Genomic DNA, 57,671 nt, shown 5'->3' on the forward strand with positions numbered 1-57,671 from the left:
TGTATGATGATGTGAAACAAAAAGTGGGAAAATGTAGATGATAATGCCCTTGAACTAGTAAAAAAGTGAAAAATGTGTCGATTTATTTTGAAATTATGCAAATTAGATTTGGGGGGACGAAGGATATGCTATAATAAAACAAAATTGTAAACTGTAGCATAAAGGAGGAAGTATGGCTTTTATTTTGGGAACAATCTTGCAGTATGCTTGGATTGTGTTGGTTATAATTGTTATTGTAGTATTTTATAGAAAACTAAAGAAAATTTCTCAGCATACAGAAGAAATTGCAACTATTTTGAGAGATAAAGACAAAAAGGAAGATTTATAATTGGAGTGAGTCAAATTTGTGGCACGCTCTTTATTTGGGTATATTGTGGCTCAATGCTTTTTATCGTAGTAGGGAGGGGGTACATGCAAATGTTTTTGCTGGAATTGAAGGAGGAAGTTCGAAAAAAATACGTATTAGTGGTTTTGGGAGCTTTGTTTATTGCAACAGGAGCGCTTACAAAATATTTCTCGCGTGGAAATGAATTTATACAGGGATTTCAGATTTCTCAGAGAGTGGCAATTATTGTGTTTGTGGGGATGTTATTTATTTCATATGAAATGTTTTCGAATCTACAAAAAAAAGACTTTGTTGAAAATTTGAAAATTCATAAAGGGGGACTTGCTAAGTATGTAGCAGTAAAGCACGTAATGGTTTTGATTGCTGTGGGTGCTATTTTTTTGCTCGTTTTCCTAATGGATGATATAGCCTTAAATCATGTGGGATTACAGGAAGAATTGTTTGTAATGTTCATGAAAGTGCTCGTGCTGAACTTTTTGCTTTGCCCCTTGGTTGGAGTTTTTGTTGGGAAGTGTTTTGCGTATTTATTCAGGCGAAAATGGGGAGGATATTTTGCGGTTCTGATTGTTGCGATTTTGGTTTGTAGATTGTTTTATGCAGTCAATATTGCAATGTATGAACTATTGGGAGTGAATCTGGATGGGATTTATCGCTTCTTTCAGTTAGAACAGCCAAATGATACGTGGGTTGTAGATTATCAATATTTGGTTCCGGCAGAAAGTTATCGTTTTTATATTTATTTGACTTGGATTTTAGCATCACAAGCAATCATTCTTTTGATGAAAAGACCAATTGCCAGGAAAAAAGTAAGCCTCATCTTGGGAGCGGTCTGTGTGATCTTTTGCATTAATTCGATGAAAAATGTGATAACAGCAGGAAATTATCTCAATTATGATTTGAACGTAAGGACGGCATCAAATAAGTCGGCAGAATTTCAAGATACAGTAGAATGCGAGGAGGAAGCAGCGGACTTTACGGTGGAAAAATATGAAATTACACCTTATTTTTCTGCGGATAGTTATACGTTTGGTGCTGAGACCACGGTATATTTGGGCGAGGAAGAGGTTGAAGAGTATAAGTTTACCTTGTATCGCGGATTTGATTGGGTGTATATTTACGATGAGAATCGAAAAAAAGTCGAATATACCAGAGAGGGGGATTATATTACAGTAAAGACCGATGGTAAGGTGTCGCAATTGACGTTTGAGTATGACGGCTGGAATCCATCGTTTTACGCAATGAGTGGTGCTGTGTATTTGCCTGGCTATTTCGCGTATTATCCGCAAGCTGGTTTTCGAAGCGTGTTTATAAATTCGAAGGATGAAGATGGGAACCTTCAGATGGGATATAACACAAGCGAAGAGCTTCTTCAGGAAACAGAATTTGAAATTGGTTTTTTGGAAGATGGTCAGATAGAATATACCAATTTAGATGCGGTGTCACAAGAGGAAATTGACAATGGCGACATTGATGAGTTTCCGGCAAACTATAAGGGCGTAACGAATTTACCAACGCTGATAGGTGGAAATGTAACAGAAACGCAAATAGATGGATATCGTGTGGTTTATCAAAGTCTCGTTGAAAAGACGCTTGGGTTTAATTTTTCACCAGATGAATTGATGGATGCATTGGAGGCAAGATGTGATGAGACAGGCGTAGATATTTTGAAAAATCACTCGATTGATACTATTGTCTTTGTGCCAAAGTCAGCGGAGATTAGTGACATGTGGGCGACAAGTAATATTTGTGGAAATATATTGTATCTGGGAGTAGAAAATATGTATTTGGAAGAAGAGGCGGATACTTTGGCAGAAGAAATCATAGAGACCTATGTTGAGAGCAGGGAGGCAGCGAATGAATAAAGTAGAACTTAAGATGAATCAGGTAGTGGTTTCGTTTCGCAAAGATCGAGCTTTGAATGGGATAACTCTTACAATGGAACCGGGAATATATGGATTGATTGGTGAAAACGGAGCCGGTAAGACAACTTTGTTTCGTTCTACGTTAGAGGTGCAATCATACAAGGGAGTGATTACGAAAAATGGAATTTCTTCAATTGGATACGTCCCGCAACACTTTGACTGTTTGAAACGACTTACGGTTGGCGAAACGATGAAGTATTTTTGCAGTTTAAAGAATATTTCGCATAGTCAAAGGCGAGAGGATATTGAACGTGTTTTAACTATTGTTAATTTGACGGAGGAAAGAGATAAGCTAATCAAAAATCTTTCGGGTGGAATGCTTCGGCGAGTAGGAATTGCACAGGCACTTTTGGGGGAACCTCAGCTGTTGATTATGGATGAACCGACTGTGGGGTTGGATCCAGCAGAACGTGTGAATTTTCGAAATATTATCAAAAAAATAAAGGGTGATAGAATTGTTTGGATTTCTTCACATGAGATTGGAGAATTAGAGCAGATGTGTGATCGTTTTATGCTGATGAAACAAGGAAGTCTGGTTTGCATGGGGGATTTAGAAACACTTTATCAGGAATATGAAACGGACAATATCGAGACTCTTTATTTCAAGGCGATGGGAAAGGAAATATGCTAAGATGCTTAGAAATAATGCGGAAATATTTTGCTGGTATATCAAAAATGCAAAAACCGTATTTGTCACATATTTAATACTGTTTTGGGTGCTGATTCCTGTTATCGCATGTGTTTATACAAGAGGTGGAATTCAAGATGATTCCGAATTGGTCTATACGTATTCGATGTATGTTATGAGTATTGTTGTTGCAATGTTTGGAAGCGTGCCGCTATTCATTTCATTTCAAGAGGTGTATAAAGATGCAGTTTATGAAAGTATTCAAATAGCTGGGGGCTTTCGAGAGAGTTGTATATTCGCTTATCATTATGTTTTCAGTGCGATAGTGCTAGGGGTGACATCTCTGATTGTGAGATTGGTGCTTTTGCGAGTGGATGAGGCTACAGATATTTGGAGATGTATGGGAAGTTATTTGGTGCTTGTATGGCTAAGTATGTCGGTAGCGCACTTCGTGATCCATTTTACTAAAGCGGTATATCCGGTATTTGTATTTGTGGAAATATATGCAATTTTGTGTCAAATCATGAATGTAGGGAGAGAATCTTGGCTCAATGCATATTCGATATTAGACGAGGCGGGGAGCATATGGTGGAAAAAGCTGCTTGTATATGCGTTGCTTGGTTTTTTCTTGGAACAAATAATATGGCGACGAGTCGGTAGGCGGAGCGATAGAATTAATATAAAGAATTGAATACTTATACAAATGCGTGTATATGAGACTGATTTTGACGTTGAAAATCAGGATGCTATACATGCATTTTTTTTAGGAGGAAAACCTTGTAGGATAATCTAGAAAGCCTAGAATAAAAATGATCTTAGGGAAATCTGTTAGCGCACCGGTTTCGGAGTGTAGAACTTTTATAAGGGAAATGATATAATAATCGTTAACAAAGTTTGGAAAGAATGAGGAGTAACTATGGAAACAAAGAAAACAATTCTGGACTACGAGACGGTTCATTTGGATGATGAGAACAACGCGATGATTATCATCGACCAGACGCAGCTTCCGGGTAAGACAGAGTTATTGACGCTGACAACGGCAAAGCAGATCTGGGATGCAATCTATCTGTTGCAGGTAAGAGGTGCACCGGCAATCGGAGTGGCAGCCGGATATGGAATCTATTTGCTGGCAAAGCAGATTGTAACAGAGGATTATGATGCTTTTTATAAAGAATTTAAAAAGCAAAAGGAATATTTAGACTCTTCAAGACCGACTGCAGTTAACTTGTCCTGGGCACTCAATCGTATGGAAGCGGTTGTTACAGCAAATCAAGACAAGTCAGTAGCACAAATAAAGCAGCTTTTGAAGGAAGAAGCGATAGAGATTCAACAAGAAGATATTCGGGTATGCAAAGCAATCGGAGAGAATGGACTTGCACTTGTGAAACCCGGAGACGGAATATTAACACATTGTAACGCGGGACAGCTTGCGACAAGTAGATATGGAACCGCAACAGCACCGATTTACTTAGGTCATGAGAGAGGATATGAATTTCGGGTCTATGCAGATGAGACAAGACCGCTTTTGCAGGGAGCACGATTGACTGCATATGAACTTCAGTCAGCCGGTGTGAACGTGACCTTGATTTGCGATAGCGCTTCCTCTACCGTTATGCGTAATGGATGGATTGATGCTATATTTGTGGGGTGTGATAGAGTGGCAGCCAATGGGGATGTGGCGAATAAAGTGGGAACCGCGAATGTGGCAGCAGTTGCAGCAAGATATCATATACCGATGTATGTATGCGCACCGACTTCGACAATCGATTTGAATACTCCGACAGGTGATCAGATTAAGATAGAAGAACGACCGGCTGAGGAAGTTACCGAGATGTGGTATGAAAAAAGAATGGCACCGGATGATGTAAGAGTATATAATCCGGCATTTGATGTGACCGATCATGAATTGATTGCAGGTATAGTGACAGAGTATGGCGTTGCAAAAGCACCATACACGGAATCACTAAAAGAAATTATGGCTAAGAAAAATGCTTAGCAATTGATAAAGAAAGAAGGAAATGATACAAATGGCAGAGAATAAGGAATGTGCAAGTGCAGGAAGCTGTGATAAGTCAAGTTGTGAAGGATGTAGCAGTAATTGTGGCGAGAAGCCGCAAAGCTTTTTAGAGGCATGTAATCCGTTATCTTCCGTAAAGAAAGTAATCGGAGTTGTAAGCGGAAAGGGTGGTGTTGGAAAATCATTTGTAACAGCATCTATGGCAGCTGCAATGAAGAAAAAGGGATATGAGGTAGGAATTCTAGATGCGGATATTACCGGTCCATCTATTCCGAGAATGTTTGGAATCAAAGGCCCGGCAAAAGCAACAGAAGATGGAGTGTATCCGATTGCGACAGATGGCGGAATCAAAATCATGAGTTTGAATCTTTTGATGGAAGATGAAGAGGCACCGGTTATCTGGAGAGGACCGGTTATTGCCGGCGCGGTAAAACAGTTCTGGACAGATGTAATCTGGGGAGACATTGATTATTTGTTCGTGGATATGCCGCCTGGAACAGGGGATGTACCGCTTACGGTATTTCAATCTCTTCCGGTGGATGGAATTGTGATTGTGACCTCGCCGCAGGATTTGGTGCACATGATAGTAAAAAAAGCATATAATATGGCGGAAATGATGGATATTCCGGTGCTTGGTATGGTTGAAAACTATAGCTATATGGAATGTCCGGATTGTGGTAAGAAGATTTCTGTGTTTGGAGAAAGCAGCATTGACGAAGTGGCAAAGAGTGTCAAGACGAAAGTTTTGGGAAAACTTCCAATCAATCCGTTATACGCACAAAAGGTGGATGCCGGAGCATTTGAAGAACTTGAAATTGATCAGCTTAATGCTGCAGAGGAGATATTAGAGAACCTGTAATCGAGGGGGCTGTCTATGATAATATTGGTAATATGGGTGATATTCGTTGTTATTTTAATTGCTTCATCAGTAGCAACTAAGAATATAGCTGCGAAAACAAAGCAGCAGCAAAAGATGCAGGCACTGAAAAAGCAGGCAGCGCAGGTCAATCAGACGCAAGAGTGGAGCGTGAAGGAACAACAGACATCCGCACAAAAGAAAAAGACAGGAAAAAAACAAAATAAGAGTATGGCAGCAAAGGCCGCCATGACGAAGCAAAAGAATGCCGCGAAAGGAAAAAGTCAAGAAACTTCTTGGGCGAATCTGTTTGAAGAACCTGTTAAGAAAAGCAGTGCATCTGAAATTTTAGAAAGAGCCAATCGAAATGTGAATGAGGATTTTGGTAAGGATAAAACACTAGAACAGGCGAATGCAGCAGTAAATCCAGATATGGCCTCGACAAAAGAACGTAAAAAGCCGAATATGGAAGAAATTATCAAGCAGGAACAGATGCGGCTTCGAGAGGAAAATGAGGATCTGATGGCGACAGTTCGAGACCTTATGATTAAAGGACCGGATACCAAAATCCGGTTTTCGCGGGATTTTGTAGCGGAAGGCATAGAAATGATTAATAAAGCGTTATAGCAGGAAATGAAGGTAAGGATTTGAGAACAGTACATAGCGGCGAGTTGTTTCGCCATTTTAAAAATAAAATGTATCAGATTGTGGCGGTTGCTGAGCATTCTGAGACAGGAGAAGAATTGGTTATTTATCAGGCTCTTTATGGAGATTATCGTGTTTATGCAAGGCCAAAAGAGATGTTCTTAAGTGAAGTGGATCATGAAAAATATCCGCAGGTAACGCAGAAGTATCGATTTGAAAAAGTAGATAGAAACTCGATGATTGCGGATGAGGAGAAAAAGGAAAATCTAAAGACGGCAACGCAGATGGATGAAATGCATAGCCAAGAAGAGGCTGGCGAACAGGCGAATCCGCTGTTGCTTCGCTTTTTGGATGCACAGGATACGAACCAACAGATACAAGTGCTAAAAGAAATCAAAAATGAACTGACAGATCGATTGATTAATGATATAGCAGTTGTACTTGACGTGGTTATTGAAGAAGGTCCGATAGAGGAACGATATAAGCAATTAAGCGTTTGTCTAGATACTAAGAACCGATTTGAAACAGGCCGTTTTGGTCGTTAGTTGGACGAAAACGGCGCTGTATGTGCACTTAAATAAGAATTGGAATACCCTTTTTTGCCGGTGATTTCTTCCCCAAACCAGGACGGAGGTAAGTAGCGCAGAGCTTCTTCGTCGGAAGGAAATTCCACTTCGGCAATGATAAGTGGAGCATGGACACCTTCGAAAACATCCAGTTCAATTGTATAGCCCTGATCGGGGATAAGATATCTTTTTTTGGAGATGATATATCCGTCAGCTTTGGCTAAAAGATGTTCATAGCTTTCCTTATTTAACGGAAGGTTATATTCTTCTACGGCAAGAGAACCTTTGAATTTTCTGCCTTTATAAGTCATGTAATATTGATCGTTGTCACATCGGACGCGAATCGCAGGCGATGTATTTAAATAGCCTTGCGTAATCATGCGAAACGGATGCGATAAGGCATCGTTTGGTAAAGTGTCAATTAAGAATCGGCGTTCAATTTCCATGGCAATGATATCCTTTCATTTGCAGATTGGGGTAAGCCCCATTTGCTTCATTAAGTATAGCATAGGAGGAACAAAAATGAAAAAAGCAGCAATTTTTTTGGCAGACGGATTTGAAGATGTGGAAGCATTGGCAACAGTGGATGTATTAAGAAGAGCGGATGTGATTGTGGATCTTGTGAATGTAGAAGGTTGTGAGACCGTCAAAACAGGAAGAGGAATCACACTTGTTACGGACAAGCGCCTAAATGAAGTGCGATTTGATGAGCTGGACGCTTTGATTCTTCCGGGTGGACTTGGAGGATATGAGACCTTATTAAAAAATGAGAAGATTCACAAGGAAGTTAAGAGGGCATATGAAGAGGGCAAGCTGATTGCTGCAATTTGTGCAGCACCGGGAGTTCTTGGTAAGATTGGAATCTTAAATGGAAAGAAAGCAACCATCTATCCGGGGATGGAAAAGGAATTAGATGGCGCTATATATGTAAAGAATGAAGTGACAAAAGACGGCAATATCATTACCGCACCCGGCATGGGCAAAACGATAGAATTTGCACTTGCAATATTAGAAGAGCTAGAGGATGCGTCTGTGGCAAAAGAGATTGCACAAAGCATAGTTTTTTAATTGAAATTTACTCTAGGCTGTGATATAATGCCATTTGATTGTAGGCTACTTTGCGTTTGAGGCGACAAGGGCCTGTCAAAAATAGGCTTATAATAAGCGGAAAGTAGTTATTATTAAGGAGGATTATTAAAAAATGAGTGTACAGGTAGAACAGTTAGAGCATAATATGGCGAAACTTACTGTGGAAGTACCAGCAGAAGACTTTGAGAAAGCAATCGAGTCAGTTTATCAGAAACAGAAGAGTAAGATTTCGATTCAGGGATTTCGTAAAGGAAAAGTACCTAGAAAAGTAATCGAGAAAATATATGGCGCAGATATTTTTTATGAAGATGCTGCTAATCAGCTTCTTCCATCAGCTTATACCAAGGCTGCTACAGAAAGTGAATTAGATATTGTATCTATTCCGGCAATTGATATTACACAGATTGAAGCTGGAAAGAATTTGATTTTTACTGCTGAAGTAGCAACTAAGCCGGACGTAGAGCTTGGAAAATATAATGGAGTAACCGTTACGAAGATTGACTGTAGCGTATCAGACGAAGAACTTGAAGCAGAACTTCAGAGCGAAAGAGAAAAGAATGCACGTACAGTAACCGTTACGGACCGTGAAGTAAAAGATGGCGATACCGTAGTGATTGACTTTAAGGGAACCATTGACGGTACAGCATTTGAAGGCGGAGAAGCTGAAAACTATTCACTGGTAATCGGCTCTCATAGCTTTATCGGAGACTTCGAGCAGCAGCTGATTGGTAAGAAGAGCGGAGAAGACGTAGAAGTTAACGTATCATTCCCGGAAGATTATCCACAGACAGAGCTTGCCGGAAAGCCGGCAGTATTTGCAGTTACTTTACATGAAATCAAAGAAAAGCAGCTGCCTGAGCTTGATGATGAATTTGCACAGGACGTATCTGAATTTGATACTTTTGCAGAATATAAAGAAAGCGTAAAAGAGACTGTTGCCAAGAGAAAAGAAGAGCAGGCAACAAGAGATAAAGAAGATGAAGCAGTAGCTAAGATCGTAGATAAGTCTAAGATGGATATTCCGGAAGCTATGATTGAAACGAATGTTCAGAGAATGATTGACGATTTTGGACAGAGAATTGCGCAGCAGGGACTTTCTATTGATCAGTATCTGCAGTTCTCAGGAATGGATCTGGATAAACTCAAAGAACAGATGAGACCTGATGCGGAAAGAAATATCAAGAACACATTGGTTCTCGAGAAGATTGCGGAAGTTGAGAATCTCGAAGTAACAGATGAGGATGTTGAGAAGGAACTTGAAGAGACAGCAGCAATGTACAACATGGAACTTGCACAGCTTAAGGAAATGGTTCCGCCGGAACAGATGGAATCTGTTAAGAATGATATTAAGATTCGCAAAGCCGTTGACTTTGTTATGGAAAATGTAAAAGAAAGAGCAAAGGCTAAGACAAAGGCTGAGAAGGAAGCAGAGGCTAAGGAAAAAGAGGAAAAGCCAAAGAAGACAACTGCTAAAAAGACAACTGCTAAGAAATCTTCTACAACTAAGAAGACAACAAAGAAAGCAGATAAGGAAGAAGCTTAAGAAGAATATTCCGGGGATGCCCGGTGATAAGTCGGTGCTGCGATATGCCTTATGGTGCAGCACCTTCTTGTGTTTTTTGATATAATAGAAATGTGTAGGAGGGTAACGAAATGATTACAAACAGTTTGGTGCCTTACGTCGTAGAACAGACAAGTAAGGGTGAACGTAGCTATGATATTTATTCTCGATTATTAAAAGAGAGAATCATCTTTTTGGGTGAAGAAGTGAATGAGACAACAGCAAGTCTTGTGATTGCACAGCTTCTGTTTTTAGAGTCGGAGGACCCTTCAAAGGATATCCAGCTTTATATCAATTCACCGGGTGGAATGGTAACGGCCGGCATGGCAATTTATGATACGATGCAATATATAAAGTGCGATGTATCAACAATTTGTATAGGCCTTGCAGCCAGCATGGGAGCGTTCCTTTTGGCCGGAGGCGCAAAAGGTAAGAGAATGGCACTTCCGAATGCGGAAATCATGATTCATCAGCCATCAGGTGGAGCTAGAGGTCAGGCGACTGAGATTCAGATTGCAGCAGAAAATATCTTGAAGACCAAGAAAAAATTAAATGAAATCCTGGCAGCTAATACAGGAAAGCCATATGATGTTATCGCAGCGGATACAGAACGCGATTATTATATGGATGCGAAGGAAGCGATGGAGTACGGACTGATTGACAGCGTTATCACAAATCGCGAATAATTTTTGATCTTAAGGGACAGAAGCCTGCAATAGGCCTGTCCCTATTGCGCTATATTTAGCGTAATAGCTAGGAGAAACGAAATAGGAGAGAGTTAATGGCAGGAAAAGGAAAAAACACGAATATCAAAATCCCTAGATGTGCTTTTTGCGGGAAAGCTGAAGCGCAGGTGGAAAAATTAATTTCGGGTCCGGCGGGGCAATATATCTGCAATCAGTGTATTGATATTTGCAAAGAGATCGTGGATGAAGAACTTTATGGTATGTATGAAGAAGAAATGTTTACGAGCGAAGATATTAATCTTTTAAGACCACGTGAATTAAAAGCTTTTTTGGATCAATATGTCATTGGTCAAGAACGTGCCAAGAAAGTGCTTTCGGTAGCGGTTTATAATCATTATAAAAGAATTTTGTCTGAACAGGAGACAGATGTGGAATTGCAAAAGTCCAATGTCTTGATGCTTGGGCCGACCGGTTCGGGTAAGACACTTCTTGCGCAGACACTGGCAAAGATTCTTGGAGTACCATTTGCAATTGCAGATGCTACAACGCTTACGGAGGCCGGATATGTCGGTGAAGATGTGGAAAATATTTTGTTGAAGCTGATTCAGGCGGCAGATTATGATATTGAACGTGCACAGCGCGGTATTGTTTATATTGATGAGATCGATAAGATTACAAAGAAGTCTGAGAATGTATCTATTACAAGAGATGTATCAGGTGAAGGTGTTCAGCAGGCATTATTGAAGATTCTTGAAGGAACGATAGCATCCGTTCCGCCTAAGGGTGGAAGAAAGCATCCGCAAGCAGAATTGATTCGTATTGATACAACGAATATCTTATTTATCTGCGGCGGTGCATTTGCAGGCATTGATTCAATTATTGAAAACAGAATGAATAAAAAATCAATGGGATTTAATGCAGAACTTGGAAATCCTGAAGGAACCAATCTTGGTGAGGTATTACAAGAAGTGCATCCGCAAGATTTTGTGAAATACGGATTGATTCCGGAGTTTATCGGACGTGTTCCGGTAATTGTATCACTTGACGCACTAGATAAAGAGGCACTTATTAGAATCTTGACAGAGCCGAAGAACTCTTTGGTAAGACAATATAAGACATTGTTTGAATTGGACGGAGTAGAACTTGAATTCGAGGAAGACGCCCTCGTAGCGATTGCTGAAAAAGCACTAGAACGCGAGACCGGAGCTAGAGGTCTTCGAACAATTGTAGAAGATGCAACAATTGATTTGATGTATGATATTCCGTCAGAAAAAGACGTAACAAAGTGCCTGATTACGAAAGAGGTAATTGATAATACCGGTTTCCCTCTTGTTGTTAGAGATGGAAAAGAAATAGAATATAAAGGGAGAGTAAGTTAATCGTGTCGGAAATGAAAAATATCCCGATGGTTGCACTAAAAGAGATGACGATGCTTCCCGGTATGCTGGTGAATTTTGACGTCAGTCGCCAAAAATCCATCAAGGCGATTGAAGCGGCGATGCGAGATGAACAAAAGATATTTATTGCGACGCAAAAAGATCCGGCAAAGGAACAACCGGCCATGGCAGATTTATATGAATATGGTTTGGTTGCTGAGATAAAGCAGATTGTGAAGCTTCAAAAGAATGTGGTGCGTGTACTTGTAATCGGTCAGGTACGCGCACGTCTTGTTTCGTTTGAACTAGAAGAGCCGTATGTCTTAGCGAAAGTTAGCGTGGAATCCAAAAGCGAAAAAGAGCAGGTAGAAGATATTTCGCTAGAAGCAATGCTTCGTGAAATTAAGGATATGGCGTTAGGCTATTGTAAGCTCAATGATAAAATCGGCAAGAGTGTATCAGACAGAATCGAACAGATTGACGAGCTAGAAGATATGATTTATCATGTCGCGAACAGTCTCCCGTTTCGCAACAGAACAAAGTTGCAACTGCTTGCTACGAAAGAACTTGATAAGCAGGCACAGCTTCTTATGGATGAACTTGAAAAGGAAATTGATATCTTTCACATTCGGCAGGATCTGCAGATAAAAGTCAAGGAACGTATTGATAAAAATCAGCGAGAATACGTGCTAAAAGAACAACTTAAATTAATCCGGGAAGAACTAGGCGAAGAAGATGAAGATAGTGAAATCATGGAATTTCAGCGCCAGGTGGAATCTCTTGAGGCATCAGAGGAAGTAAAAGAAAAACTAAAAAAAGAAATTAAGCATCTTAATAAGTTATCGCCGACCTCGTCTGAGAGCGCGGTGACAAGAGGATATATTGAAACATTATTAGCTTTGCCGTGGGATAAGACGTCTGAAGATAATAATGATTTGGATAATGCAGCGAAGATCTTAGCGGAAGATCATTACGGACTTGAAAAGGTAAAAGAAAGAATTCTAGAGTTTTTGGCTGTTCGTAATCTTACGGCAAAGGGCGATAGTCCTATTTTGTGTCTGGTTGGACCGCCGGGAACCGGAAAGACTTCGATTGCACGTAGTGTGGCGAAAGCGTTGAATAAGAAGTATGAACGCATCAGTCTTGGCGGAGTGCATGATGAAGCCGAGATCCGTGGACATAGAAAGACTTATGTGGGAGCTATGCCGGGGCGCATTGTAAATGCACTGAAAAATGCCGGCGTGAAGAATCCTCTTTTACTTCTTGATGAGATTGATAAGGTGTCAAGAGATTATAAAGGGGATACGTTTTCTGCATTGCTTGAGGTATGCGACAGTGAGCAAAATTGCAAATTCCGCGATCACTATGTAGAGCTTCCGGTTGATCTGTCACAGGTGCTTTTTATTGCAACAGCGAATTCGCTTGAAACGATTCCGCGTCCGCTTTTGGATCGTATGGAAATTATTGAGCTAAGTTCTTATCTCGAAACGGAAAAGCTTCATATTGCAAAGGACCATCTTTTAGAAAAACAGATTCAAAAACATGGTCTAAAGAAAAAGCAGCTAACAATTACAGATGCAGCTATGAGCAGAATTATCCGGTATTATACCAAGGAAGCCGGGGTGCGCGGATGTGAGCGTCAGATTGCGAAAGTCTGCCGAAAAGCAGCAAAAGAAATCTATGAAGATGAGAAGAAAACAATCAAGATTACAAAAACCAACCTAGAAGAATATCTTGGAAAAGAAAAATACCGCGATCATTTGAAGAATGATTCCGATGAGGTTGGTGTTGTCAGAGGACTTGCATGGACAAGCGTAGGCGGCGTAACACTAGAAGTTGAAGTAAATGTTATGCCGGGAAAAGGTCAGCTAAAGCTTACAGGACAACTTGGAGATGTCATGAAGGAGTCGGCATATGCGGCATTAAGCTATGTTCGAAGTCAGTCAAAACAATATAAGATTGAAAAGGATTTTTTTGCAGAACATGACATTCATATTCACATTCCGGAAGGCGCTGTGCCAAAAGATGGTCCATCTGCAGGTATTACAATGACGACAGCGCTTTTGTCGGCTGTTACAGGGATTAAGGTGCGAGCCAATCTTTCTATGACAGGTGAGGTGACACTTCGCGGAAGAGTCCTTCCAATCGGAGGATTGAAGGAAAAATTGCTTGCCGCGAAGAATGCCAAGATTGATACGGTCTGCGTACCTAAGAAAAATGAAAATGATGTATTACAGGTGCCGGATGAAGTTACAGATGGAATGAATATTATCTACGTATCAGAAATGTCGCAGGTTTTGAAGGCTGCGCTGATAAAGGAATAAAGACATGGTTATAAAAAATGTAAATTTGGAAACAGTATGTGGATATACAAGTACACTTCCGGACAATACACTTCCGGAAGTGGCTTTTGCAGGAAAATCTAATGTCGGCAAGTCTTCTTTGATTAATGCTTTAATGAATCGCAAAGCTTTAGCGAGGACTTCGGCTCAGCCGGGAAAAACGCAGACGATCAATTATTATAATATTAATGAAGAAATCTATCTGGTTGATCTTCCGGGGTACGGGTTTGCGAAGGTATCTGAGGCTGAGAAGAAAAAATGGGGTGAGATGATTGAAAAGTATCTACATACATCAAAGCAGCTTAAAAAAGTATTTTTGCTAATTGATATTCGCCATAAACCATCGGCAAATGACAAGATGATGTATGACTGGATTGTATATCAGGGGTTTGAACCGGTGATCGTTGCTACAAAGCTTGACAAGCTGAAACGTTCACAGGTGCAAAAGCAGATTAAGATCTTAAAGGAAGGTCTTGAATTAAAGAAAGGAACCACATTGATTCCATTTTCGTCGATCTCGAAGCAGGGACGAGAGGAAATCTGGGCGATTATGGATGAGATTGTGGACACTGAATAAACAAATATGTTATCTTAGTATAAGAGTTTTTTCAGTCTATAAAACGAATAGAAATGAGGTGGTGTTTTGTCAACGAAAGATGAAAATGAAATCAAAATTGAAGTTGAAGAGGATACCATCGTACCTGAAAGACCGGACTATGAAGCCGAGCTGATTGCAATTTTAAAAAGTAGCGCTTCAGATGATGCTATTCGTGAACTTTTAAATGATTATCATGATAACGATATTGCGGAAATCCTAGATGATTTAAGTGCGAAAGAACGAGTGAAATTGTTCCGGATTCTGGGAGATGAAGCAATATCGGATGTATTTGCATATCTGGATGAGGATGTTGCGAAGGAGATTATTTCCGAGCTGGGTATCGATCAGGCAGTCAACATCTTAGAATCCATGGATGCCGATGAAGCCGTTGACATCCTTGAGGAACTTGAAGACGACAAAAGAAATGAACTGATTAACCTGCTTGATGAAGAATCAAAGCAGGATATTCGTATGATTTCTTCTTATGACGATGATGAAATTGGTAGTAAGATGACAACCAATTACATTGTGATCGGAAGAGGTCTTTCCATCCGACAGGCTATGAAGTCTTTAGTGGATCAGGCAGCAGATAATGATAATATCGGAACAATCTATGTTGTAGAAGATGATGAGACATTTTATGGAGCGATTGATTTAAAGGATTTGATTGTTGCGAGAACGCATACGAATCTTGAAGATCTTATTTCGACTTCTTATCCTTATGTCTATGCACATGAAGATATCGCGGAATGTCTTGAAGAAATTAAAGATTATTCGGAAGATTCCATTCCGGTATTGGATAATGACAAGAAGCTGATTGGTGTCATTACAGCGCAGGATGTCATTGAAGTTGTCGATGAAGAAATGGGAGAAGACTATGCGAAGTTAGCCGGATTGATAGGCGAGGAAGATTTAAAGGAACCCTTACTCGAAAGCATGAAAAAGCGTCTTCCGTGGCTTTTGATACTGTTTGTGTTAGGGCTTGTTGTTTCTTCTGTGATTGGTATCTTTGAGGGCGTTGTAGCGCAGCTTACGGTCGTGATTGCTTTTCAGTCCTTGATTCTCGATATGGCAGGTAATGTAGGTACGCAGTCTTTGGCTGTGACGATTCGAGTACTGGTAGATGAGAATCTGACATTTAAGAATAAGGCGAAGCTGGTATTTAAAGAAATGCGTGTAGGATTTACCAATGGTATTTTGCTTGGTATTTTGGCATTTGTTGGAACCGGTTTATATATTCATATTGCAAAAGGATTTGCGGTGCATCAATCATTTGCGATTTCTATGTGTATCGGTATTTCATTGTTGGTAGCGATGATTATATCATCTCTCATGGGAACTTTGATTCCACTTTTCTTTAATAAAATTAAAGTAGACCCTGCAGTGGCGTCGGGACCACTGATTACGACAGTGAATGATTTGGTTGCTGTCGTTAGCTATTACGGACTGACCTGGATTTTGCTGATTAACCTCATGCAGATAACCGGGTGATCAGTCTTGACGAAAGATGGAGAAGAAATAAATTATGGAAGCGAAAACAATTAAAGATGTAGATAACGGAAAGCTCGAGACATTGTTAGAGGAGTTTTCTAAGAATCAAAAAAAAGAAGTTATGAATCAGATTGTTCCACTCCTTGGAACAACAAGAGTCTTAATGCAGGCGAATTTTCCTCCGGAGTTTGATCGCAATCAGTTAAAAGATGCCAAGCAAGGACAGGCGATTAAGCTTCCAAAAGGTGTCAAACCGGTGCCGGCAATATTAAAAAGCAATGAAGGTGGTCATTTCTTCGGTGTCTATACGGGACATGGAGAACTTCCTAAGGAGAATAAATTTCCATTTGTACTGGATATGAAATTCTCGGATTGCTGCAAACTGGCTCAAAATGCTAAATTAGAAGGTATTGTAGTGAATGCATTTTCACACAATGTTACATTTAAAAAACCGGCGATTGATGCATTTGTCAAAGAATTTGCTCAGGGTAAAGTGCCGGTTGTTCCGGGAAAAGAAGTTAAGATGACGCCGGAGCAATTTCATGATATTACAAGAAGAAGTATTGAACTGCATCTTCTTCCGAAGATTTTGTTTGAACAAAAGGAAAAGGGATTCGATTCTATCTGTGAAGGCGGTGAAGGTGCGATTTGTGAGATCTTTTCGGATCCTTATAAGAAGGTTAAGGGATTAGAAAGTCCTTATAAGAGCAGTGACTTTTCGGTGATGGATTTAAATATCACGCAAGATCTTGGTCTTATTCGCATTGATTTGCCGCAAAAAAATGCTCGTCCCGGACATTGTAAAAGAGTCTATATCACCTATTCATTTAGCCTTGATTTGATTCAGTATTATACGATTCATGTACCAAAGCCGAACGAAGAGTCTATGCTTGGATGTGTGATCGAGATAGAAGAAGGAAAGACAAAACATGAAATTCTTGAGCCGGCGCCTAATGAAAGCGCGGAAATGCAAAAGGTGATGGAATTGTCAGAGCAGATTGTTAAAAATCGTATATAAACAAAACGGACATATGATTTATATGTCCGTTTTTTTCTGCGTAGGTATGTTACCTATGAAATCTCTATGATATGTTGTTTAGTAAGTTTCGGCTATTATTAGCAAGCTGTGAAGTTTCGTCCGCAGCAGTAAGAACCTGGAAAGTTGTATCGCTTGCGGTAGAAAGCTCTTCTACATTGTTTTGTGAAGAAGATGCAATGCTTTCTAAAGATTGTGTAATATTACTCATATGATCTTCTAACATCGTAATAGCACCGGCAAAATCCTGCATCATATCAAACATAATCTTCGAATCGTTCTGATAATCGTTACTCGTTTCAACAAGTTTATCATAACCGGAAGTTGTTCGTGTGTTTAGAAAATCGATGACATGTGCAGATTCTTCCGCAAGTTCTTCGACTTTCTCGATTACAATCTTACTGATTTTTTGAATCTGTGTTGCGGTCGTTGAGGTCATATCGGCAAGCTTTGTGATTTCGGAAGCAACAATTGCAAATCCTCGTCCCGAATCACCGGCATGTGCAGCTTCAATGGAAGCATTTAGTGCAAGCAGATTGGTCTGATCGGAAATCTCGAGAATGTTTTCTGTTAATTCTTCAATCTGGCGAACAGCTTTAGAAGCTTCAATCTTCTCGGTCATGGATTTTTCGACTTCTTGCGCCTTTGTAATAACTTCGTTCTTCGTGTCAAGAGAAGCGAGTCTGACATTATGTGCTTTTCGTGAAATTTCTTCCATATAATCAGAATTTTCCTTGGCAGCTGATTGCATATCAGCAAAAGAAGTATCCATTTCATTGGCAACTTCATTCAAATCGGAGATAGAAGTTACAGTCCGATCTAAAGAGGCAGTGAGCTCGTCCATGATAAATGTAATATTTTGAATACCCTCTGCAATGGTTGAAGAACGCTCCGCGATATCATTAATGGAAGTGTTCAGCTGTTCGTGCGTAGATGCCGGTTTAGAAGGAAGCATTTCTTGTTCATCTGCGAAACTATCATCAGGGTTTTCACCGGCTTCTTCACGAAGAAGTCCGGATACAGTAGGAACTTCGTCCGGGTATGTAGATGTTTCGTGATTGGTCTTAGAATAGTTTTTTTCAAAAATCTGAATACCAATAATAACAAGAATCAGCCCAATAACAATGCATACGGCAGTTGCAATCATCTGTTGAATAAAACTACCGCCAATGATTCCGGATGTGAATAGAGCCGGAATAATACCGGCAATCAGCACACCAATGATTCCGGTTGCAAAGAGTGTAGATTTTTGTTTCATAGTTTACCCCCAATATAAAATTACCATTATCTATTATTATAGTGTTTTTGGGTATAAAGTACAAGAAAAAAGACACTGCTACATACAGTAACAGTGTCTCGAATTATATTATTCGTCGATAGAATAGTTCGGTGCTTCTTTTGTGATATGAATATCATGAGGATGAGATTCTTTAAGAGAAGCTGCTGAAATCTTAACGAATTTGCTGTTTTGTTTCAAATCCTCGATTGTCGCACATCCACAGTATCCCATACCTGAGCGAATACCACCGATTAACTGGAAGACGGTATCTTCTACAGAACCCTTATAGGCCACACGTCCTTCGACTCCTTCCGGAACCAGTTTCTTGGCATCTTCCTGGAAGTAACGATCCTTGCTGCCGTTTTCCATAGCGGCAAGAGAACCCATACCACGATAAACTTTAAATTTTCTTCCTTGATAGAATTCGAAGGTTCCCGGAGCTTCGTCACATCCGGCAAACATGCTACCCATCATACAGGTGTTGGCGCCGGCAGCAAGTGCTTTGACCATATCACCGGAATACTTAAGACCACCGTCTGCGATGATTGGAATACCGGCATCTTTTGCTGCTTCATAACAATCCATAACAGCGGTAATCTGTGGAACACCGATACCTGCAACGACACGGGTTGTACAGATAGAACCAGGTCCAATACCAACCTTTACAGCATCAACTCCGGCATCAATTAATGCTTTCGTTGCTTCTCCGGTTGCTACATTACCTGCAATCACTTGAAGATCCGGATATTTCTTCTTAATATTGGCAGCAGCCTCAATCACATTTTTGGAATGGCCATGAGCGGAATCTAAAACGATCACATCAACATGTGCCTCAACGAGGGCTGCAATACGATCCATCATATTAGCAGTAAATCCGACTCCTGCGCCGCACAAGAGACGACCTTGATCATCCTTGGCAGAATTTGGATATTTGATCTGTTTTTCAATATCTTTAATGGTAATCAGTCCGCGAAGCTTGAAATTGTCATCTACAATCGGAAGCTTTTCTTTTCTTGATTTTGCCAAAATCTTCTTCGCATCTTCTAAGGAGATACCGACAGGTGCAGTGCTTAAGTTCTCACTGGTCATGCATTCTGAAATCTTCTTGGTATAATCTTCTTCGAATTTTAAATCACGGTTTGTGATGATACCGATGAGTGTTCCGTCTTCTTTCGTAATCGGAACACCGGAAATCTTGTATTTTGCCATCAGATTATCGGCATCTTGAAGTGTATGCTCTGCAGAAAGGAAGAATGGATCTGTAATGACTCCGTTCTCGGAACGTTTTACTTTATCGACCTCATCTGCCTGCTGTTCGATAGACATATTTTTGTGAATGATTCCGATACCACCTTGACGAGCCATGGCGATTGCCATACGGTGTTCGGTAACGGTATCCATACCAGCACTCATCATAGGGATGTTAAGTTTGATTTTTTTTGTAAGATAAGTAGTAAGGTCAACCATATTTGGTGTTACTTCTGAATAAGACGGAACCAAAAGTACGTCATCAAATGTAATTCCTTCGCCGATAATACGAGCCATTTTTTTTTCCTCTCTTTCGTTGAATCTATATTTTATTTGAAATGGTGAATTGCCCACCAATTACCCGTAACTAGGGGATTTTAGTAAGTTTAGCAAAGTTATATAACGAAGTCAATAAAAGAAGTTCACAATTTTAAGAAAGTATGATATGATTTTTTGTGGACAATGGCGTTCCGACTTAGGAGCACTTTGTCTTTTTTTATGTTACAATGGAAAAAACTGACAGTTAGGAGAGTCGAATTATGCAGTTTCGCCCATGTATTGATATTCATGCAGGAAAGGTAAAGCAGATTGTCGGAAGCTCGATTACCGATGCATCTTCAAAGGTTAAGGAGAATTTCGTGTCGGATCGGGATGCGGCAGATTTTGCAAATTTATATAAGAAGAAACACATTACGGGAGGACATATTATTCTTTTGGATAAGAAAGGAACTCCTGATTATGAAGCAACAAAAAAGCAAGCAATTTCTGCTTTGCACGCATACCCGAATGGGATGCAGGTTGGCGGAGGAATAACGCCGCAGAGTGCAATCGAGTTTTTGGAGGCAGGAGCATCACATGTGATTGTGACTTCCTATGTGTTCTCTGAAGGTAGAATTAATTATGACAGATTAAAGGAGTTGTCGAATCAGGTTGGCAAGGAGCACCTGGTATTGGATGTGAGTGCCCGAAGAAAAGATGACGACTATTATGTTGTGACAGACAGATGGCAGAAGTTTACGCAAGAGAAGATTAGTGAAGCTTTTTTGGATGAGCTAAGTAGCTATGCGGATGAATTTTTGATTCACGCAGTAGATGTAGAAGGAAAGAATAGTGGAATAGAAAGTGAACTTGCGCAGATGCTCGGTCAGTGGGGTAAGATTCCATTGACGTATGCCGGTGGGATTTCATCCATGGAAGATATTGATACCATATACCGGCTTGGTGGTGGAAATATTAATGTGACGATAGGAAGTGCCATGGATACATTTGGCGGTTCATTGAAATTGGAAGAAGTATTGAATAGAATTCAAAGTTATCAGTAAAGGAGTAACATTATGGGAAGATACACAAAAGAAGATATTATAAGAATGGTAGAAGAAGAAGGGGTGGAGTTTATACGCCTTCAATTTACCGATATGTTTGGACAACTCAAAAATGTGGCGATTACATCAAGTCAGCTTGATAAAGCGCTAAGCAATAAATGTATGTTTGACGGTTCGTCGATAGATGGATTTGTCCGGATTGAAGAGTCGGATATGTATCTGATACCGGATTACGAGACGTTTGAGGTGTTTCCATGGAGACCACAGCAGGGAAAAGTGGCGCGTGTGATCTGCGATATATACAGACCAAACCAGGAACCGTTTGAAGGGGATCCTCGCTATATATTAAGACGCGCTATTGAGGATGCAGCGAAGGATGGCTATACATTCAATGTGGGACCGGAGTGCGAATTTTTCCTGTTCCACACAGATGATGACGGACAGCCGACAACGATTTCTCATGAGCGCGCCGGTTATTTTGATCTAGGACCGATTGATCTTGGGGAAAATACAAGGCGAGATATGGTGCTTTCATTGGAAGATATGGGATTTGAAATTGAAGCATCGCATCATGAAGTGGCACCTGCGCAGCATGAAATTGATTTTAAATATGAAGAAGCGATGCATGCCGCAGATAATATTATGACATTTAAATTGACAGTTAAAACAATTGCAAAGCGTCATGGCATGTATGCAACATTTATGCCAAAACCGAAATATGGAATTGCCGGTTCCGGTATGCATATTAATATGTCATTGTTTAAAGATGGAAAAAATATTTTTGAAAATCAAAGTGATGAACTTGGTCTTAGCAAAGAAGCGTACTATTTTATCGGTGGGTTGATAAAACATATCAAAGGAATGACCGCAATTACGAATCCGCTGGTAAATTCTTATAAAAGATTGGTGCCGGGCTTTGAAGCACCAAATCATATTGCCTGGTCATCGGTGAATAGAAGTCCGCTGATTCGTATTCCGGCATCAAGAGGAGCGTCTACGAGAGTGGAACTTAGATGTCCGGATCCGGCTGCAAATCCATACCTGTGTCTGGCCGTTTGCCTTGAGGCTGGTCTTGATGGAATTCGTAATAAAATTGAGCCGCCGGCACCGGTAAATGAAAATGTGTACGAGATGTCCGATGAGGAACTAGAGCGTCGGGGAATCGAATATCTTCCGGAGAATTTGCTTTTGGCTGTTCGCGAGCTTGAAAAAGATGAATTTATCAAGGGAGTGCTTGGCTCTCATATTTCACAAAAATATATTACGGCTAAGAAGACCGAATGGATGGAATATCGCGAGCAGGTAACAAAGTGGGAAGTTGATGAGTATTTGTATAAGTATTAGAGAACCCGTTGGAGAGGAATGGTGCATAGATGCTAAGTATTGTGGTAGCATTCCCAAAGCCGGAAGTCGGTAGAAGTATCCGAAATATTTTGATTAAAAATGGATATGACGTAGCAGCTGTTTGCACAACGGGAGGTCAGGCAATCGGTAAGATACAAGATCTTGAATATGGGATTTTGATTTCGGCATACCGGTTTGTGGATATGACTTGCGAAGAAATGGTGGAATATGTTCCTCAAAATTTTGAGATGTTGCTTATTACATCAAAAGCGGTCTTGCTTGAAGATGGCAATCGAAATATCGTCTCATGTTCGATGCCGCTTAAGGTACATGAACTGCTGAGCACTCTTGAGATGATGATATATGGCATGGAACGGCGGCGCAAGAAGGACAAGGCGCAACCGAAGAAAAGAAGTGTAAAGGAACAACAAATCATCGATCAGGCCAAGCATATTTTGATGGAACGAAATCAGCTGAGTGAGGAGCAGGCACATAAGTATCTGCAAAAGACCAGCATGGATTCGGCAACGTCACTTACGGAAACGGCGCAGATGATTATTAGTATGATGGATGGCTAAAGGGAAAAGATATACATAAATATATAAATTAGGAGGATTACTTATTATGTTTGAGGTAAACGAGAATTATTTAAAGCTTCCGGGCAGTTACTTATTTAGTAACATAGCAAAAAAGGTGAGTGATTTTACACAGGCTCATCCAGAGAAAGAGATTATCCGATTGGGTATCGGTGATGTCACGCAGCCTCTTGCGCCGGCGATTATTGAGGCGCTTCACAAAGCGGTTGACGAGATGGCAAATGCAGATACGTTTCAGGGATATGCGCCGGATCTTGGATACGAATTTTTGCGTAATACGATTGCGCAAAATGATTATAAGGCAAGGGGCTGTGAAATCAGCGCAGACGAAATCTTTGTATCGGATGGTGCAAAGTCGGATTCCGGTAATATTCAGGAACTGTTTTCACAAGATGCCAAAATTGCAGTATGCGATCCGGTCTATCCGGTTTATGTAGATTCAAATGTTATGGCGGGAAGAACCGGAACCTATGATCCTAAGACGGAGACATGGAGCAGGGTGATTTATATGCCAACGACCATGGAGAATCATTTTGTGCCGGAATTTCCAAAGGAGACACCACAGATGATTTATCTTTGTTGTCCGAATAACCCAACGGGTACAACGCTTACAAAAGCACAATTGCAAGAATGGGTAGATTATGCAAATCGTGTTGGAGCAGTCATTATCTATGATGCTGCCTATGAGGCTTATATATCAGAAGAGGATGTGCCGCATTCAATCTATGAATGTGAAGGAGCAAGAACCTGTGCAATTGAAATTAAGAGCTTTTCAAAAAATGCAGGTTTTACCGGAGTGCGACTTGGTTACACCGTTGTGCCAAAAGACCTTAAAAGTAAAAATGCGTCGCTTCATGATATGTGGGCGCGTCGTCACGGAACCAAGTTTAATGGTGCGCCGTATATTCAGCAAAGAGCAGGAGAAGCGGTATATTCACAAGCAGGTAAAGCGCAGCTTAAAGAACAGATTGCTTATTATATGAAGAATGCAGCAGTTATAAAGCAGGGACTTAAGGATGCAGGCTATACTGTGTTTGGCGGTGTTAACGCACCTTATATCTGGTTGAAGACACCGAATAATATGACAAGCTGGGAGTTCTTTGATGATTTACTAGAGCGTGCCAATGTTGTTGGAACTCCGGGATCCGGATTTGGACCGAGCGGTGAAGGATATTTTCGTTTGACAGCATTTGGAACTTATGAAAATTCGCTCGCAGCACTCGAAAGAATCAAAAGTATGTAAGAGGCGTTACGGTTATAGTTGACTTTAACGCTTTAAAGTGCAATAATAACTCTTGATATTTTGATTTTTGAGAGGAAAAGAAAAATGATTTCAAAACGTATGCAAAAGTCCTTGGAAGAGGCGATTTCAATTCGTGATATTTTTGAAGAAGGTAAGAAGCTTGCGGCCATATATGGCAAAGAGAACATCTTTGATTTTAGTATCGGTAATCCATCGGTTGAACCTCCGGCTATTGTTAATGACACAATGAAGGAGATTTTAGATACGCAAGCACCATTGGCACTTCATGGATATCCAAGTAATGTTGGACATCCGGAAGTCAGACAGTGTGTTGCGGATTACTTAAATGGTAAGTACGCTGCATCCTATGGAGTCGAAAATATCTGTATGACCTCGGGAGCGGCTTGTGCAATTGCGCTTTTGTGTAATACATTATTGGATGCGGGAGATGAAGTAGTAACATTTGCACCGTATTTTTGGGAATATAAAAGCTATGTAGAAACGCTGTATGGAAAGCTCGTTCCGGCATTATGTAATCAAGAGACTTTGCAGCCGGATGAGACAACTTTTCGCGCTGCATTTTCTGAAAAAACCCGCATTGTGCTGATTAATACTCCAAACAATCCAACCGGTGCTGTATATACGGAGGAATCAATCAAAATGGTTGCCAATGTGATGCGTGAGATGGAAGAAAAGTATGGACATCCAATCTATCTGATTTCAGATGAGCCATATAGAAAGCTGTCTTATGGAATCGAGATTCCGTTTATTCCGGATTATTATGATGATACGATTATCGTTTATTCTTATAGTAAGACGTTATCGATTCCCGGAGAACGTATCGGTTATGCAGCATTATCACCGAAGATGGCAGATGTGAATGAAGTATTTGCCGGTCTTACGGCTTCTATGCGTTATATGGGATATGTCAATGCGCCGTCTTTGCAGCAGAAGATGTTGCTTAAGTGTGTGGACGCGGCGGTTGATGTAAGTGTGTATGAGAAGAATCGTAATCTGTTGTATGATTCTTTGACGCAAATTGGTTATGAGTGCATCCGACCGGATGGCGCATTTTATCTCTTTATGAAAGCGTTAGAAGAGGACGATTGGGAATTTTGCCAGAGGGCCAAGAAAGAGCGCATACTTATGGCTCCGGGAAAAGCATTTTATGGACCGGGTTGGGTAAGAATCTCATATTGTGTACCTTACCAGATCGTTAAGGATTCGATTCCGGCATTTAAGCGTTTGTATGACAGTTATCAGTAAGGAATTAAGTGGATGAATAAAAAACAGCAACGCGCGCTATATAGTCGTCTTAGAAATGAGATGTCAGATATGCAACGCACAAAAGGATCAGAAAAGATCTGTGCCCGGCTTAAGAAGCTGTTTTGCGAATATCAAGTGGATGCCTATCTTGCCTTTTATCCGCTCGGCAGTGAGGTGTCCCTTGTTTCGTTTATGGAAGAGTTGATGGCAGAGGGCAAAGAGTTGGCATTGCCTAAGGTGAAAGGCGATGATATGATATTTTACAAGGTTTGTTCGTGGGAGCAATTAGAAGAAGGTTGTTTTCATGTGATGGAACCGGTAGATTCGTGTGAAGAATTTGCTTTTGCAGACAAAAAGATTGCGGTATTAACGCCCGGTCTGGTGTTTGATACAAGAGGATATCGCATGGGATATGGAAAAGGATATTATGATCGTTTTTTTGCGAGGCATTCCGGGCTGTGGAAAATCGGCATAGGGTTTGAAGAGCAGATTGCCAGCCGGGTTGAGACAGATGAATTAGATATCGAACTGGATTTGGTTGTAACGCCGAATCGAATAATAAAAAAATCCAATTGACAGAAGTTTCTATCAATTGGATTTTTGTTTTTATTTCTTATTGAAACCGGCACGCTTTCTTAAAGTCGGGTCTAGGATTCGTTTACGAATACGAAGAGATTCGGGAGTGACTTCTAAAAGTTCATCGGTATCGATAAAGTCAATTGCCTGTTCAAGACTTAGGATTCTTGGAGGAACGAGGGTCAAGGCTTCATCAGCGGAAGAAGTACGGGTATTTGTCAGATGTTTTTTCTTGCAGACATTAAGCTCGATATCCTCTGCACGAGCACACTGACCGATTACCATACCTGCGTATACTTTTTCGCCTGCACCGATAAATAAGGTTCCGCGATCTTGTGCGGAAAACAGTCCGTAGGTTACCGATACGCCTGTTTCAAAGGCAATTAAAGAACCTGTCTTACGATATGCGATTTCGCCTTTAAATGGCTCATATCCATCGAAAATCGTGTTGATGATACCGTTTCCTTTGGTGTCTGTTAAGAATTCTCCGCGGTAACCAATCAGACCGCGTGAAGGAATCTTGAATTCCAAACGAGTATATCCGCCGCTGATTGGATACATGTTTTGCAGTTCGCCTTTTCGCTGGCTGAGTTTTTCGATAACGGCGCCGGTGAATTCCTCAGGGACATCGATATACGCTTGTTCCATTGGCTCGAGACGTTTTCCGTTTTCATCTTCTTTATATAATACTTCTGCTTTGCTTACCGCAAATTCATAACCTTCACGGCGCATATTTTCAATTAAGACAGACAGATGAAGCTCTCCACGACCGGATACTTTAAAGCTATCGGTGCTTTCTGTTTCTTCTACACGAAGAGACACGTCGGTATTTAGTTCGCTCAGCAGACGATCCTTTAAGTGACGGGAAGTTACGTATTTACCTTCCTGTCCGGCAAAAGGAGAATCATTGACAATAAAGTTCATGGACAAAGTTGGTTCGGAAATCTTTTGGAACGGAATTGGCTGCGGATTGTCCAAAGAACAGATGGTATCTCCGATGTGAATGTCAGCAATACCAGATACCGCAACGATAGAACCAATCTTGGCTTCGTCGACTTCTACTTTATTAAGACCGTCAAATTCATACAGTTTATTGATGCGAACTTTCTTTTGCTTGTCAGGATCATGATGGTTTACAACAAGTGCTTCCTGGTTTATTTTTAAGGAACCATTATCCACTTTACCGATTCCGATACGACCAACATATTCGTTGTAGTCGATTGTGGAAATGAGAACCTGTGTGTTGGCATCCGGATCACCGGTTGGCCCAGGGATATAATCTATGATAGTTTCGAACAGCGGAATCATGTCCTTTCGTTCGTCGTTTAGATCTTTCATGGCATAACCATCACGGGCGGATGCATAGATAAATGGACAGTCAAGCTGCTCGTCAGAAGCATCAAGATCCATGAAAAGTTCGAGGACGTCATCGATGACTTCGTCCGGACGTGCTTCTGGACGGTCAATCTTATTAATGCAGACAATGACCGGAAGGTCTAACGCGAGAGCTTTCATCAAAACGAATTTCGTCTGAGGCATTGCGCCTTCGAAAGCATCTACCACGAGTACAACACCATCCACCATTTTCAAAACACGTTCAACTTCACCACCAAAGTCGGCATGACCAGGGGTATCGATAATGTTAATCTTGGTGTCCTTATAAAATACAGCCGTGTTTTTGGAAAGAATTGTGATACCACGCTCACGCTCGATATCATTGGAATCCATGACGCGTTCTTGTACTTCCTGGTTGGCGCGAAATACGCCGCTTTGTTTCAGTAATTCATCGACAAGTGTTGTCTTGCCGTGGTCTACGTGTGCAATAATTGCAATATTGCGAATATCCTCTCTTGTTGTTTGCATATTGGTAAGCCTTCTTTCTATTATAATAAGGTTGTTTACGGTTTTCTTACGCACTAACGATACATTATAGCAATAAAAATTAAGGTGTGCAAGAAAAAGCAGAAATATTTGCATTTTAGGGGCGTTTATGCTATCGTTATTTGGACTTCAGAATAAAATTATGGAAACTATGTGATTCTAGTGTTAGAAACATTTTTTAACTCAGTCGGGGGGAGACTCCGAGTGAGGGGAAACGCTCTGCGAACCGGAGGAGGACTTGAACATGAGTGACTATGATAATATTACGGTATATTATGGGGAAGGCCGCGGGAAAACACAAGTTGCACTTGGAAAAGCAGTAGAAGCCGCAAGCCGTGGTATAAGCACGAATTTTATTCAGTTTTTTAAGGGAACTAATGAGTTTAATGCAGAATATTTTACACGAATGGAACCGGAACTGAAGTATTTTCGTTTTCAAAGAAGCAATAAGAATTTTAACGATCTTTCTGAAACAGAGAAGCAGGAAGAAAGCATGAATATGAAAAACGGAATTAATTTTGCCAAGAAAGTTATGTCAACAAGAAGTTGTGAACTTTTGGTATTGGATGAATTTTTGGGATTGGTACACAGCGGATTAATCAGCAAAGAGGAGGTTCGCAGCCTGTTCGAAGCGAAGCCGGAAGGAACCGTGTTAGTACTGACCGGAAGATATCTCGATGATATGATTCGAGAAGCAGCAACAGATATTTACAATATTACAGTTGAGTAGTAGTATAAAGTTTGGAAAATTGTTAGATGATGTAGGAGGAATAGGAATATGTCAATTTTTAAGGGCGCAGGTATCGCGATCGTTACACCGATGAATGACAACCTGGAGGTTAATTATGATAAACTCGAGGAAATCATCGAGATGCAGATTGCCGGCGGCACTGACTGCATTGTTATTGCAGGAACTACCGGTGAAGGATCTACACTTACAATAGAGGAACACAAGCAGGTAATTAAAGCTGCTGTAGAATTTACCAAAAAGCGTATTCCGGTTGTTGCCGGTACAGGCTCTAATTGTACGCAGACAGCCATTGAATTGTCGCAGGACGCACAAAACGCCGGCGTAGATGGCGTTTTGGTTGTAACTCCTTATTATAATAAAGCTACGCAGGGTGGATTGATTAAACATTATTCCATGATTGCCGATGCGATTAAAGTACCGATTATTATGTATAATGTGCCATCGCGTACGGGATGTAATATCCAACCACAGACAGCAGCAACGCTTTTTCATACAAAAGAAAACATTGTTGGAATGAAAGATGCAACCGGCAATATTGAACAGGGTGTGCATACGATGAGTTTGACAGATGGTAAGTTGGAAATGTATTCCGGTAATGATGATCAGGTTATTCCACTTATGTCAGTTGGCGGACTTGGTGTTATTTCGGTTCTTTCCAATGTTGCGCCTAAGTATGTGCATGATATGTGCATAAGCTATCTGGAGGGAGATACCAAGAAAGCAATGGAGATGCAGTTGAAAGCATATCCGCTTATTAAGCAGTTGTTCTGCGAAGTGAATCCGATTCCGGTAAAAGCGGCTATGAACTTTATGGGAATGAATGTAGGACCACTTCGTATGCCTCTTACTCAGCTTGAAAAAGAACATGAGGAAGGTCTTAAGGCAGCAATGAGAGAGTTTGGATTAAAGCTTGCGTAAGAAGATGAGACTTGCGATGGAGGTGACGTCATGACGAGAATAATAATGCATGGTTGCAATGGACATATGGGACAGGTAATCACAGAGCTGTGCGCAAAGGATGAAGAAGTTGAAATTGTAGCCGGAGTGGATGTGTCGGATCATATTCAAAATACCTATCCGGTATATAAATCGATAGCAGAGTGTGATGTGGATGCGGATGTGGTTATCGATTTTGCAGTGGTACAGGCAATCGATGGACTTTTGGATACCTGCGTTAGCAGACAGATTCCGGTCATTGTATGTACAACCGGATTATCGGATGCGCAAAATGATAAAGTAAAAGAAGTAGCTAAGAAAGTGGCTGTTTTGAAGTCGGCAAATATGTCGCTGGGAATCAATACTTTGATGGAACTATTAAAGCAGGCAGCAGCTGTGCTTGGAGCTGCCGGATTTGATTGTGAGATTGTAGAACGTCACCATAATCAGAAACTGGATGCGCCGAGTGGAACTGCGCTTGCGCTGGCAGATAGCGTCAATGAAGGTCTCTTAGAACGCTATGAGTATAAATTTGACCGCTCGAAGGAACGTAAGAAACGTGATAAGAAAGAGATTGGCATTTCAGCTGTTCGTGCGGGAAATATTGTAGGGCAGCATGAAGTTTTATTTGCAGGACCTGATGAAGTGATTGAATTTCATCATACTGCTTATTCGAAAGGTGTATTTGCAAAAGGTGCCATTGAGGCTGCGAAGTACCTAAAGGGAAAAGACGCCGGTCTTTACGATATGAGCGATGTTATTAAGAATAAATAAAGATTACGAAAAATGTGTTGTTGCGTAATGCAGCAGCACATTTTTGTGTTAAAATGGTGGTGTATCATTTTATTACATGTAGAGGAGTACTGGTATGGGGAAAGACTTTAAAGTAGATAATGAACTTTATTTAAGAACATTGGCAAAGCAGTTTCCAACAATTGCTTCGGCTGCAACAGAGATTATCAACCTGTCGGCAATCCTAAATCTGCCAAAGGGGACAGAACACTTTCTGACGGATATTCACGGAGAGTATGAGCAGTTCCAACATGTACTTAAGAATGGTTCGGGAGCAATTAGAAGAAAGATTGAAGATGAGTTTGGCAACTCACTTTCGGCGGCTGAGAAAAGGACACTTGCGACACTTATATATTATCCGGAGCTAAAACTCGATAGGATTCTTGCAGAAGAGAATAACAAAACAGATTGGTACAAGGTTACGATCTATCGATTGATTCGTCTGTGCCGCGCAGCATCTTCAAAGTACACACGGTCTAAGGTGAGAAAGTCATTGCCGAAAGATTTTGCATATGTTTTAGAGGAACTTTTGTCTGGAAGAATCGAGATGTCAGATCAGACGGCATATTATAATGAGATTATCAATTCAGTGATAACTACAGGAAGAGCGAGAGAACTGGTAGTGGGTATGTGCAATGTAATCAGAAGATTCGTAGTAGATCATTTGCATGTGCTTGGTGACATCTATGACAGAGGTCCTCGCCCTTATGATGTTATGGATACGTTAATGGCACATCATTCTGTGGATATTCAATGGGGAAATCATGATGTTATCTGGATGGGTGCTGCAGCCGGAGAGACTTGCTGTATGGCGAATCTCCTTCGTATTTCGGCAAAATACGGCAATTTGAATGTATTAGAAGACGGATATGGAATTAACCTGATTCCGCTAGTGAAATTGGCGCTTAATACGTATGCGAACGATCCATGTGATTGTTTCAAACTCAATTACCGTGAAGATGAATATGATGCTACAGATGCTGAACTTGATAAGAAGATGCATAAGGCAATTGCGGTGATTCAGTTTAAGCTTGAAGGACAAAAGATGCTAGAACATCCGGATTTTGACATGAATGAGCGTCTTATTATGAACACAATGGATCTTGAGAAAGGCACGGTTATGGTAGAAGGAAAGGAATACCCTTTGCTTGATACCAATTTCCCGACACTTGATCCGGACGATCCTTTCAAACTTTCGCAGGAAGAAGCAGAAGTGGTAGAACATCTTAGAAGATGCTTTGTAGGATGTGAAAAACTGCAAAGACATATTCGTTTCTTGTATTCGAAAGGAAATCTGTATAAGGTATATAATGACAATTTGCTTTACCATGGTTGTGTGCCACTTAATGAGGATGGTTCCTTTAAGGAAGTCAACATTTACGGTAAGAAATATAGCGGAAAAGCGCTTTATGATATTCTAGAAAGCTATGCTAGAAAAGCTTATTTTTCATTGGATATGGAAGAGAAGAAAAAGGGCATGGATTTAATGTGGTATATCTGGGAAAATAAGAATTCACCGGTGTTTGGAAAAGGTAAGATGACGACATTTGAGCGTTACTTCATCGCAGATAAACAAACGCACAAAGAGCCAAAGAATCCGTATTACAAGCTGATGGAAGATGAGACGGTTGTAAAGCGTATTATGAAAGAATTTGGTCTGTCAGGTAAGGACAGTCATATTGTAAATGGACATGTACCGGTTGAGCAAAAGAAGGGAGAATCGCCGATTAAGTGCAATGGAAAATTGCTGTTAATAGATGGTGGTTTTTCAAAAGCATATCAGAGCAAGACAGGAATTGCAGGATATACATTGGTTTATAATTCCTATGGAATGATGTTGGCAGCACATGAGCCGTTTGTATCGGTTGAAAAGGCAGTGAGAGAAGAATTGGACATCCATTCTGATCATACACTGGTGCAAAAGGTGGTTCGACGAAAGCTTGTTGCCGACACTGATGCAGGAAGGGAAGTGCGTGCAAATATTGAAGGCCTGACACAACTGCTTGAGGCATATAGAACCGGTTTGTTGCAGGAAAAAGAAGTATAAGTCAGATTATTTTTTGAGATTTCACAAAATATAATAGGAAAAAAGTATGGTTTTTTCTTGAAAAAAATTAGAAAAACTGATAAAATGCATATTGAATAATTGAAATATAATGATGAACTGTCTGAAAAATTAGAAATTGGACAGAGTGGTAGTATAGCAATTGATTGCAATGAGGCGAGAAGTAGATGGCGACACGATTGGTAAAACCGGTGGTCGGAGTTACATATGATGATATGGAAGCGTATATGCAACTTCCACCGCCTGCTTTGGGAGAACCGGCTTATACAATTGAAGAATTACGGTCTTTTCTGCATGCTGCGGGGATTGTTTTTGGAATTGATGAAGAGATTCTGCGAGCAGTCATTGAGAAAGAGATGTATGGCGTCCGTCTTACGGTAGCTCGAGGAAAGCCGGTTGTAGAAGGCAAGGATGGATATTTTGTTTATAAATTTAAACAAGAATTGAACCGTACTCCAAAAGAGAATGATGATGGCAGTGTGGATTATTGGGATGTAAGCCTGATTGAAGCTGTTGTTCAGGGACAGGAGATTGTTCATTATTATCCTGCAGTACAAGGCAAGGAAGGGATTACGGTTAAGGGGGCAAGAATTGCACCAAAGATTTGCAAGGAACTTCCGCCGCTCAAAGGAAAGGGATTTGTACGTACACAAGACAATTTGAGCTACATTTCTCAGTATGATGGGAAGGTGGAAATGCGTCGGGATAGAATAACGATTCTGCCGGTGCATGAAATCTTTGGTAATGTGGATGTGATATCCGGTAACATCAATTTTTCGGGAGACGTTATTATACATGGCAATGTCTGCACCGGAGCAGCTGTTATTGCAACGGAGTCTGTGACCGTTGATGGTATTGTTGAAGGTGCTACAATTGAAGCCGGAAAGGATATTGTGGTTCGAAACGGAGTGAAGGGCGGCCATGTGGGGCGTATCATTTCCAAGGGAAATGTATATGCGAAGTTTATGGAATATGTGAGCGTAGAAGCGGATGGCAATATTGAGTCGGATTCTATGATTGATTGCACGATCAGAGCCGGAGAGAAGGTTGTGTTGACAGGAAGACATGGTGCGGTTATCGGAGGACATGTGACAGCGCTAGCAGGAATTGATGCGGTAAATATCGGGAATGAGACAGAAGTTGAGACTTATGTTGGCGTAGGCGTGGAATCTGAGATTCTCGGACAGATTGCAGCCTTGCAGGCAAAAATTGCCTCTACAGAGCAGGAACTTGATAAGATCAATCAGGCATTGAATGCATTTGAAGAATACGAGAAGAAACATGGCGTATCGATGAGAGAAGACCCGCGGCGAATGCAGCTCCTTCGCGCAAAAATCAGAGATACTTCCGTGATTGCAGCAGAAAGAGCTAAGTTACGACAATGTAATGATACGATGGCGAAAGGCGCCAGTGCACTAATTAATATAACCGCGGCATTGTATCCAAGAGTTATGGTGCGAATAGATGAAATAAAAACAAAAATAAAACAAAAAGAAGTCTATTGCAGACTTGTGCGTCGCGGTGATAAAATTGTGCTTGAGCGGCTTGGATCCGGACGGCAGATTTCCTAACTGTTCCGATACGCGAGGTCAAGCAATATAAGACATAAACAGAAAATGGAAGAATGTAAGATTCTTCCATTTTGTTGCTGTAAATGAAGGAGTAAAAGATGATTAAATTCGAAGAAGAATTAAAAAAATTCAAACCAAGCATAGAGGTAGAAGAGGCTGAAGACTCAATATACAATAAAGATCTTAGTGATATGACAGATCTTCTGCAAGAAATGACGAAAGAAGCGACAAGAAACAGTAATCAATTGAGGTAAGACATGAAGTGTTATAGTTGTGGAGCAACTCTTGGAGCGGACATTGTTTGTCCGAACTGTGGGTTGCAGGTAAAAGTATATAAAAAGCTGATGAATACCTCAAATTATTATTATAATGAGGCACTAAATAGGGCAGCCGTAAGAGATCTTTCGGGTGCAGTAGAGGATCTTCAGCGTTCTTTAAAATTTAATAAAAACCATACAGATGCAAGAAATCTGCTTGGACTCATTTATTATGAAATGGGTGAAGTGGTATTGGCAATCGGCGAGTGGGTGATTTCGAAAAATCTGAATCCAAATGATAATATTGCCGATCAATATCTAAAGGATGTACAGAATAATCAAAATCAGCTTGATACCGTTAATAAGACGATAAAAAAATATAATCAGGCACTGATGTATTGTCATCAGGGAAGTTATGACCTTGCCATCATACAACTGAAGAAGGTTATCGCTATGAATGCCCACTATGTGAGGGCATACCAGTTGTTGGCACTGCTTTATATCCATGAAGGGGAATACCAAAAAGCGCGCGCGACCTTGAAAAGTGCATTTAAGATTGATGCACATAATGTTACGACGCTTTCCTACATGAAGGAAGTGCGAAAGCAGCTTCATTTGGACGGAAAGAAGAGTCCGGTTGGGAAAAAGGATGATTTGGTAACATACAAAAGCGGAAATGATACGGTAATCAGGCCAAAGATGACATTTAGGGAAACAACAGCCGGAATGACTATTTTGAATATTATATTAGGCGTGATTATCGGGGTACTGGTAACCGCATTTTTGGTTGTGCCAAGCGTTAGGCAGGCAGCTAAGACGGAAAGTAATACAGCAGTTAGTGAAGCGAATGACACAATTACAACAAAAGATGAGAAAATCAGTTCTTTGGAAGCTGAAATAGAAAGTCTTGAGGAGAAGAATACATCCTTGCAAGAGGAAGTAGATTCCGGAGACGATAAGATTTCTTCCTACGATTATCTGTTGCAGGCATATGAAGCATATGAAGAGAAAGACTTAGACAGTGCGGCTGAGGCACTTGATAATGTGAACAGAAAGCATTTGAGCGAGGATGCACAGACGCTTTATGATACCATTTCAGAGGAGGTCAATGAGGAGAAACTTTCTGATCTGTATTCGACCGGATATAGTGCATATAACAAATATAATTACGAGGATGCAGCAGAAGCATTCCAGGAAATTGTCGATATAGATGAGGAATATAAAGATGGCTATGCGGTGTATTATTTGGCACAGTCTTATCGCCATCTTGAAAAGACACAAAAAGCAATTAAGTATTATGAGCGCGTCGTCGAGCTTTATCCGAATACTTCAAGAGCATCTACAGCGGAGAGTTATATCGAAGAATTAAGTGAAGAAGATACGGAAGATACCGAGGATACGGAAGGTACTACAACGGATTAAGACTGTGATAAGCGGTAGATACGAGAAAGGACCGGGCATCAACTTGATGCTTCGGTCTTTTTTGCAATGAAATGGAAGAGAAAGGATGAGAGATAAGGAAGAATATATGCTTACTTGCAAATGCGGGTCTGTAATGGTAAAATGTCTTCTGAATTGACTTGAATTAAGTAGGAGAAGATTTCTTACTTTATTCCTATACGCGGGAGAAGAGAGAACGCCTGGGATGGGGTTCTAAATCCGATGAACAGTCATGATTGGTATGGATGAAAGGTAATGGTAATTATGGGTGAAGTAAAAGCGATTTGCGTTAGCAAAAAAAAGGGTGTTGTAAAGACTGAGATTAAGCAGGCTAAGGTAAGAGAAGATTGGGGCATTGAAGAGGACGCCCATGCTGGTCATTGGCATAGACAGGTAAGCATTTTGCCATATGAGCAGATTGAAGCATTTAAGAAAAATGATGTAGAAATTGTAAATGGAATTTTTGGTGAGAATCTTATCATATCCGGAATTGAAGATTTGATTAACCAGTCACTTATTGTGGGACGCAGAATCCAGATTGGTGAGGTACTTCTTGAAGTTACTCAGATTGGAAAAGATTGCCACGATCACTGTGAGATTTATAAAAGAGTTGGGCAATGTATTATGCCGAAGGTGGGAATCTTTACCAGGGTAATCAAGGGGGGAACCATCGAGGTGGGAGATGAAGCACATTTGCTTCCATTTGAAAATAATACGCCATTTACAGCAGCAGTTATCACTATGAGTGATAAAGGTTCAAAAGGTGAAAGAGAAGATCAGTCCGGCCCTGCTATTGTAGAAATCTTAGAGAAGGCCGGTTATAATATTGTAGAAACGATGATTCTTCCGGATGAACAGTCCGCATTACAAAAGACATTAATCCGGTTGGCGGACCAAAGACAGGTGAGCCTCATTGTTACGACAGGAGGTACCGGATTTTCTAAAAGAGATGTGACGCCGGAGGCAACATTGGCGGTAGCAACGAGAAATGCACCGGGAATTGCAGAGGCAATCCGCGCAGGCTCGATGAAGATTACGCCAAGAGCGATGCTTTCAAGAGAAGCGTCTGTGATTCGAAACAATACATTGATAGTAAATCTTCCGGGAAGCCCGAAGGCTGTTCGGGAAAGCTTGGATATGGTGATTGATCAGTTAGATCACGGATTGAATATATTACTAGGCCGCGACGGCGAGTGTGCAAGAAAATAATGATAATGCATTCAAAGGTAAAGCAGCCTCTGATAGGGGCTGCTTTTTTCAAAGAGAAACGATTTCATTTGCTGCAGTTGTAAAGAATAGAAAGTGGGCATTTAATATGTGTGATGTGAACAAAATGAATGCAGACGAGATTGTACGTCTGTTCAATGAATTAACGTATCGAAGATATCTGGTAAATAAAGATCAGTTTCAGCAGATCTTAAAGGGTGTGCGTTTGCAAGAGTATATCGTGCTTTACCACATTTCGCAAAAAGCGTCAAAGATGGATGAGTGCGATGGAAAGATGTATCTTGAAGAATTGTCCAAAATGATGTCCATGCCGATGTCTATGACCTCGAAGATGGTTCGTAAATTGCAGGAAAGGGGATTGGTTTATTGGACACATGATGGAGACGGCTCGGAAGGAACTTATGCAATCATTACCAAAGCCGGATGGGCACTTATGGAGCAGCAGGCAGAAAATGCGAAAGCTTATTATGGAACGGTGCTTAAGGAATTCGGAAAAGAAAAAATGATAGAACTGATTAGCCTTATGAAGCAATTGGATGAGGTGCTTGATAACGAGCATAATGTATAAAGAAAAGAAGGAAACATAAGATGATAAGAGAAGTCGAAGAATATGCAAGATATAAAGAGCAGCTGTGCCGGGAAAATGATAAGGTGGCACCGCGCCTTTTTGATGAATATGGCGTATACCGTGGTCTTCGTGATGAGAAGGGCGTAGGCGTACTGACAGGACTTACGAATATTTCCAAGGTTATTTCTACAAAGTTTGTAGATGGTGGAAAGAAGTTTGTGGATGGAGAACTGTGGTATCGTGGTTACCGTGTAGAAGAGTTGATTGACCAATTAGGGCCTTTGGAATTTGGTTTTGGAAAGATTGCGTATCTTCTATTGATGGGACAACTTCCGAATCCGCAGGAACGTCAGGAATTCAGTGATTTGCTTGCAAAGTATCGAACACTTCCTACGAATTTTAACAGGGACGTAATTATGAAAGCCCCGACCGGTGATATTATGAATTCTATGACGAAAAGTATTTTAACGCTTGCGTCTTATGATAAAGATGCAAAGGATACTTCCCTTGCAAATGTGTTGCGTCAATGTATTCAATTAATTGCGGAGCTTCCGTTATTAGCAGTATATGGATACAATGCCTATAATCATTATGAACGTGGTAACAGTATGTTTATCCATCATCCGAAGCCGGAGCTTGGAACAGCGGAGAATATATTGATGTTGTTAAGACCGGATCAAAAGTACACGCCGATTGAGGCCAAGGTATTAGATACGGCACTAATCCTTCATATGGAACATGGTGGTGGTAACAATTCGACATTTACGACACGTGTAGTTACCTCAACGGGATCGGATACGTATTCGACGATGGCGGCTGCGATGTCTTCGTTGAAAGGACCAAAGCATGGTGGTGCCAACATCAAGGTAATGGAAATGATGAAGGACATCCGAGGTCATGTAAAGGATTTTTCGGATAAAGATGAAGTAAAAGCGTATCTTGAGAAGATTGTAAATAAAGAAGCCTTTGATAAAAAGGGATTGATTTATGGAATGGGGCATGCAATTTATGCACTTTCCGACCCGAGAGAACGGGTATTTAAATCTTACGTGGAGAAACTGGTTGAGGAAAAAGGACGCCAAAAGGACTTTGAATTATACGAAAATATAGAACTTCTTGCTCCGGATATTATTGCAGGAAAGAGAAATACCTATAAAAAGATAAGTCCTAATGTCGACTTTTATTCCGGATTTGTTTATGAGATGCTGGGAATTCCGATGGAATTGTATACGGCAATGTTTGCAGTTGCCAGAATCGTGGGCTGGAGTGCGCATCGAATAGAAGAACTGGTATGTACCGATAAGATTATTCGTCCGGCTTATATGAGCGTTATGGAAGAAAAAGATATTATGAATCAGGATTAAAAAAGTTTCGCATGATAAACAAACAATCATGCGAAACTTTTTTTTATGTCATTAAGTTATGAATGAAAGTGCGGTTAGTCTTTTATGCGTTTGGGATTTGGTTTTCTTAATATAACCTGATCAAGCAAGATTACAAGAATCAATCCGACAATCAAGCCATTTGATGCGATGTAACGCAGCATCTGTGGCATTGATGAAAATGAGGTCGAATCAAGGAACATAATGCCGGCGCCAACCATAAAGGAAATGCCGACGATAAAACCTTCGCGGGTTGAGAAATCTATTTTTTTAAATTCATTTAATCCTTGAATCATCATCATGGCAAATACAATCATCATAGCAGAATAACCTACCGATGGTGGAATTGCTGCAAAGAAAGAGCAGATTGGAGCAATAATGCCAAGAACCATCATAAAAATACCACCGATAATAAACGGTCCTCTTGCGGCAACGCGAGTCAGTTTGGTAGTGCTTGGCGCTGAGGCAAATGGGACAAATCCGGGTACCGGAAAGATTCCGGTAAGTGCCGCAGTAAGTCCGAACAGGAGTGTACTGTTGCGGATGGTCTTATGATCGGCAGGTTTGTGAAGCATTTCTTCCATACCATGGATGCTTGCTGCAAAGTTGGAAAAAAGAACAAATTCCCCGATTAAACATGTAATGATAACAGAAGAATCGATGGTAGGTTTTCCCCAGGCAAAAGCCTGTGGTACTGCGATTAATCCGTCATGAGAGGAGATAAAGTCCGGCGAGATTCCAAGAAGATAAGCGAGTATCCAACCACAGACAACGCCAATCAAGGTTGCTATGGATTGGAAGAATCCTTTTGCTTTTAAGTTTATTACAACAATGATTGCAGTTGTTACAAAAAATATGAACAGATATTTTGGCTGGATTGTGATATTTCCGGAAGATATTCCGGTGGCTCCTTTCATGACCGTAGCACTCATTTGTAACACCATGAGAATCAAGAAACTTCCGTTGATAATGGGGTTAAAGATTTTTAATATCTTATCCATTAGACCGGTTAAGCCTATGATCACAACCATAATGCCGGCACAAATCATGCCAAACTCGAGATCTGCTCGAAGAACATTGAGGCCTTTTCCAAAGGATGTAGAAGCACTTGATAGAATGATCAAAAGCCCCATCCACAACCCAGCAGGACCATCGATAATTGGAAAACGATGTCCGAAAATTGCCTGGAGTATGGAGACGCCTCCGCTTAGTAAAAATGTTCGTTGAAGCATTTGCGCAATATGAACCTGATCTAATCCGAGGTATGTACCGATTATGACAGGCATAATAGCACTTCCTGCAAGGAAATAGACCAGATATTGCAGGCCGTACACCGTGGATTGTCCGGCGGGAACTTTGTCCTCAAGACCGTATAAGAATCCGTCGGCGTCCGGTTTTAATTTTTTCATCTTATTCATTTGTTAAAACCCTTTCTGTTTTTTCACACGAATTGCATTATATGCTTTTTTTTCACAAATAGCAAATGGAATGGGGTAGTACGATATGGAAAGTTGGGAAAATCATACAAAATCTTTACTTCTCGCAGTGGTTTTTCTGTGCTATAATCCAATTATATTTACAGGAGGTAATTATTATGGCAGATTTTAAATTTGAACCTATGCGCAGTCTGATTTATGTGAACTGTGCAAAAGAAGACTACAGACCGAATCTTACAAGATGGCTTTATAAAACACATATACCGGATAGTATTTCACAGTTTGAGCCATACGTAACAAAGTACGCATTTTATCCATCCTTCCCATGCCCACCGGAAGGTGATCGTTTTGGATATTGCAAGATGCAGCTGACTGAGCACCACTGGTTGGTAAGTGATTTGGATCCACGTCTTGAAATTAAAGCGATTGCGGAGACATTTCCACCAGATGTGTTATTATGGCAGGGAAATCTTCCGGAAGCAGCGGTTGAGATGATGAAGAACGGTCCTAAGCCGGGTGAAGAAGATGGAGATATTGGTAATGAAGCGCGTAAGGCTGCTTTTGAAGGCGCGAATCCATTTATTTTTTGCTTCCTTCCAATGTGGTGGGAAGAAGATATCAAGGGAAAAGGCCGTACTATAGAAGATGGAGCTAACTATCGTTTCAACTTCTCAATCGGATTCCCGGACGGAGTAGATAAAGCAGAAGGTGAGAAGTGGCTTCGCGAGGAAGTGCTTCCAATCTTTGAAGCAGCTCCTGAGTGTACAAGAATTCTGATGAGTCATGTTAAGAAAGATATCAATGACTGCACCATGGACTTTGTAGTAGAAGTTTGGTTTGAAAATCAGTCCGGCTGGTATAAGGTAATGGTTGAAGATACCAAGAAATTGGCAAAACCATCATGGGCTGAGCAGGATGCATTTCCGTTCTTGAAGCCATATCACAGATTTATTTCTGTAGCAGTGGCTGATTATACACCAAGTAATAATCTTGCAAATTATCGTGGATATCTTACAATGAGATAAGAAAAACAGATGCTTCGATGGTCTTTTGCCATCGGAGCATTTTTTTATAAACTGTTGTTTTGGTGGGGGGATTGTGCAAAAAGACCAAGTAATCCGTTTTGCGCATTACTGGAGAGAAGAAAAGAAAACGGAATTTGGCAACATGTTGAATTTTGGGAACCGGAAAAAGAAATATAGTTTAGGAAATGAGTAAAAGTGCACAATTGTATAAAAATCCATACAAAAACCTATACAAAATTCCATGCTTTAAAAATATTGGACAGAATAAGCTGAGCAAAATATAATATTTACAAGAGATGATAGAGCGAATCTGTTTTTCATTAGGAGGTATAATAAATGAAAATTTTAGGAGTTTCACTGGGAACAAAGAATGGAAACAATGATACGATGTGCTGCGTAGCATTAGAGGCAGCAAAAGAAATGGGAGCTGAAATCGAATTCATGAATGCGTTCGATTGGAATTTTGAGACTTGTTCAGGATGCGTAGCCTGTTCAAGAGGTCTTGTAATGGGTAAGGGCATGATCTGTACAAGAAAGGATGATTATAAAGCATTCTATGAAAAAATGGTGGAAGCAGATGGTGTGCTTTTTGTAGATCCGATTTTTGAGTCTGGTGCTTCCGGTCTTTATCATATATTATGTGACCGTATGGGACCGGGACATGATACAGGACTTCTTTTAGGAACACATTTCCAGCTGCTTGAGCAGGGTAAAGAAGGTCTTGATATGAAATATTTCAAGCAAAAAGCCATTTCATTTGTTGGTATTGGCGGTTCTGACTGGGCACTTCGTGTTGAGACCGATCATGCAATGCTTGCAATGAGTCCGGGATGGAAGGTAATTGATAATGATTACTTCTCATGGTCTAAGGATGTTATTATGCAGGATGACAAGGTTGAAAGAATGAAAGAAATTGGTCGCAATCTTGTAGCTGCAGCAAAAGAGATTAAAGAAGAAAACGAAAAAACATTAGCAGAACACAAGATGCCTGTTCTTGAGAATACCAAGTCTTATTGGAAGGGAACACCGGGTGTCTGTCCGCATTGCCAGGGTAATAACTTCTATATCTTCCCGGGAACAACAAAGGCGGTTTGTGAACTTTGCGGACTGGAAGGAACGATTGTGGTTGAAGATGATGCATTCAAATTTAAGTTTGACCCGGCAGATGAGCACAAGGCTCATGACACTATGTCCGGAAAGAAACTTCATGGAGATGATATCTTTGAAAATGAGTCTCGTCTTGTAAATCTGTTCAAGGATGAAGAATTTAAGGCTCGTAAGAAACATTACTTAAGTGTTTGTGAAAAAACACCTTCTCCTTCTAAAGGAAATTAATTTAACTCAGTCGGAGAAACGAGGCTGTCGCTTTCGATGATGAAATCAATCATCTGGGCGCGGCCTCTTTTAAATTTCTCCAAAATTCCCTATGAAACAAAAACGCTCCGCTTGCGGACTTTGTTCTTTGATAAAATCAGAACAAATGTTCGCAAAAAGGCTTGACACCTTATAAGGTGGAGTTTACTATTAACTTAGTATAACTCAGTCGGAGAAATCCTCCACCTCTAAGCGTTAGCGTAGGTGGGGGTTATGACAAACTATACTCAGTCGTGGTACAAGCTCCGACTGAGTTAAACGCTCCGCGTGGATGCGCACGGATTCGGGCAGGAATTTGTCTGCTGAAGCAGACCCGAATCCGGCGCGCAAGACTCGCGAGCGAGTCTTGACGAAGTTATCTATTGCTAAGTGCATAGCACAGATGATGGTTTTGATGCTTATCAAAGAGGTAGAAGGATATGGATTTTAAGTTACATGCAGCCTATCAGCCGACCGGTGATCAACCACAGGCGATTGAAGCACTCACGAAGGGATTTGAAGAAGGCAATCAGTGCCAGACTCTGCTTGGAGTGACCGGATCGGGTAAGACATTTACGATGGCTAATGTTATTGAAAAGTTAAATAAACCGACGTTGATTATAGCGCACAACAAGACGCTTGCAGCGCAGCTTTATGGAGAATTTAAGGAATTTTTTCCGGAGAATGCAGTCGAGTATTTTGTGTCTTATTACGACTATTATCAGCCGGAAGCATATGTGCCGTCTTCGGATACTTATATTGCAAAGGATTCTGCAATCAATGAAGAAATCGATAAATTAAGACTGTCGGCAACGGCATCACTGGCAGAGAGACGTGATGTGATAGTGGTATCATCGGTATCTTGTATCTATGGAATCGGAAGCCCGGAGGATTTTATGGAAATGACGGTATCACTTCGACCGGGAATGGAAAAAGACCGTGACGATGTAATTCGTGACTTGATTGAGATGCAATATATTCGTAACGAAATGGATTTTCAAAGGGGAAGCTTTCGTGTACATGGAGATGTGCTGGAGATTTTTCGGGCGAATATCACAGAAAGCGCTGTGCGTGTTGAGTTCTTTGGCGATGAGGTAGAACGGATTACGGAGTTTGACCCGCTTACCGGAGAGGTAAAGGCACAGCTTGAACATGTCATGATTTTTCCGGCATCACATTATGTAATGCCGCAGGAAAAACTGAGAAAGGCCTGTGTGACGATAGAAGAAGAATTAAAAGAGCGGGTTTTATATTTTAAAGGGCAGGATAAATTATTAGAAGCGCAGCGCATTTCAGAGCGAACGAATTTTGACATAGAGATGCTGAAAGAGACGGGATTTTGCAGTGGAATAGAGAATTATTCAAGACATCTCACCGGACAAAAAGCGGGTGAGGCGCCGATGACTTTGATGGATTATTTTAAGGATGATTTCCTGATTATTATAGATGAGTCGCACATGACAATTCCGCAGATTCGTGCCATGTATCATGGTGATCAGTCGAGAAAGTCTACACTTGTGGACTATGGATTTCGACTACCTTCAGCGAAGGATAATCGGCCGCTTAATTTTGAAGAGTTTGAAAGTAAGATTGATCAAATCATGTTTGTATCGGCAACTCCCGGAGCGTATGAACAGGAGCATGAACTATTGAGAGCGGAGCAGATTATTAGACCGACAGGTCTGCTCGATCCGGAGATTGATGTGCGTCCGGTAGAAGGACAGATTGATGATTTGATAGCAGAGGTAAGGAAAGAGACCGACAAGAAGAATAAGATATTAATTACGACATTAACCAAAAAGATGGCAGAAGATTTGACGGATTATATGCGGCAGGTCGGGATTCGGGTTAAATATATGCACTCGGATATTGATACACTAGAAAGAACCGAGATTATTAGAGATCTTCGTATGGATGTTTTTGATGTGCTTGTTGGTATCAATCTTTTGCGAGAAGGCCTCGATATTCCGGAGATTACATTAGTAGCGATTCTTGATGCGGACAAAGAAGGGTTTTTGCGATCGGAGACTTCACTGATTCAGACGATAGGACGTGCGGCTAGAAATGCGCAGGGGCATGTTATTATGTATGCGGATACAATTACGGATTCTATGCGCGTGGCAATTGAGGAAACGGCAAGAAGAAGATTGCTGCAACAGGCCTACAATGAAGAGCATGGAATAACGCCTACCACCATTCAAAAAAGCGTTCGTGATTTGATTCGTATTTCTAAGAAAGTTGCGGCAAAGCAGGTACAATTTGCAAAGGATCCGGAGTCTATGGACCAAGAAGAACTTGATGCGCTTATTAAAAAGCTGGAAAAGCAGATGCGAAAGGCTTCGGCGGAACTTAATTTCGAAGCTGCGGCGCAGCTTCGGGATCAGATGATAGATTTGAAGAAAATGCGTGCAGAGGCATTTGGAGATTAGAAGGGATTAGTATGGCACAACATAAATTGATTACGATTCGCGGAGCGAATGAACATAATTTAAAAAACATTGATGTGGATATTCCAAGAGATTCTATGGTTGTTTTGACGGGTTTGTCGGGTTCGGGCAAGTCTTCGTTGGCATTTGATACGATTTATGCGGAAGGACAAAGACGCTATATGGAATCGTTGTCGTCGTATGCCCGCCAGTTCTTAGGGCAGATGGAGAAACCTAATGTGGAAAAGATTGAAGGTCTTTCGCCGGCGATTTCCATTGACCAAAAGTCGACGAATCGAAATCCGCGTTCAACAGTAGGAACGGTTACGGAAATTTATGATTATTTTCGTCTTCTTTATGCACGGGTTGGAATTGTGCATTGTCCAAAGTGTGGCAAGGTGATTCGCAAGCAGACAGTTGACGAGATGTGTGACCAAATTATGGCACTGGAAGAAAAGACCAGGATTCTTTTGCTGGCGCCGGTTGTCAGGGGACGTAAGGGAGAACATCAAAAGGTATTTGAACAGGCAAGAAAAAGTGGCTATGTTCGGGTTATGGTAGATGGCAATCAGTATAATCTGGATGAGGAAATCAAGCTCGAAAAAAACATGAAACATAATATCGAGATTGTGGTTGACAGACTCGTTATAAAGCCCGGTATAGAAAGACGTCTTACCGATTCGGTTGAGAATGTATTGGCATTGGCGAATGGACTGATGATAGTCGAAATTGTCGGTGGCGAGCAAATAAATTTTTCGCAGAGTTTTGCCTGCCCGGATTGTCAGATTAGTATTGATGAGATTGAACCGAGAAGCTTTTCTTTTAATAATCCTTTTGGTGCCTGTCCGCATTGTTTTGGACTGGGATATAAGATGGAATTTGATGAGGCGCTTATGATTCCGGATCAAAAGCTTAGTATTATGGAAGGCGCTATTCAGGTTATGGGATGGCAGTCGTGCAATGATAAGAAGAGCTTTACTTATGCTACATTAAAGGCACTAAGCGAGCATTATGGTTTTTCCTTGGAGACGCCTTATAAAGATTATCCGAAAAAGATTAAAGATATTTTGATTCATGGAACGAATGGCGAGAGTGTTACCGTGCATTATCGAGGGCAACGCGGCGTGGGCGATTATGATATCGCGTTTGATGGATTGATTCGTAATGTACAAAAGAGATATCGTGAGACTGGATCTGAGACGATGAAAGCGGAGTATGAGCAGTTTATGAGAATTACGCCATGCACCGTATGTCATGGCCAAAGACTGAAAGAAAGTTCGCTTGCGGTGACGGTTGGGGATAAGAATATTTATGAAATCACATCCTTGTCTGTGAAGAATCTTTATTCTTATCTGGATACATTACAGTTGTCTGCACATCAGCATATGATTGGAGATCAGATTCTTAAGGAAATCAAGGCAAGAGTTGGTTTTTTGAATGAAGTTGGGCTGGATTATCTGACTTTGTCAAGAGCAACAGGAACTCTGTCAGGAGGAGAAGCGCAGCGGATTCGTCTGGCAACACAGATTGGTTCGGGGCTTGTAGGTGTAGCGTATATTCTAGATGAACCGAGTATTGGACTTCACCAAAGAGATAATGATAAATTATTGGCAGCGCTAAAACGCCTGCGCGATCTTGGAAATACTCTTATTGTGGTAGAACACGACGAAGATACGATGAGACAGGCGGATTATATAGTTGATATTGGGCCGGGAGCAGGTGAGCATGGAGGCGAAGTGGTCGCTTGCGGAACGGCGCAGGAGATTATGAAGTGCAAGCGGTCAATTACAGGGGATTACTTAAGCGGAAGAAAGAAGATTCCGGTTCCTTCACAAAGAAAGAGTCCAAACGGCTATCTGATGATTAAGGGTGCAAAGGAAAATAATCTAAAGAATATTGATGTCAAGATTCCGCTTGGAGTGATGACGTGTATCACCGGGGTTTCAGGATCCGGGAAAAGTTCTTTGACAAATGAAATTTTATATAAGTATCTGGCAAAGACGCTGAACCGGGCGAGAACCATTCCGGGAGCATTTGATGAAATCGTTGGAACCGAGCAACTTGATAAGATTATTGATATTGATCAGTCTCCGATTGGAAGAACACCGCGCTCTAACCCGGCAACCTATACCGGAGTGTTTGATCAAATTCGGGATTTGTTTGCAGCAACACCGGATGCCAAAGCAAGAGGATATAAGAAAGGGCGATTTAGTTTTAATGTGAAAGGCGGACGATGTGAAGCCTGCAGCGGAGATGGAATTATAAAGATTGAGATGCACTTTTTACCTGATGTATATGTACCGTGCGAAGTATGTGGAGGAAAGCGATACAATAGAGAGACGCTTGAGGTAAGATACAAGGGAAAAACCATTTACGATATTTTGAATATGACGGTGGAAGAGGCACTTGGTTTCTTTGAACATATTCCATCGATTCAGCGAAAGATTCAGACTTTATATGATGTAGGACTGTCCTATGTGAAGCTGGGGCAACCTTCAACGCAATTGTCCGGAGGAGAAGCGCAAAGAATTAAACTGGCAACGGAATTATCAAAAAGAAGTACCGGAAAGACGATTTATATTTTGGATGAGCCAACAACCGGACTGCATTTTGCAGATGTTCATAAGCTGGTGGAGATTCTACATCGCCTTACAGAAGGCGGGAATACCGTAATTGTGATAGAACATAATTTAGATGTGATTAAGACGGCGGATTATATTATTGATATGGGACCGGAAGGCGGAGATGGCGGCGGAACGGTTGTTGCAACCGGGACTCCGGAACAGGTTGCCAGGAATAAGGATTCTTATACAGGGCAATATATAAAACCGCTCTTATAGTGAAAAGTGTGCTTTGATGTTGGAAAGCACACTTTTTTTATTTATTTGGGAATGCCTTGTTGGTAGAGAAAATATGGGCTGTTTGGAGAAAATTTGGCAAATAAAAAAAGATGATTGCATAATCATCTAAATAATCTTGGGGAGTGCACCTCCAATCTAGGATTGAAGGTGCTTGAGTTATGAAAAATTATATTAGCTTATTAGCTAGTACATGTGTATTATATGTTATAAATGTGATGGTTATGTGAAGAAATGCGAAAAAAGTTAAGATTTTATTACAATTTGCAAAACAAACTTGCAAATTCAAATCCATCGTATATAATATATTCGTGTTTGTATGCATGATGGATTGACAATGTACAGACTTTGGTACATTGATGAAAGATAGAGGATGAAAGAAAGGGGAAACGACATGGTTTCAACAGATATTGGTATTGATTTGGGTACGGCCAGCATTTTGGTATATGTGAAGGGAAAAGGTGTAGCCTTGAAAGAACCTTCAGTAGTTGCTTTTGACCGTGATACGAATAAGATTAAAGCAATCGGAGAAGAAGCGCGTTTAATGCTTGGTAGAACACCGGGAAATATCGTAGCGGTAAGACCGCTTCGTCAAGGTGTTATTTCGGATTATACTGTAACAGAGAAGATGCTTAAGTATTTCATCCAAAAGGCAATGGGAAAGAAGAGCTTTCGTAAGCCGCGTATTAGCGTATGTGTTCCATCACAGGTAACGGAAGTTGAGAAGAAGGCTGTTGAGGACGCAACGTTCCAGGCTGGAGCAAGAGAAGTTTCTATTATAGAAGAACCGGTTGCAGCAGCGATTGGAGCAGGAATAGATATTTCCAAACCGTGCGGCAATATGATTGTAGATATTGGAGGCGGTACGGCAGATATCGCAGTTATTTCACTTGGCGGAACCGTAGTTAGCACCTCTATTAAAATTGCAGGTGATGATTTTGATGAAGCGATTGTACGTTTTATGAGAAAGAAACATAATCTGCTGATTGGTGAAAGAACGGCAGAGGATGTCAAGATTAAAGTAGGAACCTGTTTCCCATTGGCAGAATCTATGTCTATGGATGTTAGAGGACGTAATCTTGTAACGGGACTTCCAAAGACAGTAACCGTTACATCAGAAGAAACGGAGGAGGCACTCAAAGAGCCGACACTTCAGATTGTAGAAGCAGTGCATAGCGTACTCGAGAAGACACCGCCTGAATTGGCAGCAGATGTTGCGGATCGAGGTATTGTATTGACCGGAGGAGGCGCATTGCTTAGAGGTTTAGAAGACCTGATTGAAGAAAAGACCGGAATTAATACGATTACAGCAGAAGATCCTCTTAGTTGTGTGGCAATTGGAACGGGAAAATATGTAGAATTTCTCTCCGGCCATCGTGATGAACCGTAAATGTTTAGAAAACCGTGAAGGCATACAAGTGCTTTCGCGGTTTTTTTTGCGTAAAAACGCTTTGCACAATATCTTGACGCTGATTTCAAAATATGAAACAATATGTAGGAAGTATAAAAACACAAAAAATATCTAAAGTGTGAAGGGAAAGATGCCGATATATAGATTGGTAGAAAGAACCCTTTATCAGAAAATATACATCCAAAAGGAGATTTACAGATGGTAAAAGGCTTATATACAGCGTGGACAGGGATGTTGAACGAGCAAAATAGACTGGATGTCTTATCGAATAATTTAGCCAATACGAACACCGCAGGCTATAAAAAAGAAGGCACAACAGTGCATCCCTTTAAGCAGGAACTGGCGTATAAGATTAAAGATAAAACCACTGTAAACTATGCAGATGGCCTGGGATATATCAACGCCGGTGTCAAGATCGGGGAAAATTATGTTGATTATTCGCAGGGCTCTTTTAAGGTTACGGATAATGCGACAGATGTAGCACTGTCGGGAGATGGATTTTTTGCGATTGAATTTACAAGCAAAGATGGTGAAACGAGCATCAAGTACACTAGAGATGGTCAGTTCAAATTGACAACGGACGGTTATCTCGTAACGCAGGATGGAGATTATGTACTGAACCGTGCGGGAGCACTAGCTTCAAGAACCGGACAAGCCAGTTATATTCAGCTTGATCCGACACAGGAAATTTCCATCGATCAATTTGGAAACATTTATCAAAATGATCAGCTCGTTGCACAGATTGGAGTTGTGGATTTTGCAGATTATGATTATCTCGAGCGTTATGGAGAGAATATGTATAATCTTCTAGACGGTGGTGTTGTGCAGGCATCGGATGCGACTGTGGAGCAGGGCGCTGTGGAGATGTCTAATGTAGAGACTGTGTCGGAAATGGTAGAGATGATTACGATTCAAAGAGCCTATGAATCAAACCAGAAAGCAATTCAGACCATAGATGGTATGGTGGAGATTGCGGTGAATCAGGTAGGCAAATTATAGGAGGTAATCGGATATGATGAGAGCACTTTGGACTGCGGCATCCGGAATGATTTCGCAGCAGACGAACGTTGATACGATTGCAAATAATATTGCAAATGTCAATACAAATGGCTATAAAACACAAAGAGCAGAATTTAAATCGCTTTTGTATCAAACACTTCAGACGGAAACAACTTCAAGAAACGGAGAGACAAAACCGACATCTGCGCAGGTTGGACTTGGTACGAGAACGGCTTCCATTAATGCGATGTTTACGCAAGGAGCAATGGTCGCATCGGAAAGTGCAACCGCATTTGGAATCAGCGGAAGCGGATTCTTCCAGGTGCGCGGATATGATGGGGAATTATATTATACGAGAGACGGTGATTTTACCTGGTCCGTTGGAACAAATGGCATGGTGCTGACCACGGCAGATGGATATCCGGTGCTTAACAGCAATGGTAATCCAATCACCATACCGAATGGAATCTCAACGGAGAGCGTATCATTTGGTCAGGATGGTTCGATTTCTTACACAAATGCAGCCGGTAATCAGGTTACCTCGTATTTTGGACTTTATCAGTTTAATAATCCGACAGGACTTGAAAAGATGCAAGATAATCTGTATTCTGCAACAGCAGCTTCCGGAGCGGCAATGAATGAAGCAACAACAAATGGGCTCACAAGCAGTAAGATTTATGTAGGATATCTAGAAGGATCAAATGTACAGGTCGCAGATGAAATGGTAGATTTGATTGTAGCACAGCGAGCCTATGAGCTGAATTCAAAAGCAATTCAGACGGCAGATGATATGATGTCAACCGCAAATGAACTTAAGAGATAAGGGGGCGGACTAAATGGGTATTTCACTTGATTCTTTAACATCATTGTATTCAGGACAGGCGACAGATGCGAGCAGCACAACGAATGCACTTGAAAATGAACTGACGAATACGGATTATTCCAATTCGACATCGGAAGAGCTTATGGATGTATGCAAGCAGTTTGAAGCATACTTTCTAGAACAGATCTTTAAGGGGATGGAGGCAACTGTTCCTGAGACAGAATCGTCTTCAAACTCGATGTCCTCTTTGACCGATTATTATAAGGACATGACGATTCAGCAAGTCGCAAGTGATGCGACGGAGCAAGGAGATGGAGTTGGACTTGCCAAGATGCTGTATGAGCAGATGAAACGTAATTATGGAATAGAAGATTAGTTTAACTCAGTCGGAGAAATCCCCAACCTCTAAGCGTTAGCGTAGGAGTGAGTCTTGACGCAGAGCAAAAGATACGTTTTGTATTACAGATACTGATAACAATTGAATCCGCGATGCACTATGGGAATAGGGCATCGTGGGTTTTTTTATAGCAAAAAATGTTGTAGAATGACAATAACTAAGGACATGAGGTAAGGCAATTGGAAACGATTATAGGATATGTTGACCATATCATATGGAGAAATGAAGAAAATGGTTATACGGTATTAGCTTTGGTAAATGAAAACCGTGAAATGACCTGTGTGGGAAATTTTTCGATAATCTCAGAAGGGGAAAATTATGAGTTTCACGGAGAATATACGGATCATCCGACCTATGGGCGTCAGTTTAAGGTGACAGAATATATCAGTAAAGCACCGGAGGATCTTTTTTCCATGGAACGCTATCTTGGGTCCGGAGCTGTAAAAGGAATCGGTCAAGCATTGGCAGCTAGAATTGTAAAGCGATTTCGCGAAGATACATTTCGGATTATAGAAGAAGAGCCGGAACGTTTATCGGAGGTAAAAGGAATCAGCGAAAGAAAAGCAAGAGAGATTGCGCAGCAGATAGCGGAAAAAAGAGACCTTCGTTCGGCAATCATGTTTTTGCAAAAATATGGGATAACGCTTTCGCTCGCTATGAAAGTATATCACGAGTATGGGAATGAATTGTATCGCATCTTAAAAGAAAATCCCTATCGGTTGGCGGAGGATATATCCGGAGTCGGTTTTAAGATTGCAGATGAAATAGCTTCAAAGGCCGGGATAGAGGCGGATGCCGATTATCGGGTTCGATGCGGCATACAGTATGTACTTACGCAAGCGATGATGGACGGGCATACCTGTCTTCCGATAGAAATCCTGAAGGATAAGGCACATAAGCTCCTCGGAGTGAGAAAAGAGCTGATGGAAAAACATATCATGGATCTGGTAGTTGATCGGAAAGTGTATATCAAAGAGGAAGACGATGGGCAAGGTGGCATACAAAAACGCGTCTATGGAGCGCCTATTTACTACAAGGAACTGAATATCGCGGCAATGCTGCGTGATTTGAATGTAGTTGCAAATGTTGATGAGGCGGAAGTGGAAAAAGGAATTGCAGAGGTTGAAAAGCATAATGGGATTAGCCTTGCGGATAAACAAAGGCGAGCTGTGCTTGAGGCATCTAGACGAGGCGTGCTTATTGTGACGGGAGGTCCCGGAACGGGGAAGACAACAACGATTAATTCGATTATTAAATTTTTTGAATTAGAAGGTCTTGATTTTTGTCTGGCAGCCCCAACAGGAAGAGCGGCTAAGCGAATGAGTGAAATGACCGGTTATGAAGCGAAGACAATTCATCGTTTGCTTGAGGTGAGTAAAGCGCCGCAGGAGGGGGAACAGTTTACTGGTGGATTTGAACGTAATGAGGATAATCCGCTAGAGTGGGATGCTGTTATTATTGATGAAGTGTCGATGGTGGATGTTTCGCTCATGTATGCGCTGCTTAAGGCTATTGTACCGGGTACAAGGCTGGTATTGGTGGGAGATGTAAATCAGCTTCCAAGTGTAGGACCGGGCAGTGTACTTCAAGATATCATTTCATCGGAAGAATACGAGGTTGTCATGCTCGATGAAATTTTCAGACAGGCTCAGGAAAGTGACATCATTGTGAATGCGCATAAAATTAACCGTGGCGAGAAGGTTGTGGCAGATAATAAAAGTAAAGACTTTTTCTTGCTTCAAAGGGATGACGCCGACAAGATTATTAACGTGTGTTTGCAATTAATCATTGAAAAGATGCCTAAGTATGTGGATGCCAATCCATATGAGATTCAACTTTTGACACCGATGCGAAAGGGAAAACTGGGCGTTGAGAATCTTAACCGCGTGCTACAACATTTTCTAAATCCAAAGGATTCTGTGAAGGCAGAATATGAGTCTGGCGATGTTATCTTTCGGGAGGGAGATAAGGTGATGCAGACGAAGAATAATTATCAGATGGAGTGGGAAATCCTTGGGAAATCCGGCTTTGCGGTGGAAAAAGGTCTGGGGATTTTCAATGGAGACATTGGAGTAATCAAAAGCATTGACGATTATATGGAATGTATGACGATTATGTTTGAGGATGGTAAGATTGTAAATTATCCGCTAAAGCAGGCATCTGAGTTGGAACATGCCTACGCAATCACGATTCATAAATCGCAGGGAAGTGAGTATCCGGCGGTGGTCATTCCGCTTCTTGGCGGTCCGCAGATGCTGATGAATCGTAATTTGCTTTATACGGCAGTGACCAGAGCAAGAAAATGCGTCACGATTGTGGGAAGTGAGCAGACATTTTCTTCCATGATTGCAAATGAATCTGAGGCAAAAAGATATACGGGACTTCGGTCACGGATTAAAGAATTAGGAAATTAACTCAGTCGGAGAAATCCCCCACCTCTAAGCGTTAGCGTAGGTGGGGGGTATGACAAACTATACTCAGTCGGGGTACAAGCTCCGACTGAGTTAAACGCTCCGCGAGGATGCACACGGATTCGGACAGGAATTTGTCTGCTGAAGCAGACCCGAATCCGGCGCGCAAGACTCGCGAGCGAGTCTTGATGAAATGGGGGGGATTGCTTGAACAAGCTAAGCTTGGTTATGAAAGTGCTAAAGACAGTGGTGTTTCCGCCGAAATGTCCTGTATGCGACAAGGTAATTATGGGAGATGCAAGGGCGTATGCAAGAGGAGAAGGAATACGAATCTGCAAAGGATGTGCAAAAAAATTAAAATGGATTCAGCAGCCTTATTGCACATGTTGTGGCAAGCCGGTTCGCAATGAGCGTATACAAGAATGCGGTGACTGCCAAAGAAAGAAACATTTTTTTGATGAAACACGAAGTCTTTGGGTGTATGAGGGCGAAGCGCGTAAAATATTAGAGCGCTTTAAGTATTTTGGCCGACGAGACTATGGCGAGCTGATTGGAAAAGAATTGGCAAGAATTTACGGAGGATGGCTTAGGAAACGGGGAGTGGATCTTATTGTGCCGATTCCGGTTTCGAAAAAAAGGATGCGTCAAAGGGAATATAATCAGGCGGCGCTGATTGCACGTGTTGTTGCAAGGGAAACGGGCATAGCTTATAAGGAAAATCTTCTAGGCAGAAGAGTGGAAACTTTGCCCCAGAAGAATTTAAATAGTATAGAAAGAAAAAAGAATCTCGAAAATGCTTTTTTTCTTCGAGAAAATGATGTAATATTAAAGAAAGTAGTACTTATAGACGATATATATACTACAGGTAATACTATTGATACGGCGGCGCTAGTTTTGAAAAAGTCCGGAGCATGCAAAGTCTTTGCTCTTTGCGGTGGAATCGGAAAAAATTATTAACTATGGAGGATGGACATGGAAGTTAAAAATTGTAAAGAGTGCGGAAGATTATTTAATTGGATGAATGGCCCGAAGATTTGCCCTGCGTGTGTAAAAAAAGTGGAAGATAAATTCCAGGAAGTAAAAGAATACGTGCGTAACAATAAGGGAGCATCATTAGAACAGATTTCGGAAGACAATGATGTGGCAATTAAGCAGATCAAGCAGTGGGTACGAGAGGAAAGACTTGTTTTTGCAGAAGATTCTATGGTAGGGATTGACTGCGAATTGTGCGGAAAGATGATTCGTACAGGTAAGTATTGTAACGAATGTAAGGATAAGGTACAAAACAATCTGGCGACCGGTATCAAGCAGAAACCGAAAGTGGAACCGAAAAAGCCGGTAAAAGATAATCCTAGAATGAGATTCTTGGATAAATAAGAATGAGGCGGGGGAATTGATCCTCTGCCTTTTTTGGGATAATTGGAAATTGTTTTAGAATCCTTGAAAGTTAACTCAGTCTTGACAACTCCGCAGAATGTCGCGAGCGACATTCTTTTTTTAGTAACAGTCCAACCAGAGAATTTGCATTTGTACCCTTGTGTGCTATAATCACTATGTATGTGTATGCTCATTTGCATATTTGTATCTTAGACGGGGATGCTCTTGCTTTTTTGTAAAGTGAAGGCGAAGGCTGGTAGATTGTCCCCGGGCGGGATGCCGTCCTTGCTTTAAGAAGTGAGAATGGAATGCATTCGAGCATCTTTTTGAGTACTTGAAAGCAGGTTGCTTATGGTTGATGAAGAGAAATTAAAACAGATGACAAAACTTGCCATTTACGAAGAGGGCGAAGGGAAAAAAGCGTTAGAAATAAGTGAATATAATCGTTGGGATTATGTGACAATGCAGATGGTCAAGGGATGGATTTACTCGACCATTTCATTTGCTGCATTGGCAGGAGGCGAACTTGTATATAAGGATTTTGCACTGCTGGATGATTTTGTAGATGGAGTGGCGCCTGTTTTAATAAAACTAATACTTCATTATCTTGTGTTGGAAGTGATTTATCAGGTGATTTGCTTTTTCGTTTATAACATACGATATACACGTGCAGAAAAAGGGAAAAGGCGATATTACGGATTGCTGAGCCGACTGGTTAGATATTACGGTAAAGAAGACGATGAGTAATTCATTGTTTAGGGGGTTTTATGGCAGCTTTACTGGAACTTCGAGATCGAATAGAAGGATTTTGTGAAGAATACGAAACGTTTGTAAAGATGATGACACGTTTTGTGTTGGCTTTTATTACGTTTTTGTTAATTAATATAAATATTGGATATATGAGCTCGTTGCATCATGTCTGGATTATTGTAGGATTGGCAGTAGTATGTGCTTTTTTGCCGGTTAATTTTACAATTTTTGTGGCAGCGGTATTTGTGGTTGTGCATTTGTATGCACTTTCGTCAGAACTGGCAATGTTTACGATTGTTTTGTTTTTTATGTCATTGCTTTTGTATTTTCGATTTGTTCCCAAAGATGGATACCTGGCTTTGGTAACCGTCTTATTAGCTACAATTGGGGTGCCTTATGTGGTGGTATATATTGCGGGACTTCGTAAGAACCTGATGTCGCTGATTGCAATCTTGACGGGGATGGTGTATTACTATTTCTTAAAAGGAGTTCGAGAATCAGCAGCACTGTATCGGGCGGATGACACGACAAGTTTGGAAGTATTAAAGGCTTGTGTTAGTCAGCTGGTTCAAAATCAGGAAATGATTTTTGCCGGTTTGATATTTTTGTTATCGGCAATCATTATTTATGTAGTAGGAAGGCAAAGTTTTAATCATGCAAGAAATATTGCCCTTTCCATAGGTGTTATCATTAATGTTGCCGGAATGCTGATTTTTTATATGCTCACTTCGAATGTATCAAAGATTCCGGTGATGTGTATCGGACAGGCGATAGCGATTGTAATTGCGTTTTTGTTTTTGTATTTGACAAGGTCGCTCGATTATGCAAGGGTAGAGCGGGTGCAGTTTGAGGATGATGAATATTATTATTTTGTAAAGGCAATACCGAAACAGTCGGTGGCAAGAACACAGAAATTAATCAAACATTATAACACCGCAGAAAAAGAAGAGACGACAGAAAACGAAGAAAATGATGAAAGCGAAGAACACGAAGAAGAACTGACAGAGGCGCAAAGGAAAGCTTTGCGGGATCTGGCAGCAGAATTTGAAGATGGTTTATCGGAAAAAGAGGATCATCTTAATTAAAAATTAAGAAGTCATACACAAAAAATTTTGATAAAAGAAGTAATCTATAAGATGGATTTGTGATAGAAAGGAGGAATGAGATGCACTCGATTATATCTAATGCACTGGCGTTTAAGAATAATTATTTGTTTTGGATTGATTTTCCATCCATGACAGTGAAAGACATTATTGAGATTGCAATTATTGCATTCCTTTTTTATCACGTAATTGTATGGATGAAAAATACGCGTGCCTGGGCTCTTTTAAAAGGCTTGTTGGTTGTACTGATTTTTATCTTGTTTGCAGCAATGTTTCAGATGAGTACCATCTTATGGCTGGCGGGTAAAGTGCTGAATTTTGCAGTGATTGCGCTTTTGGTTATCTTTGCACCGGAACTAAGAAGAGCGCTAGAGACGCTAGGAAGAAAGCGATTTATAA

General features: G+C 40.9%; 53 protein-coding genes (2 of these 53 cut by a window edge). 48 read left to right on the forward strand and 5 right to left on the reverse strand.

Translation table 11 applies throughout. The annotated features are described in order from the left end of the window. The 9 genes from BLS20_RS01960 to BLS20_RS01995 all read left to right on the forward strand — a co-directional run. Window positions 1-41, forward strand: the 3' end of a protein-coding gene (locus BLS20_RS01960) for a LytR/AlgR family response regulator transcription factor (protein ID WP_090171670.1). The gene continues 691 nt to the left of window position 1, outside the view; the window shows 41 of its 732 coding nt (coding positions 692-732); its start codon lies beyond the left edge, outside the window; it ends in the stop codon at window positions 39-41. A 131-nt stretch (window positions 42-172) separates the two neighbouring features. Continuing rightward, a complete protein-coding gene (locus BLS20_RS13635; RefSeq protein WP_176762246.1) occupies window positions 173-328 on the forward strand; it encodes a hypothetical protein in 156 nt (51 codons plus the stop codon). Window positions 329-417: 89 nt separating this feature from the next. Continuing rightward, window positions 418-2,208: a hypothetical protein gene (locus BLS20_RS13490; RefSeq protein WP_176762247.1), complete on the forward strand. Its 1,791-nt coding sequence runs from the start codon at window positions 418-420 to the stop codon at window positions 2,206-2,208. After that, window positions 2,201-2,899, forward strand: coding sequence for an ABC transporter ATP-binding protein (locus tag BLS20_RS01970; RefSeq protein ID WP_176762248.1), 699 nt, complete (start codon window positions 2,201-2,203; stop codon window positions 2,897-2,899). The genes BLS20_RS13490 and BLS20_RS01970 overlap by 8 nt, the downstream gene beginning before the upstream one ends. A gap of 1 nt (window position 2,900) precedes the next feature. Then, the gene (locus BLS20_RS01975) at window positions 2,901-3,587 is read left to right on the forward strand and encodes a hypothetical protein (protein ID WP_090171676.1); all 687 of its coding nucleotides are present in this window, start codon (window positions 2,901-2,903) and stop codon (window positions 3,585-3,587) included. Window positions 3,588-3,812: 225 nt separating this feature from the next. Further along, window positions 3,813-4,892, forward strand: coding sequence for an S-methyl-5-thioribose-1-phosphate isomerase (gene mtnA, locus BLS20_RS01980; protein ID WP_090171677.1), 1,080 nt, complete (start codon window positions 3,813-3,815; stop codon window positions 4,890-4,892). Window positions 4,893-4,923: 31 nt separating this feature from the next. Further along, window positions 4,924-5,772, forward strand: coding sequence for an Mrp/NBP35 family ATP-binding protein (locus BLS20_RS01985; protein WP_090171680.1), 849 nt, complete (start codon window positions 4,924-4,926; stop codon window positions 5,770-5,772). A 15-nt stretch (window positions 5,773-5,787) separates the two neighbouring features. After that, window positions 5,788-6,396: a hypothetical protein gene (locus tag BLS20_RS01990; protein WP_090171681.1), complete on the forward strand. Its 609-nt coding sequence runs from the start codon at window positions 5,788-5,790 to the stop codon at window positions 6,394-6,396. A gap of 20 nt (window positions 6,397-6,416) precedes the next feature. After that, entirely contained in the window at window positions 6,417-6,959 is a 543-nt protein-coding gene (locus BLS20_RS01995; protein ID WP_242870510.1) for a DUF1653 domain-containing protein, read from the forward strand. Here BLS20_RS01995 and BLS20_RS02000 read toward each other — a convergent pair. Further along, window positions 6,956-7,426, reverse strand: coding sequence for a CYTH domain-containing protein (locus BLS20_RS02000; RefSeq protein ID WP_090171682.1), 471 nt, complete (start codon window positions 7,424-7,426; stop codon window positions 6,956-6,958). The genes BLS20_RS01995 and BLS20_RS02000 overlap by 4 nt on opposite strands. 76 nt (window positions 7,427-7,502) lie before the next feature. Between BLS20_RS02000 and BLS20_RS02005 the strand changes: the two genes are divergently transcribed. The 8 genes from BLS20_RS02005 (at window position 7,503) to BLS20_RS02040 (ending at window position 17,141) form a co-directional block, all read left to right on the forward strand. Beyond that, complete coding sequence (locus tag BLS20_RS02005) at window positions 7,503-8,048, forward strand: DJ-1 family glyoxalase III (protein ID WP_176762249.1); 546 nt, start codon at window positions 7,503-7,505, stop codon at window positions 8,046-8,048. Between the two features lie 133 nt (window positions 8,049-8,181). Next, window positions 8,182-9,612 carry a trigger factor gene (tig, locus tag BLS20_RS02010; RefSeq protein ID WP_090171684.1) on the forward strand — a complete coding sequence of 477 codons (1,431 nt, stop codon included), beginning with the start codon at window positions 8,182-8,184 and terminating at the stop codon, window positions 9,610-9,612. Window positions 9,613-9,722: 110 nt separating this feature from the next. Continuing rightward, a complete protein-coding gene (gene clpP, locus BLS20_RS02015; RefSeq protein ID WP_090171685.1) occupies window positions 9,723-10,316 on the forward strand; it encodes an ATP-dependent Clp endopeptidase proteolytic subunit ClpP in 594 nt (197 codons plus the stop codon). Window positions 10,317-10,411: 95 nt separating this feature from the next. Next, entirely contained in the window at window positions 10,412-11,695 is a 1,284-nt protein-coding gene (clpX, locus tag BLS20_RS02020) for an ATP-dependent Clp protease ATP-binding subunit ClpX (protein ID WP_090171686.1), read from the forward strand. A gap of 11 nt (window positions 11,696-11,706) precedes the next feature. Then, window positions 11,707-14,016, forward strand: coding sequence for an endopeptidase La (gene lon, locus BLS20_RS02025; RefSeq protein WP_090172029.1), 2,310 nt, complete (start codon window positions 11,707-11,709; stop codon window positions 14,014-14,016). A gap of 4 nt (window positions 14,017-14,020) precedes the next feature. After that, a complete protein-coding gene (gene yihA / locus BLS20_RS02030; RefSeq protein ID WP_090171687.1) occupies window positions 14,021-14,611 on the forward strand; it encodes a ribosome biogenesis GTP-binding protein YihA/YsxC in 591 nt (196 codons plus the stop codon). Between the two features lie 66 nt (window positions 14,612-14,677). Further along, on the forward strand, window positions 14,678-16,123 hold the full coding sequence (gene mgtE, locus BLS20_RS02035; RefSeq protein WP_242870511.1) for a magnesium transporter: 1,446 nt from the start codon (window positions 14,678-14,680) through the stop codon (window positions 16,121-16,123). Between the two features lie 34 nt (window positions 16,124-16,157). Further along, a complete protein-coding gene (locus BLS20_RS02040) occupies window positions 16,158-17,141 on the forward strand; it encodes an SseB family protein (protein ID WP_090171688.1) in 984 nt (327 codons plus the stop codon). A gap of 64 nt (window positions 17,142-17,205) precedes the next feature. Here BLS20_RS02040 and BLS20_RS02045 read toward each other — a convergent pair whose 3' ends face one another. Continuing rightward, window positions 17,206-18,417, reverse strand: coding sequence for a methyl-accepting chemotaxis protein (locus BLS20_RS02045; RefSeq protein WP_090171689.1), 1,212 nt, complete (start codon window positions 18,415-18,417; stop codon window positions 17,206-17,208). 108 nt (window positions 18,418-18,525) lie between these two features. Beyond that, window positions 18,526-19,983 (reverse strand): IMP dehydrogenase, encoded by a 1,458-nt coding sequence (guaB, locus tag BLS20_RS02050; RefSeq protein ID WP_090171690.1) that lies wholly within the window; start codon window positions 19,981-19,983, stop codon window positions 18,526-18,528. Between the two features lie 242 nt (window positions 19,984-20,225). Between guaB and hisA the strand changes: the two genes are divergently transcribed. The 6 genes from hisA (at window position 20,226) to BLS20_RS02080 (ending at window position 26,033) form a co-directional block, all read left to right on the forward strand. After that, window positions 20,226-21,008 (forward strand): phosphoribosylformimino-5-aminoimidazole carboxamide ribotide isomerase, encoded by a 783-nt coding sequence (hisA, locus tag BLS20_RS02055; RefSeq protein WP_090171691.1) that lies wholly within the window; start codon window positions 20,226-20,228, stop codon window positions 21,006-21,008. Between the two features lie 12 nt (window positions 21,009-21,020). After that, window positions 21,021-22,352, forward strand: coding sequence for a type I glutamate--ammonia ligase (gene glnA, locus BLS20_RS02060; protein WP_090171692.1), 1,332 nt, complete (start codon window positions 21,021-21,023; stop codon window positions 22,350-22,352). 29 nt (window positions 22,353-22,381) lie between these two features. Continuing rightward, window positions 22,382-22,930: an ANTAR domain-containing response regulator gene (locus BLS20_RS02065; RefSeq protein WP_090171693.1), complete on the forward strand. Its 549-nt coding sequence runs from the start codon at window positions 22,382-22,384 to the stop codon at window positions 22,928-22,930. A gap of 46 nt (window positions 22,931-22,976) precedes the next feature. Continuing rightward, the gene (locus tag BLS20_RS02070) at window positions 22,977-24,191 is read left to right on the forward strand and encodes an LL-diaminopimelate aminotransferase (protein WP_090171694.1); all 1,215 of its coding nucleotides are present in this window, start codon (window positions 22,977-22,979) and stop codon (window positions 24,189-24,191) included. An 84-nt stretch (window positions 24,192-24,275) separates the two neighbouring features. Further along, entirely contained in the window at window positions 24,276-25,457 is a 1,182-nt protein-coding gene (locus BLS20_RS02075; protein WP_090171695.1) for a pyridoxal phosphate-dependent aminotransferase, read from the forward strand. Between the two features lie 12 nt (window positions 25,458-25,469). Continuing rightward, on the forward strand, window positions 25,470-26,033 hold the full coding sequence (locus tag BLS20_RS02080) for a 5-formyltetrahydrofolate cyclo-ligase (protein ID WP_090171696.1): 564 nt from the start codon (window positions 25,470-25,472) through the stop codon (window positions 26,031-26,033). A 30-nt stretch (window positions 26,034-26,063) separates the two neighbouring features. Here the strand turns inward: BLS20_RS02080 and typA are convergent, their stop codons facing one another. Further along, a complete protein-coding gene (gene typA / locus BLS20_RS02085; RefSeq protein WP_090171697.1) occupies window positions 26,064-27,896 on the reverse strand; it encodes a translational GTPase TypA in 1,833 nt (610 codons plus the stop codon). A 262-nt stretch (window positions 27,897-28,158) separates the two neighbouring features. Here typA and BLS20_RS02090 point away from each other — a divergent pair, with 262 nt between their 5' ends. The 10 genes from BLS20_RS02090 to BLS20_RS02130 all read left to right on the forward strand — a co-directional run bounded on the left by BLS20_RS02090 (window position 28,159) and on the right by BLS20_RS02130 (window position 38,885). Next, the gene (locus tag BLS20_RS02090) at window positions 28,159-28,644 is read left to right on the forward strand and encodes a cob(I)yrinic acid a,c-diamide adenosyltransferase (protein WP_090171698.1); all 486 of its coding nucleotides are present in this window, start codon (window positions 28,159-28,161) and stop codon (window positions 28,642-28,644) included. A gap of 48 nt (window positions 28,645-28,692) precedes the next feature. Beyond that, window positions 28,693-29,583, forward strand: a complete 891-nt coding sequence (dapA, locus tag BLS20_RS02095) for a 4-hydroxy-tetrahydrodipicolinate synthase (protein ID WP_090171699.1) — start codon at window positions 28,693-28,695, stop codon at window positions 29,581-29,583. 30 nt (window positions 29,584-29,613) lie between these two features. After that, window positions 29,614-30,375 carry a 4-hydroxy-tetrahydrodipicolinate reductase gene (dapB, locus tag BLS20_RS02100; RefSeq protein WP_090171700.1) on the forward strand — a complete coding sequence of 254 codons (762 nt, stop codon included), beginning with the start codon at window positions 29,614-29,616 and terminating at the stop codon, window positions 30,373-30,375. Window positions 30,376-30,469: 94 nt separating this feature from the next. Continuing rightward, a complete protein-coding gene (locus tag BLS20_RS02105; protein ID WP_090171701.1) occupies window positions 30,470-32,440 on the forward strand; it encodes a fructose-1,6-bisphosphatase in 1,971 nt (656 codons plus the stop codon). Between the two features lie 185 nt (window positions 32,441-32,625). Then, window positions 32,626-34,029, forward strand: a complete 1,404-nt coding sequence (locus tag BLS20_RS02110) for a DUF342 domain-containing protein (RefSeq protein WP_090171702.1) — start codon at window positions 32,626-32,628, stop codon at window positions 34,027-34,029. A 98-nt stretch (window positions 34,030-34,127) separates the two neighbouring features. After that, window positions 34,128-34,283: a hypothetical protein gene (locus tag BLS20_RS13640; protein WP_176762250.1), complete on the forward strand. Its 156-nt coding sequence runs from the start codon at window positions 34,128-34,130 to the stop codon at window positions 34,281-34,283. 3 nt (window positions 34,284-34,286) lie between these two features. Further along, window positions 34,287-35,708 (forward strand): tetratricopeptide repeat protein, encoded by a 1,422-nt coding sequence (locus BLS20_RS02115; RefSeq protein ID WP_090171703.1) that lies wholly within the window; start codon window positions 34,287-34,289, stop codon window positions 35,706-35,708. Between the two features lie 282 nt (window positions 35,709-35,990). Beyond that, on the forward strand, window positions 35,991-36,935 hold the full coding sequence (locus BLS20_RS02120) for an MOSC domain-containing protein (RefSeq protein WP_090172033.1): 945 nt from the start codon (window positions 35,991-35,993) through the stop codon (window positions 36,933-36,935). Then, entirely contained in the window at window positions 36,922-37,521 is a 600-nt protein-coding gene (locus BLS20_RS02125; protein ID WP_090171704.1) for a hypothetical protein, read from the forward strand. Before BLS20_RS02120 ends, BLS20_RS02125 begins: the two co-directional genes overlap by 14 nt. A gap of 20 nt (window positions 37,522-37,541) precedes the next feature. Next, entirely contained in the window at window positions 37,542-38,885 is a 1,344-nt protein-coding gene (locus tag BLS20_RS02130; RefSeq protein WP_090171706.1) for a citrate/2-methylcitrate synthase, read from the forward strand. A gap of 74 nt (window positions 38,886-38,959) precedes the next feature. Here BLS20_RS02130 and BLS20_RS02135 read toward each other — a convergent pair whose 3' ends face one another. Beyond that, entirely contained in the window at window positions 38,960-40,321 is a 1,362-nt protein-coding gene (locus tag BLS20_RS02135; protein ID WP_090171708.1) for a purine/pyrimidine permease, read from the reverse strand. 176 nt (window positions 40,322-40,497) lie between these two features. Between BLS20_RS02135 and BLS20_RS02140 the strand changes: the two genes are divergently transcribed. The 15 genes from BLS20_RS02140 to cdaA form a co-directional block, all read left to right on the forward strand. Then, window positions 40,498-41,364 (forward strand): acetyl-CoA hydrolase, encoded by an 867-nt coding sequence (locus BLS20_RS02140; RefSeq protein ID WP_090171710.1) that lies wholly within the window; start codon window positions 40,498-40,500, stop codon window positions 41,362-41,364. 336 nt (window positions 41,365-41,700) lie between these two features. Further along, the gene (locus tag BLS20_RS02145; RefSeq protein ID WP_090171712.1) at window positions 41,701-42,699 is read left to right on the forward strand and encodes a flavodoxin family protein; all 999 of its coding nucleotides are present in this window, start codon (window positions 41,701-41,703) and stop codon (window positions 42,697-42,699) included. Between the two features lie 310 nt (window positions 42,700-43,009). Then, window positions 43,010-43,168, forward strand: coding sequence for a hypothetical protein (locus BLS20_RS13645; RefSeq protein WP_176762251.1), 159 nt, complete (start codon window positions 43,010-43,012; stop codon window positions 43,166-43,168). Further along, window positions 43,158-45,146: an excinuclease ABC subunit UvrB gene (uvrB, locus tag BLS20_RS02150; RefSeq protein ID WP_090171714.1), complete on the forward strand. Its 1,989-nt coding sequence runs from the start codon at window positions 43,158-43,160 to the stop codon at window positions 45,144-45,146. Before BLS20_RS13645 ends, uvrB begins: the two co-directional genes overlap by 11 nt. Window positions 45,147-45,157: 11 nt before the next feature. Further along, a complete protein-coding gene (gene uvrA, locus BLS20_RS02155) occupies window positions 45,158-47,983 on the forward strand; it encodes an excinuclease ABC subunit UvrA (RefSeq protein ID WP_090171716.1) in 2,826 nt (941 codons plus the stop codon). Between the two features lie 412 nt (window positions 47,984-48,395). Then, window positions 48,396-49,391, forward strand: coding sequence for a rod shape-determining protein (mreB, locus tag BLS20_RS02160; RefSeq protein WP_090171718.1), 996 nt, complete (start codon window positions 48,396-48,398; stop codon window positions 49,389-49,391). Between the two features lie 219 nt (window positions 49,392-49,610). Next, window positions 49,611-50,411 (forward strand): flagellar basal-body rod protein FlgF, encoded by an 801-nt coding sequence (gene flgF, locus BLS20_RS02165; RefSeq protein WP_090171720.1) that lies wholly within the window; start codon window positions 49,611-49,613, stop codon window positions 50,409-50,411. Between the two features lie 13 nt (window positions 50,412-50,424). Next, on the forward strand, window positions 50,425-51,234 hold the full coding sequence (locus tag BLS20_RS02170; protein ID WP_090171722.1) for a flagellar hook-basal body protein: 810 nt from the start codon (window positions 50,425-50,427) through the stop codon (window positions 51,232-51,234). Between the two features lie 13 nt (window positions 51,235-51,247). After that, window positions 51,248-51,610, forward strand: coding sequence for a rod-binding protein (locus BLS20_RS02175; protein ID WP_090171724.1), 363 nt, complete (start codon window positions 51,248-51,250; stop codon window positions 51,608-51,610). Window positions 51,611-51,810: 200 nt separating this feature from the next. Next, a complete protein-coding gene (recD2, locus tag BLS20_RS02180) occupies window positions 51,811-54,045 on the forward strand; it encodes an SF1B family DNA helicase RecD2 (protein ID WP_090171726.1) in 2,235 nt (744 codons plus the stop codon). Window positions 54,046-54,249: 204 nt separating this feature from the next. Continuing rightward, on the forward strand, window positions 54,250-54,999 hold the full coding sequence (locus BLS20_RS02185) for a ComF family protein (RefSeq protein WP_090171728.1): 750 nt from the start codon (window positions 54,250-54,252) through the stop codon (window positions 54,997-54,999). A gap of 15 nt (window positions 55,000-55,014) precedes the next feature. Then, window positions 55,015-55,419: a flagellar protein gene (locus BLS20_RS02190; RefSeq protein ID WP_176762253.1), complete on the forward strand. Its 405-nt coding sequence runs from the start codon at window positions 55,015-55,017 to the stop codon at window positions 55,417-55,419. A 351-nt stretch (window positions 55,420-55,770) separates the two neighbouring features. Next, window positions 55,771-56,166 (forward strand): hypothetical protein, encoded by a 396-nt coding sequence (locus tag BLS20_RS02195; protein WP_090171732.1) that lies wholly within the window; start codon window positions 55,771-55,773, stop codon window positions 56,164-56,166. 20 nt (window positions 56,167-56,186) lie between these two features. After that, window positions 56,187-57,254, forward strand: a complete 1,068-nt coding sequence (locus BLS20_RS02200) for a hypothetical protein (RefSeq protein WP_090171734.1) — start codon at window positions 56,187-56,189, stop codon at window positions 57,252-57,254. Window positions 57,255-57,334: 80 nt separating this feature from the next. Beyond that, window positions 57,335-57,671, forward strand: partial view of a diadenylate cyclase CdaA gene (cdaA, locus tag BLS20_RS02205; protein WP_090171736.1) — the start only. The gene runs 545 nt beyond the window's last position; only the first 337 of its 882 coding nucleotides appear in the window; it begins with the start codon at window positions 57,335-57,337; its stop codon lies beyond the right edge, outside the window.

The organism is Eubacterium oxidoreducens (assembly GCF_900104415.1).
In the GTDB taxonomy this organism is placed as follows: domain Bacteria; phylum Bacillota; class Clostridia; order Lachnospirales; family Lachnospiraceae; genus Eubacterium_C; species Eubacterium_C oxidoreducens.

Excerpts from the sequence above, each read along its gene's own strand:
- BLS20_RS02115 (WP_090171703.1), top strand. The coding sequence starts at position 34,287 with ATGAAGTGTTATAGTTGTGGAGCAACTCTTGGAGCGGACATTGTTTGT.
- yihA (WP_090171687.1), top strand. The coding sequence starts at position 14,021 with ATGGTTATAAAAAATGTAAATTTGGAAACAGTATGTGGATATACAAGT.
- dapB (WP_090171700.1), top strand. The coding sequence starts at position 29,614 with ATGACGAGAATAATAATGCATGGTTGCAATGGACATATGGGACAGGTA.
- BLS20_RS02075 (WP_090171695.1), top strand. The coding sequence starts at position 24,276 with ATGATTTCAAAACGTATGCAAAAGTCCTTGGAAGAGGCGATTTCAATT.
- BLS20_RS02065 (WP_090171693.1), top strand. The coding sequence starts at position 22,382 with ATGCTAAGTATTGTGGTAGCATTCCCAAAGCCGGAAGTCGGTAGAAGT.
- BLS20_RS02040 (WP_090171688.1), top strand. The coding sequence starts at position 16,158 with ATGGAAGCGAAAACAATTAAAGATGTAGATAACGGAAAGCTCGAGACA.
- guaB (WP_090171690.1), bottom strand. The coding sequence starts at position 19,983 with ATGGCTCGTATTATCGGCGAAGGAATTACATTTGATGACGTACTTTTG.
- BLS20_RS13645 (WP_176762251.1), top strand. The coding sequence starts at position 43,010 with ATGCGCACGGATTCGGGCAGGAATTTGTCTGCTGAAGCAGACCCGAAT.
- BLS20_RS02200 (WP_090171734.1), top strand. The coding sequence starts at position 56,187 with ATGGCAGCTTTACTGGAACTTCGAGATCGAATAGAAGGATTTTGTGAA.
- BLS20_RS02175 (WP_090171724.1), top strand. The coding sequence starts at position 51,248 with ATGGGTATTTCACTTGATTCTTTAACATCATTGTATTCAGGACAGGCG.
- BLS20_RS02090 (WP_090171698.1), top strand. The coding sequence starts at position 28,159 with ATGAGTGACTATGATAATATTACGGTATATTATGGGGAAGGCCGCGGG.
- BLS20_RS02140 (WP_090171710.1), top strand. The coding sequence starts at position 40,498 with ATGGCAGATTTTAAATTTGAACCTATGCGCAGTCTGATTTATGTGAAC.
- BLS20_RS13490 (WP_176762247.1), top strand. The coding sequence starts at position 418 with ATGTTTTTGCTGGAATTGAAGGAGGAAGTTCGAAAAAAATACGTATTA.
- BLS20_RS01990 (WP_090171681.1), top strand. The coding sequence starts at position 5,788 with ATGATAATATTGGTAATATGGGTGATATTCGTTGTTATTTTAATTGCT.
- BLS20_RS13635 (WP_176762246.1), top strand. The coding sequence starts at position 173 with ATGGCTTTTATTTTGGGAACAATCTTGCAGTATGCTTGGATTGTGTTG.
- tig (WP_090171684.1), top strand. The coding sequence starts at position 8,182 with ATGAGTGTACAGGTAGAACAGTTAGAGCATAATATGGCGAAACTTACT.
- BLS20_RS02045 (WP_090171689.1), bottom strand. The coding sequence starts at position 18,417 with ATGAAACAAAAATCTACACTCTTTGCAACCGGAATCATTGGTGTGCTG.
- BLS20_RS02135 (WP_090171708.1), bottom strand. The coding sequence starts at position 40,321 with ATGAATAAGATGAAAAAATTAAAACCGGACGCCGACGGATTCTTATAC.
- mreB (WP_090171718.1), top strand. The coding sequence starts at position 48,396 with ATGGTTTCAACAGATATTGGTATTGATTTGGGTACGGCCAGCATTTTG.
- BLS20_RS02195 (WP_090171732.1), top strand. The coding sequence starts at position 55,771 with ATGGTTGATGAAGAGAAATTAAAACAGATGACAAAACTTGCCATTTAC.
- BLS20_RS01985 (WP_090171680.1), top strand. The coding sequence starts at position 4,924 with ATGGCAGAGAATAAGGAATGTGCAAGTGCAGGAAGCTGTGATAAGTCA.
- BLS20_RS02120 (WP_090172033.1), top strand. The coding sequence starts at position 35,991 with ATGGGTGAAGTAAAAGCGATTTGCGTTAGCAAAAAAAAGGGTGTTGTA.
- hisA (WP_090171691.1), top strand. The coding sequence starts at position 20,226 with ATGCAGTTTCGCCCATGTATTGATATTCATGCAGGAAAGGTAAAGCAG.
- clpP (WP_090171685.1), top strand. The coding sequence starts at position 9,723 with ATGATTACAAACAGTTTGGTGCCTTACGTCGTAGAACAGACAAGTAAG.
- uvrA (WP_090171716.1), top strand. The coding sequence starts at position 45,158 with ATGGCACAACATAAATTGATTACGATTCGCGGAGCGAATGAACATAAT.
- BLS20_RS02170 (WP_090171722.1), top strand. The coding sequence starts at position 50,425 with ATGATGAGAGCACTTTGGACTGCGGCATCCGGAATGATTTCGCAGCAG.
- BLS20_RS02190 (WP_176762253.1), top strand. The coding sequence starts at position 55,015 with ATGGAAGTTAAAAATTGTAAAGAGTGCGGAAGATTATTTAATTGGATG.
- typA (WP_090171697.1), bottom strand. The coding sequence starts at position 27,896 with ATGCAAACAACAAGAGAGGATATTCGCAATATTGCAATTATTGCACAC.
- BLS20_RS02000 (WP_090171682.1), bottom strand. The coding sequence starts at position 7,426 with ATGGAAATTGAACGCCGATTCTTAATTGACACTTTACCAAACGATGCC.
- BLS20_RS02110 (WP_090171702.1), top strand. The coding sequence starts at position 32,626 with ATGGCGACACGATTGGTAAAACCGGTGGTCGGAGTTACATATGATGAT.
- BLS20_RS13640 (WP_176762250.1), top strand. The coding sequence starts at position 34,128 with ATGATTAAATTCGAAGAAGAATTAAAAAAATTCAAACCAAGCATAGAG.
- BLS20_RS02130 (WP_090171706.1), top strand. The coding sequence starts at position 37,542 with ATGATAAGAGAAGTCGAAGAATATGCAAGATATAAAGAGCAGCTGTGC.
- uvrB (WP_090171714.1), top strand. The coding sequence starts at position 43,158 with ATGGATTTTAAGTTACATGCAGCCTATCAGCCGACCGGTGATCAACCA.
- BLS20_RS02070 (WP_090171694.1), top strand. The coding sequence starts at position 22,977 with ATGTTTGAGGTAAACGAGAATTATTTAAAGCTTCCGGGCAGTTACTTA.
- BLS20_RS01975 (WP_090171676.1), top strand. The coding sequence starts at position 2,901 with ATGCTTAGAAATAATGCGGAAATATTTTGCTGGTATATCAAAAATGCA.
- clpX (WP_090171686.1), top strand. The coding sequence starts at position 10,412 with ATGGCAGGAAAAGGAAAAAACACGAATATCAAAATCCCTAGATGTGCT.
- dapA (WP_090171699.1), top strand. The coding sequence starts at position 28,693 with ATGTCAATTTTTAAGGGCGCAGGTATCGCGATCGTTACACCGATGAAT.
- glnA (WP_090171692.1), top strand. The coding sequence starts at position 21,021 with ATGGGAAGATACACAAAAGAAGATATTATAAGAATGGTAGAAGAAGAA.
- flgF (WP_090171720.1), top strand. The coding sequence starts at position 49,611 with ATGGTAAAAGGCTTATATACAGCGTGGACAGGGATGTTGAACGAGCAA.
- BLS20_RS02105 (WP_090171701.1), top strand. The coding sequence starts at position 30,470 with ATGGGGAAAGACTTTAAAGTAGATAATGAACTTTATTTAAGAACATTG.
- BLS20_RS01970 (WP_176762248.1), top strand. The coding sequence starts at position 2,201 with ATGAATAAAGTAGAACTTAAGATGAATCAGGTAGTGGTTTCGTTTCGC.
- lon (WP_090172029.1), top strand. The coding sequence starts at position 11,707 with ATGAAAAATATCCCGATGGTTGCACTAAAAGAGATGACGATGCTTCCC.
- BLS20_RS02080 (WP_090171696.1), top strand. The coding sequence starts at position 25,470 with ATGAATAAAAAACAGCAACGCGCGCTATATAGTCGTCTTAGAAATGAG.
- BLS20_RS02145 (WP_090171712.1), top strand. The coding sequence starts at position 41,701 with ATGAAAATTTTAGGAGTTTCACTGGGAACAAAGAATGGAAACAATGAT.
- mtnA (WP_090171677.1), top strand. The coding sequence starts at position 3,813 with ATGGAAACAAAGAAAACAATTCTGGACTACGAGACGGTTCATTTGGAT.
- BLS20_RS02005 (WP_176762249.1), top strand. The coding sequence starts at position 7,503 with ATGAAAAAAGCAGCAATTTTTTTGGCAGACGGATTTGAAGATGTGGAA.